At 70.7% G+C, this 55,549-nt stretch carries 57 protein-coding genes, 1 pseudogene and 1 riboswitch (2 of these 59 running past the window's edge); of the genes and pseudogenes, 30 read left to right on the top strand and 28 right to left on the bottom strand.

Features of this window, described 5'->3' with window-relative positions; all coding sequences use genetic code 11:
• Positions 1-373, bottom strand: partial view of a chorismate-binding protein gene (locus ACH442_RS21340; RefSeq protein ID WP_396340028.1) — the 5' portion only. 839 nt of this gene lie to the left of the window's left edge; only the first 373 of its 1,212 coding nucleotides appear in the window; the start codon lies at positions 371-373; its stop codon lies off the left edge, out of view.
• A 122-nt stretch (positions 374-495) separates the two neighbouring features.
• On the opposite strand from ACH442_RS21340, the gene ACH442_RS21335 reads away from it, so the two are divergent.
• Entirely contained in the window at positions 496-696 is a 201-nt protein-coding gene (locus ACH442_RS21335) for a DUF5999 family protein (RefSeq protein WP_396339806.1), read from the top strand.
• A 274-nt stretch (positions 697-970) separates the two neighbouring features.
• Here ACH442_RS21335 and gcvP read toward each other — a convergent pair whose 3' ends face one another.
• A complete protein-coding gene (gene gcvP / locus ACH442_RS21330; RefSeq protein ID WP_396339805.1) occupies positions 971-3,781 on the bottom strand; it encodes an aminomethyl-transferring glycine dehydrogenase in 2,811 nt (936 codons plus the stop codon).
• Between the two features lie 76 nt (positions 3,782-3,857).
• Positions 3,858-3,963: riboswitch (glycine riboswitch) on the bottom strand.
• A gap of 51 nt (positions 3,964-4,014) precedes the next feature.
• Here gcvP and mgrA point away from each other — a divergent pair.
• The 3 genes from mgrA to ACH442_RS21315 all read left to right on the top strand — a co-directional run bounded on the left by mgrA (position 4,015) and on the right by ACH442_RS21315 (position 6,557).
• The gene (gene mgrA / locus ACH442_RS21325; protein WP_396339804.1) at positions 4,015-5,010 is read left to right on the top strand and encodes an L-glyceraldehyde 3-phosphate reductase; all 996 of its coding nucleotides are present in this window, start codon (positions 4,015-4,017) and stop codon (positions 5,008-5,010) included.
• A gap of 129 nt (positions 5,011-5,139) precedes the next feature.
• Complete coding sequence (locus tag ACH442_RS21320; RefSeq protein WP_396339803.1) at positions 5,140-5,814, top strand: DNA polymerase beta superfamily protein; 675 nt, start codon at positions 5,140-5,142, stop codon at positions 5,812-5,814.
• On the top strand, positions 5,811-6,557 hold the full coding sequence (locus ACH442_RS21315) for a DNA polymerase beta superfamily protein (protein WP_396339802.1): 747 nt from the start codon (positions 5,811-5,813) through the stop codon (positions 6,555-6,557). The genes ACH442_RS21320 and ACH442_RS21315 overlap by 4 nt, the downstream gene beginning before the upstream one ends.
• A gap of 84 nt (positions 6,558-6,641) precedes the next feature.
• Here the strand turns inward: ACH442_RS21315 and ACH442_RS21310 are convergent, their stop codons facing one another.
• Positions 6,642-7,577 (bottom strand): class I SAM-dependent methyltransferase, encoded by a 936-nt coding sequence (locus tag ACH442_RS21310; RefSeq protein WP_396339801.1) that lies wholly within the window; start codon positions 7,575-7,577, stop codon positions 6,642-6,644.
• Between the two features lie 47 nt (positions 7,578-7,624).
• Here ACH442_RS21310 and ACH442_RS21305 point away from each other — a divergent pair, with 47 nt between their 5' ends.
• Positions 7,625-8,194 carry a helix-turn-helix domain-containing protein gene (locus ACH442_RS21305; protein WP_396339800.1) on the top strand — a complete coding sequence of 190 codons (570 nt, stop codon included), beginning with the start codon at positions 7,625-7,627 and terminating at the stop codon, positions 8,192-8,194.
• On the opposite strand, the gene ACH442_RS21300 is transcribed toward ACH442_RS21305, so the two are convergent.
• Positions 8,191-8,580 (bottom strand): VOC family protein, encoded by a 390-nt coding sequence (locus ACH442_RS21300; protein ID WP_396339799.1) that lies wholly within the window; start codon positions 8,578-8,580, stop codon positions 8,191-8,193. The two genes, ACH442_RS21305 and ACH442_RS21300, sit on opposite strands and share 4 nt — an antisense overlap.
• Before the next feature lie 168 nt (positions 8,581-8,748).
• On the opposite strand from ACH442_RS21300, the gene ACH442_RS21295 reads away from it, so the two are divergent.
• Complete coding sequence (locus ACH442_RS21295) at positions 8,749-9,387, top strand: hypothetical protein (protein WP_396339798.1); 639 nt, start codon at positions 8,749-8,751, stop codon at positions 9,385-9,387.
• Between the two features lie 73 nt (positions 9,388-9,460).
• Here ACH442_RS21295 and ACH442_RS21290 read toward each other — a convergent pair whose 3' ends face one another.
• Positions 9,461-9,805, bottom strand: a complete 345-nt coding sequence (locus tag ACH442_RS21290) for a cytoplasmic protein (protein WP_396339797.1) — start codon at positions 9,803-9,805, stop codon at positions 9,461-9,463.
• 44 nt (positions 9,806-9,849) lie between these two features.
• On the opposite strand from ACH442_RS21290, the gene ACH442_RS21285 reads away from it, so the two are divergent.
• The 5 genes from ACH442_RS21285 (at position 9,850) to ACH442_RS21265 (ending at position 12,985) form a co-directional block, all read left to right on the top strand.
• Complete coding sequence (locus ACH442_RS21285) at positions 9,850-10,488, top strand: TetR/AcrR family transcriptional regulator (protein WP_396339796.1); 639 nt, start codon at positions 9,850-9,852, stop codon at positions 10,486-10,488.
• 206 nt (positions 10,489-10,694) lie between these two features.
• On the top strand, positions 10,695-11,039 hold the full coding sequence (locus ACH442_RS21280) for a hypothetical protein (protein WP_396339795.1): 345 nt from the start codon (positions 10,695-10,697) through the stop codon (positions 11,037-11,039).
• Between the two features lies 1 nt (position 11,040).
• The gene (locus ACH442_RS21275; protein ID WP_396339794.1) at positions 11,041-11,682 is read left to right on the top strand and encodes a nucleotidyl transferase AbiEii/AbiGii toxin family protein; all 642 of its coding nucleotides are present in this window, start codon (positions 11,041-11,043) and stop codon (positions 11,680-11,682) included.
• A 32-nt stretch (positions 11,683-11,714) separates the two neighbouring features.
• Positions 11,715-12,572 (top strand): hypothetical protein, encoded by an 858-nt coding sequence (locus tag ACH442_RS21270; protein WP_396339793.1) that lies wholly within the window; start codon positions 11,715-11,717, stop codon positions 12,570-12,572.
• Entirely contained in the window at positions 12,569-12,985 is a 417-nt protein-coding gene (locus ACH442_RS21265) for a hypothetical protein (protein WP_396339792.1), read from the top strand. Before ACH442_RS21270 ends, ACH442_RS21265 begins: the two co-directional genes overlap by 4 nt.
• Here ACH442_RS21265 and ACH442_RS21260 read toward each other — a convergent pair.
• Positions 12,951-14,168, bottom strand: coding sequence for an MFS transporter (locus ACH442_RS21260; protein ID WP_396340027.1), 1,218 nt, complete (start codon positions 14,166-14,168; stop codon positions 12,951-12,953). The two genes, ACH442_RS21265 and ACH442_RS21260, sit on opposite strands and share 35 nt — an antisense overlap.
• A complete protein-coding gene (locus tag ACH442_RS21255; RefSeq protein WP_396339791.1) occupies positions 14,165-14,659 on the bottom strand; it encodes a MarR family winged helix-turn-helix transcriptional regulator in 495 nt (164 codons plus the stop codon). Before ACH442_RS21255 ends, ACH442_RS21260 begins: the two co-directional genes overlap by 4 nt.
• Before the next feature lie 117 nt (positions 14,660-14,776).
• On the opposite strand from ACH442_RS21255, the gene efeU reads away from it, so the two are divergent.
• From efeU to efeB, 3 genes are all read left to right on the top strand, one after another.
• Entirely contained in the window at positions 14,777-15,604 is an 828-nt protein-coding gene (efeU, locus tag ACH442_RS21250; RefSeq protein WP_396339790.1) for an iron uptake transporter permease EfeU, read from the top strand.
• Positions 15,605-15,611: 7 nt separating this feature from the next.
• Positions 15,612-16,784 (top strand): iron uptake system protein EfeO, encoded by a 1,173-nt coding sequence (efeO, locus tag ACH442_RS21245; RefSeq protein WP_396339789.1) that lies wholly within the window; start codon positions 15,612-15,614, stop codon positions 16,782-16,784.
• A 393-nt stretch (positions 16,785-17,177) separates the two neighbouring features.
• Entirely contained in the window at positions 17,178-18,449 is a 1,272-nt protein-coding gene (gene efeB, locus ACH442_RS21240; RefSeq protein WP_396339788.1) for an iron uptake transporter deferrochelatase/peroxidase subunit, read from the top strand.
• Between the two features lie 123 nt (positions 18,450-18,572).
• Here efeB and ACH442_RS21235 read toward each other — a convergent pair whose 3' ends face one another.
• Entirely contained in the window at positions 18,573-19,469 is an 897-nt protein-coding gene (locus ACH442_RS21235; protein ID WP_396339787.1) for a M56 family metallopeptidase, read from the bottom strand.
• 569 nt (positions 19,470-20,038) lie between these two features.
• Here ACH442_RS21235 and ACH442_RS21230 point away from each other — a divergent pair.
• Together ACH442_RS21230 and ACH442_RS21225 are read left to right on the top strand one after the other, a co-directional pair.
• Positions 20,039-20,392 (top strand): hypothetical protein, encoded by a 354-nt coding sequence (locus ACH442_RS21230; RefSeq protein ID WP_396340026.1) that lies wholly within the window; start codon positions 20,039-20,041, stop codon positions 20,390-20,392.
• 275 nt (positions 20,393-20,667) lie between these two features.
• On the top strand, positions 20,668-21,021 hold the full coding sequence (locus ACH442_RS21225) for a BlaI/MecI/CopY family transcriptional regulator (protein WP_396339786.1): 354 nt from the start codon (positions 20,668-20,670) through the stop codon (positions 21,019-21,021).
• On the opposite strand, the gene ACH442_RS21220 is transcribed toward ACH442_RS21225, so the two are convergent.
• The gene (locus ACH442_RS21220) at positions 21,011-21,571 is read right to left on the bottom strand and encodes a DUF1707 domain-containing protein (protein WP_396339785.1); all 561 of its coding nucleotides are present in this window, start codon (positions 21,569-21,571) and stop codon (positions 21,011-21,013) included. The genes ACH442_RS21225 and ACH442_RS21220 overlap by 11 nt on opposite strands.
• A gap of 192 nt (positions 21,572-21,763) precedes the next feature.
• Here ACH442_RS21220 and ACH442_RS21215 point away from each other — a divergent pair, with 192 nt between their 5' ends.
• Together ACH442_RS21215 and ACH442_RS21210 are read left to right on the top strand one after the other, a co-directional pair.
• Entirely contained in the window at positions 21,764-24,250 is a 2,487-nt protein-coding gene (locus ACH442_RS21215) for a DEAD/DEAH box helicase (protein WP_396339784.1), read from the top strand.
• A gap of 114 nt (positions 24,251-24,364) precedes the next feature.
• Complete coding sequence (locus tag ACH442_RS21210; protein ID WP_396339783.1) at positions 24,365-25,558, top strand: helix-turn-helix domain-containing protein; 1,194 nt, start codon at positions 24,365-24,367, stop codon at positions 25,556-25,558.
• Between the two features lie 174 nt (positions 25,559-25,732).
• On the opposite strand, the gene ACH442_RS21205 is transcribed toward ACH442_RS21210, so the two are convergent.
• From ACH442_RS21205 to ACH442_RS21190, 4 genes are all read right to left on the bottom strand, one after another.
• A complete protein-coding gene (locus ACH442_RS21205; protein ID WP_396339782.1) occupies positions 25,733-27,337 on the bottom strand; it encodes a TM0106 family RecB-like putative nuclease in 1,605 nt (534 codons plus the stop codon).
• Between the two features lie 8 nt (positions 27,338-27,345).
• A complete protein-coding gene (locus ACH442_RS21200; protein ID WP_396339781.1) occupies positions 27,346-28,017 on the bottom strand; it encodes a Type 1 glutamine amidotransferase-like domain-containing protein in 672 nt (223 codons plus the stop codon).
• A gap of 40 nt (positions 28,018-28,057) precedes the next feature.
• Positions 28,058-29,011: an S-4TM family putative pore-forming effector gene (locus ACH442_RS21195; protein WP_396339780.1), complete on the bottom strand. Its 954-nt coding sequence runs from the start codon at positions 29,009-29,011 to the stop codon at positions 28,058-28,060.
• A 208-nt stretch (positions 29,012-29,219) separates the two neighbouring features.
• Positions 29,220-29,801, bottom strand: a complete 582-nt coding sequence (locus ACH442_RS21190; RefSeq protein WP_396339779.1) for a hypothetical protein — start codon at positions 29,799-29,801, stop codon at positions 29,220-29,222.
• Positions 29,802-30,060: 259 nt separating this feature from the next.
• Here ACH442_RS21190 and ACH442_RS21185 point away from each other — a divergent pair, with 259 nt between their 5' ends.
• From ACH442_RS21185 to ACH442_RS21175, 3 genes are all read left to right on the top strand, one after another.
• A complete protein-coding gene (locus ACH442_RS21185; protein ID WP_396339778.1) occupies positions 30,061-31,572 on the top strand; it encodes a DUF6461 domain-containing protein in 1,512 nt (503 codons plus the stop codon).
• Between the two features lie 87 nt (positions 31,573-31,659).
• Positions 31,660-32,481: an SAM-dependent methyltransferase gene (locus ACH442_RS21180; protein ID WP_396339777.1), complete on the top strand. Its 822-nt coding sequence runs from the start codon at positions 31,660-31,662 to the stop codon at positions 32,479-32,481.
• A gap of 75 nt (positions 32,482-32,556) precedes the next feature.
• Positions 32,557-33,570, top strand: coding sequence for a hypothetical protein (locus ACH442_RS21175; RefSeq protein ID WP_396339776.1), 1,014 nt, complete (start codon positions 32,557-32,559; stop codon positions 33,568-33,570).
• Here ACH442_RS21175 and ACH442_RS21170 read toward each other — a convergent pair.
• The gene (locus tag ACH442_RS21170; protein WP_396339775.1) at positions 33,557-34,186 is read right to left on the bottom strand and encodes a TetR/AcrR family transcriptional regulator; all 630 of its coding nucleotides are present in this window, start codon (positions 34,184-34,186) and stop codon (positions 33,557-33,559) included. The two genes, ACH442_RS21175 and ACH442_RS21170, sit on opposite strands and share 14 nt — an antisense overlap.
• 73 nt (positions 34,187-34,259) lie before the next feature.
• Between ACH442_RS21170 and ACH442_RS21165 the strand changes: the two genes are divergently transcribed.
• A complete protein-coding gene (locus ACH442_RS21165) occupies positions 34,260-35,762 on the top strand; it encodes an FAD-dependent oxidoreductase (protein WP_396339774.1) in 1,503 nt (500 codons plus the stop codon).
• A 101-nt stretch (positions 35,763-35,863) separates the two neighbouring features.
• Here ACH442_RS21165 and ACH442_RS21160 read toward each other — a convergent pair whose 3' ends face one another.
• From ACH442_RS21160 to ACH442_RS21140, 5 genes are all read right to left on the bottom strand, one after another.
• Positions 35,864-35,998: a hypothetical protein gene (locus ACH442_RS21160; RefSeq protein WP_396339773.1), complete on the bottom strand. Its 135-nt coding sequence runs from the start codon at positions 35,996-35,998 to the stop codon at positions 35,864-35,866.
• Between the two features lie 93 nt (positions 35,999-36,091).
• On the bottom strand, positions 36,092-38,278 hold the full coding sequence (locus ACH442_RS21155; RefSeq protein ID WP_396339772.1) for a family 78 glycoside hydrolase catalytic domain: 2,187 nt from the start codon (positions 38,276-38,278) through the stop codon (positions 36,092-36,094).
• A gap of 27 nt (positions 38,279-38,305) precedes the next feature.
• On the bottom strand, positions 38,306-39,133 hold the full coding sequence (locus ACH442_RS21150) for a carbohydrate ABC transporter permease (protein ID WP_396339771.1): 828 nt from the start codon (positions 39,131-39,133) through the stop codon (positions 38,306-38,308).
• A complete protein-coding gene (locus ACH442_RS21145) occupies positions 39,134-40,042 on the bottom strand; it encodes a carbohydrate ABC transporter permease (RefSeq protein ID WP_396339770.1) in 909 nt (302 codons plus the stop codon).
• Positions 40,042-41,343 (bottom strand): ABC transporter substrate-binding protein, encoded by a 1,302-nt coding sequence (locus ACH442_RS21140; protein ID WP_396339769.1) that lies wholly within the window; start codon positions 41,341-41,343, stop codon positions 40,042-40,044. Before ACH442_RS21140 ends, ACH442_RS21145 begins: the two co-directional genes overlap by 1 nt.
• A gap of 138 nt (positions 41,344-41,481) precedes the next feature.
• Between ACH442_RS21140 and ACH442_RS21135 the strand changes: the two genes are divergently transcribed.
• The gene (locus ACH442_RS21135) at positions 41,482-42,495 is read left to right on the top strand and encodes a LacI family DNA-binding transcriptional regulator (protein WP_396339768.1); all 1,014 of its coding nucleotides are present in this window, start codon (positions 41,482-41,484) and stop codon (positions 42,493-42,495) included.
• An 8-nt stretch (positions 42,496-42,503) separates the two neighbouring features.
• On the opposite strand, the gene ACH442_RS21130 is transcribed toward ACH442_RS21135, so the two are convergent.
• Positions 42,504-44,102: a cellulose binding domain-containing protein gene (locus ACH442_RS21130; protein ID WP_396339767.1), complete on the bottom strand. Its 1,599-nt coding sequence runs from the start codon at positions 44,100-44,102 to the stop codon at positions 42,504-42,506.
• A gap of 212 nt (positions 44,103-44,314) precedes the next feature.
• Between ACH442_RS21130 and ACH442_RS21125 the strand changes: the two are divergent.
• Positions 44,315-44,980: pseudogene (locus tag ACH442_RS21125) on the top strand (NAD(P)-dependent oxidoreductase).
• On the opposite strand, the gene ACH442_RS21120 reads toward ACH442_RS21125, so the two are convergent.
• The 5 genes from ACH442_RS21120 to ACH442_RS21100 form a co-directional block, all read right to left on the bottom strand.
• Positions 44,967-45,461: a hypothetical protein gene (locus tag ACH442_RS21120; protein ID WP_396339766.1), complete on the bottom strand. Its 495-nt coding sequence runs from the start codon at positions 45,459-45,461 to the stop codon at positions 44,967-44,969. The pseudogene ACH442_RS21125 and the gene ACH442_RS21120 sit on opposite strands and share 14 nt — an antisense overlap.
• A gap of 24 nt (positions 45,462-45,485) precedes the next feature.
• Positions 45,486-46,487, bottom strand: a complete 1,002-nt coding sequence (locus ACH442_RS21115) for a zinc-binding dehydrogenase (protein WP_396339765.1) — start codon at positions 46,485-46,487, stop codon at positions 45,486-45,488.
• A 394-nt stretch (positions 46,488-46,881) separates the two neighbouring features.
• Positions 46,882-47,217, bottom strand: a complete 336-nt coding sequence (locus tag ACH442_RS21110; protein WP_396339764.1) for a hypothetical protein — start codon at positions 47,215-47,217, stop codon at positions 46,882-46,884.
• Positions 47,218-47,438: 221 nt separating this feature from the next.
• Entirely contained in the window at positions 47,439-47,630 is a 192-nt protein-coding gene (locus ACH442_RS21105; RefSeq protein ID WP_396339763.1) for a hypothetical protein, read from the bottom strand.
• 135 nt (positions 47,631-47,765) lie between these two features.
• Complete coding sequence (locus ACH442_RS21100) at positions 47,766-48,122, bottom strand: VOC family protein (protein WP_396339762.1); 357 nt, start codon at positions 48,120-48,122, stop codon at positions 47,766-47,768.
• A 54-nt stretch (positions 48,123-48,176) separates the two neighbouring features.
• On the opposite strand from ACH442_RS21100, the gene ACH442_RS21095 reads away from it, so the two are divergent.
• Both ACH442_RS21095 and ACH442_RS21090 read left to right on the top strand, forming a co-directional pair.
• Positions 48,177-49,088 (top strand): helix-turn-helix transcriptional regulator, encoded by a 912-nt coding sequence (locus tag ACH442_RS21095; protein WP_396339761.1) that lies wholly within the window; start codon positions 48,177-48,179, stop codon positions 49,086-49,088.
• Positions 49,089-49,188: 100 nt separating this feature from the next.
• Positions 49,189-50,064 carry a hypothetical protein gene (locus tag ACH442_RS21090; protein WP_396339760.1) on the top strand — a complete coding sequence of 292 codons (876 nt, stop codon included), beginning with the start codon at positions 49,189-49,191 and terminating at the stop codon, positions 50,062-50,064.
• Here ACH442_RS21090 and ACH442_RS21085 read toward each other — a convergent pair.
• Positions 50,039-50,926, bottom strand: a complete 888-nt coding sequence (locus ACH442_RS21085) for a LysR family transcriptional regulator (RefSeq protein ID WP_396339759.1) — start codon at positions 50,924-50,926, stop codon at positions 50,039-50,041. The two genes, ACH442_RS21090 and ACH442_RS21085, sit on opposite strands and share 26 nt — an antisense overlap.
• 72 nt (positions 50,927-50,998) lie before the next feature.
• Between ACH442_RS21085 and ACH442_RS21080 the strand changes: the two genes are divergently transcribed.
• A complete protein-coding gene (locus ACH442_RS21080; protein WP_396339758.1) occupies positions 50,999-51,883 on the top strand; it encodes a DMT family transporter in 885 nt (294 codons plus the stop codon).
• Positions 51,884-52,053: 170 nt separating this feature from the next.
• Here the strand turns inward: ACH442_RS21080 and ACH442_RS21075 are convergent, their stop codons facing one another.
• Positions 52,054-52,593 (bottom strand): hypothetical protein, encoded by a 540-nt coding sequence (locus tag ACH442_RS21075; RefSeq protein ID WP_396339757.1) that lies wholly within the window; start codon positions 52,591-52,593, stop codon positions 52,054-52,056.
• Positions 52,594-52,635: 42 nt separating this feature from the next.
• Here ACH442_RS21075 and ACH442_RS21070 point away from each other — a divergent pair, with 42 nt between their 5' ends.
• Positions 52,636-54,120 (top strand): aldehyde dehydrogenase family protein, encoded by a 1,485-nt coding sequence (locus ACH442_RS21070; protein ID WP_396339756.1) that lies wholly within the window; start codon positions 52,636-52,638, stop codon positions 54,118-54,120.
• On the opposite strand, the gene fliQ is transcribed toward ACH442_RS21070, so the two are convergent.
• Entirely contained in the window at positions 54,077-54,346 is a 270-nt protein-coding gene (gene fliQ / locus ACH442_RS21065) for a flagellar biosynthesis protein FliQ (RefSeq protein ID WP_396339755.1), read from the bottom strand. The two genes, ACH442_RS21070 and fliQ, sit on opposite strands and share 44 nt — an antisense overlap.
• A gap of 122 nt (positions 54,347-54,468) precedes the next feature.
• On the opposite strand from fliQ, the gene ACH442_RS21060 reads away from it, so the two are divergent.
• Complete coding sequence (locus ACH442_RS21060) at positions 54,469-54,888, top strand: nitroreductase family deazaflavin-dependent oxidoreductase (protein WP_396339754.1); 420 nt, start codon at positions 54,469-54,471, stop codon at positions 54,886-54,888.
• Between the two features lie 43 nt (positions 54,889-54,931).
• A protein-coding gene (locus ACH442_RS21055; RefSeq protein WP_396339753.1) for a TIGR03557 family F420-dependent LLM class oxidoreductase crosses the window boundary here: on the top strand, positions 54,932-55,549 show its 5' portion. Its footprint extends 321 nt past the window's final position; the window shows 618 of its 939 coding nt (coding positions 1-618); the start codon lies at positions 54,932-54,934; its stop codon lies off the right edge, out of view.

Raw genomic sequence — 55,549 nt, 5'->3', positions numbered from 1 at the left:
CGGGCATGGCGGCGGTGGTGTGTATCCAGACGACGGCGTACACGTCCGGGATCGCAGGAACCGGGCTGGGGCCGCCGGGAGTGGCGTGGTTCATCACGGATCCGGCGTCCGCCGATACGTAGAGCGACGCTCCGCAAATAGTGCCATGGCCGATCGTCCCGTATTTGTCATCCGAACGGCCGAGGTTGCGCACCGGCAGTCCGTTGTCGGCCAGGAATCCGGCCAGAAGCTCGGCAGGGTCACCGGGATCACCCCGGTGCCACGAGAACGAACGTAACGCATGGTGACGGGCACGGCAGGCGGTCGGAGACGCCGGCGGGGCCCCGGGAGGAGGTGCCGGAGAGTGGCCGACGGACCCCTGCGCGTGGACCATCGGAACCGTGGAACGAGAGCCGGACACCGTCACTCCGTTGAACCGTTGTCGTTCGATGTGAGGTAACGTTCGAGCCCGACTTTGTGAACCTTCACACAGCCCCCTACCGGAGAAAACCCGCGATGTGCCAGCACCTGAACGAATGCCCTCCAGCCGACGCTATCGACCGGGAGGCCGCCCGCACCGTGGCGACCTTCTGCGAGCAGGGATGGAGCCTGCTCTGCAACGGTGTCATCGTCTTCGAGGACACCGGTGAGCTCCTGCCGGACGGTACGACCATTGAGCCGCACCGTGGTCCGGCACGCCACGCCCTCGCCGCATAATCACTGAGGGTAACGATACGGACGCCCTGTTTGGCGGAAGTTTCGGAGCCCTCGGCCGGCCCCGATGAGGTGGCCCGGCCGGACCCACCCTGCCGGTATGCCCGATGCGGCAACCGGACACCTGCCGGCTTGCCCGAGGGGCCAGCCGGACGAAGGCCGGTTCGCCTGACAGGCAATCGGCTGAGAGCCGGCTTGTCCGTCCGACGGGCAACCGGCGGAAGACGGCGCAGGCCGCGATCGGGATGACCGCGACCTGCGCACGCAATCCCGGAGGTCAGCTCTCGAAGGCCTCGGGCGAGGGGCACGAGCAGACCAGGTTGCGGTCGCCGTAGGCCCCGTCGATCCGGCGGACCGGCGGCCAGTACTTCGCGGTCCGGTCAACGCCCTTCGGGAATCCGGCGACCGAGCGCGGGTACGGGTGGTCCCATTCGTCCGCCGTGACCGCCGACGCCGTGTGCGGCGCGTTGGCGAGCGGGTTGTCGCCCGCCGGCCACACCCCCGCGGCCACCTGGTCGATCTCCGCCTTGATCGAGATCATGGCGTCGCAGAACCGGTCCAGCTCGGCCAGGTCCTCGCTCTCGGTCGGCTCGACCATGAGCGTGCCGGCGACCGGGAACGACATCGTCGGCGCGTGGAAGCCGTAGTCGATGAGCCGCTTCGCGACGTCGTCGACGCTGACGCCGGTGGCCTTGGTGATCGGGCGCAGGTCGAGGATGCACTCGTGCGCCACCAGGCCGTTCTCCCCGGCGTAGAGCACCGGGTAGTGCTCGCGCAGCCGCGCTGCCACGTAGTTCGCGGCCAGCACCGCGGTCGCGGTGGCCTGGGCCAGGCCGTCCGGGCCCATCATCCGCACGTACGCCCAGGAGATCGGCAGGATGCCGGCCGACCCGTGCGCGGCCGCCGAGACGGCGTGGTGGTCGCCGGGCTCGAGCGGGTTGCCCGGCAGGAAGGCGGCCAGGTGGGCGCGGACCGCGACCGGGCCGACGCCGGGACCGCCGCCGCCGTGCGGGATGCAGAACGTCTTGTGCAGGTTCAGGTGCGAGACGTCGGCACCGAACTTGCCCGGCTTGGCGTAGCCGACCAGCGCGTTGAGGTTCGCGCCGTCGACGTACACCTGGCCGCCGGCCTCGTGGACCTTGGCGCACAGGTCGGCGATCGAGGTCTCGTACACGCCGTGGGTCGACGGGTAGGTCACCATGATCGCGGCCAGCGAGGCGGCGTGCTTCTCGATCTTGGCGTCCAGGTCGGCGATGTCGACGTTGCCGTTCTCGTCGCAGGCCACCACGACGACCCGCATGCCGGCCATCACGGCGCTGGCCGCGTTCGTGCCGTGGGCCGACGACGGGATCAGGCAGACGTCACGGTGCGACTCGCCGCGTGAACGGTGGTAACCGCGGATCGCCAGGAGACCGGCGAGTTCGCCCTGGGAGCCGGCGTTCGGCTGGACGCTGACCGCGTCGTAGCCGGTGATCTCGGCCAGCCAGCCCTCGAGCTGGGCGACCAGGTCCTCGTACCCCCGGGTCTGGTGCGAGGGCGCGAAGGGGTGGATGTCGGCGAACTGGGGCCAGGTGACCGCCTCCATCTCGGTGGTGGCGTTCAGCTTCATCGTGCAGGAGCCGAGCGGGATCATGCCGCGGTCCAGCGCGTAGTCCCGGTCCGAGAGCTTGCGCAGGTAGCGCAGCATGCTGGTCTCGGAGTGGTGGGTGTTGAAGACCGGGTGGTGCAGGTAGTCGCTGGTCCGGGCCAGGGGCTTCGCACCGCAGACGGCCGGCTCGGCGACGGACGCGCCGAACGCCTCCAGCACCGTCGCGACGTGTGCGCCGGTGGTGGTCTCGTCGGTGGAGATCGACACCCGGTCGGCGTCGACGAGCCGCAGGTCGACGCCGTGCTCGGCGGCGGCCGCGACGATCGCCGCGGCGCGACCGGGAACGATCGCGGTGACCGTGTCGAAGAACGCGGTGTGCGCGACCTCGACGCCGGCGGCGGTCAGGCTGCCGGCGACGGTCAGCGCGTGGTCGTGGACGCGCTTCCCGATGGCGCGCAGCCCGGCCGGGCCGTGGTAGACCGCGTACATGCCGGCCATCACCGCGAGCAGGACCTGCGCGGTGCAGATGTTGCTGGTCGCCTTCTCGCGACGAATGTGCTGCTCGCGGGTCTGCAGGGCCAGCCGGTACGCCGGAGCCCCGTCCGCGTCCTTGGACACGCCCACCAAGCGGCCCGGCAGGCTGCGCTCCAGCCCGGCCCGCACGGCCAGGTATCCGGCGTGCGGGCCGCCGAAGCCGAGTGGCACCCCGAAGCGCTGGGTCGTGCCGGCCGCGATGTCCGCGCCGATCTCGCCCGGGGCGCGCAGCAGGGTCAGGGCGAGCAGGTCGGCGGCGACCGTGACCAGGGCGCCCTTGGCGTGGGCGGCCTCGACCAGGGCGGCGTGATCACGGACGGCGCCGGACGCACCCGGGTACTGCAGGTGCAGCCCGAAGAACTCCGCCGGCAGGTCCTCGCCCGCGTCGAGGTCGACGAGCTTCACCTCGATACCGAGCGGTTCGGCCCGGGTGCGCAGGACGGCGAGCGTCTGCGGGAAGGTGTCGGCGTCCACGACGTACGTCGATGACTTGGTTCGGGAAGCTCGTCGCGCGAGGGTCATGGCCTCGGCCACGGCGGTCGCCTCGTCCAGCATCGACGCGTTGGCGGTGGTCAGCCCGGTCAGATCGGTGACCATGGTCTGGAAGTTGAGCAGCGCCTCGAGGCGGCCCTGGCTGATCTCCGGCTGGTAGGGCGTGTAGGCCGTGTACCAGGCCGGGTTCTCCAGCACGTTCCGCTTGATCACCGCGGGCGTGTGCGTCCCGTAGTAGCCCAGGCCGATCATCGGCGTGGCCACGACGTTGCGGCCGGCGATCGCGCGCAGCTCGGCGATCGTCTCCTCCTCGCCTGCGCCGGCCGGCAGGTCCAGGTCGCCGTGGAACCGGATCGACTCGGGGACGGCGGCGTCCATCAGCTCGCCGAGCGACCCGTAGCCGACGGCCTTGAGCATCTCCGCCTGCTCGTCGGCCTGCGGACCGATGTGGCGATGGGTGAATGACGACGGCATGGGCGACTCCCGGGCTGAAGAAGGCTGACAAAGCCCTCCCCCTCTGTCATACCCAGAAATGGGCATTTCAGAGTCGCCTGCCCGCGCGGTCCCTGATGCCTGTAGAGATTCCGGGGAGGATTTGCCCCTTCGGCGCCCGCACTTCCGGTTCGGAAGGTACGAGTCTCTCCCGCGCAGCTGACAACCAACCTACCAGTGGAGACGACCATGATCGGAACTCCTAGGGTGGAGCTGTGACCTACACCCCTGCTGTTGATCGCTACGAGTCCATGACGTACCGCCGTGCCGGCCGCAGCGGCCTGAAGCTGCCCGTCATCTCCCTGGGTCTCTGGCACAACTTCGGTGACACGCGCCCGGCCGACCGCCAGCGCGACATCGTGCGCCGCGCCTTCGACCTCGGGGTCACCCACTTCGACCTGGCCAACAACTACGGCCCGCCGCCGGGCAGCGCGGAGACCAACTTCGGCCGCATCCTCAAGGCGGACTTCCGGCACCACCGCGACGAGCTGATCATCTCGTCGAAGGCCGGCTACACCATGTGGGACGGCCCCTACGGCGACTTCGGCTCCCGGAAGTACCTGGTCAGCTCCCTGGACCAGTCGCTGAAGCGGCTCGGCGTCGACTACGTGGACGTCTTCTACCACCACCGGCCGGACCCGGACACCCCGCTCGAGGAGACGATGTCCGCTCTCGATCACATCGTGCGGTCGGGCAAGGCGCTCTACGTCGGCCTGAGCAACTACAAGTCGGAGCAGACCGCGAAGGCCGCCGCGATTCTTCGTGACCTCGGCACGCCGCTGCTGATTCATCAGCCGTCCTACTCGATCCTCAACCGCTGGATCGAGCACGACGACCTGCTCGACACCCTGGAGGAGGCGGGCGCCGGCTGCATCGCGTTCAGCCCGCTGCAGCAGGGCCTGCTCACCGACCGGTACCTCGACGGCATCCCGGACGACTCGCGGATCCGCACCAGCGTCTTCCTCGACGAGAGCGCCCTCGACCAGAAGACGCTCGGCCGCCTGCACGCGCTCGACGACATCGCCAAGCGGCGCGGCCAGTCGCTGGCCCAGCTCGCCCTCGCGTGGGCGCTGCGCGACCGGCGCATGACCAGCCTGATCATCGGGGCGTCGAGCGTGCGGCAGTTGGAGACCAACGTCGCCGCGATCAACAACCTCGACCTGTCCGAGGCCGAGATCGGTGACATCGACGCCACGGTTCTCGACCTCTAGACCAAACCTGATCATTCGGTACGTCGTGCGCACCGCTCTCGTAAATGACGCGCGCGCCCCGGGCCGGGTGACTACCGTTCCCGGACGGGCCGCGCACCGTGGTCGTCGCGGCACGAAGCGGGTGGGATCATGACGGACCTGGTCGAGAAGCACACCATCCTCGCCGTCGTGGTCGGCTCCCGTGCCTACGGGCTCGACGGGCCGGGCAGCGACCACGACCGGCGAGGCGTCTACGCCGCCCCGACCCGGGATTTCTGGCGGCTCGACAAGCCACCGACCCACCTCGACGGGCCCGGGGAGGAACAGTTCTCCTGGGAGATCGAGCGCTTCTGCACGCTCGCGCTGCAGGCCAACCCGACGGTCCTCGAGGTGCTGTGGTCGCCGTTGACCGAACACCTCACGCCCGAGGGCGAGCGACTGCGAGAGGTGCGTCAGGCGTTCCTGTCCCGGCGAGTCTTCGAGACGTACGGCAACTACGCGCGCGACCAGCTCGACCGCGTCGCCGCCCGTCGCGCCCGCACCGGCGAGACCAACCACAAGCAGGCCATGCACATGATCCGGCTGCTGATGGCGGGCGCGCACGTGCTGCGGACCGGCGAGGTGCTGGTCGACGTCCGCCACCTGCGCGACGAGTTGCTGGCCGTGAAACAGGGAACCGTCCCGTGGGACGAGGTCACCGCCTGGGCCGCCACGCTGCTGGCCGATCTCGATCAGGCCGCGGCCGAGACCCGCCTGGCGGCGGGGCCGGATCGCGACCGTGTCGAGGAACTGCTGATCGACGTACGGGAAAGGGGTTTGCAGTGACCATCGCCGTGCCCGAGTGGGCGGCCGACGTCGCCCGGCAGCTCCCCTATCCCCTGGTCTTCTGCACCGTCAGCGGCGCCCACCTGTACGGCTTCGCCTCCGTCGACTCCGACCTCGACCTGCGCGCCTCGCACGTGCTGCCCGCCGCCGAGGTCGTCGGCCTGCGCCACGGCCCCGACACGCTGCAGCGCGACGGCCTGCGCGACGGCGTCGAACTGGACGTCGTCTCGCACGACCTGCTGAAGTTCGCCAAGCTGCTGACCAGCCGCAACGGCTACGTCCTGGAGCAGGTGCTGTCGCCGCTGGTCGTCGTCACGTCCGAGCTGCACGCCGCGCTCGTCGACCTGACGCCCGGGCTGATCACCCGCAATCACGCCTATCACTATCTGGGCTTCTCCCACAGCCAGGAGAAGCTCTACACGAAGACCGGCGAACTCAAGCCGGCCCTCTACACCCTGCGTGTCCTGCTGACCGGAACCCATCTGATGAGAACCGGTCAGCTGGAGACGAACCTGGGCGTCCTCGACGGCGCGCCCGACTACGTCGCGGAGCTGATCGAGGCCAAACGGTCAGCCGAACACGGCCCGTTCCCACCCGGCGTCGCCGCCCGCCTCGCGGCCGACATCCCGCGTCTGCGGGCCGACCTGGAGACGGCCAAGGACGAGTCGAAACTCGCCGACCACCCCTCCGAACAAGCCGTCTCCGCCCTGCACCACCTCATCGTCCGCACCCGCCTGGGCTGACCTGCGCGAGCATCGCCCCGCTCCCGGGCCGGACCCACCGCGCCGGGCCCGCCAGGCCGGCCCGCCAGGCCGGCCCGACGGGCGTCAGGGGCGGCGGCCGATCCAGATGTCGCGGGTGGCCCGCACCGTGAGGTCGCCGCGGGCCGGGGCGCTCTCCGCGTACTCCTGGAGCGCCCTCACGTCCTCGGCCGGGAGCCGGTCGGCCAGGCGCTGGGCGCTTCGCCGGAGCGCGACCTGCGCATACTTGACGGCCGTGGGCGGGAGCGGACTCGCGATCTCGACCTCGACGCGCCGTTCGCCGACCAGCTCGAACCCGGCCGCCTCGAGGCGCGCGGCCCAGTCCTCGTTCATGTGCAGGCCGCCCTCGACCCGCATCCGGGCCATCTCGGCGTGTGCCCGTTCCTCGACCGCGGCACCGGCCGGGTCGGTGAGGAACCGCGGGAACGCGTCCAACTCCGTGATCATGAAGACTCCGCCGGGTCGCAGCACGTCCCGGACCTGCGCGACCGTCCGCGCCGGGTCGGCCAGATGATGCATCGACGCCGACGCCCACACCAGGTCGGCCGGGCCGAGCGGCGGCCAGTCGCCGTCAAGATCCGCCTGCACCGCCCGGACCCGATCACCGGCACCCGCTTCGGCGGCGCGCTCCCGCAGGTGGGTCAGCATCTCCTCATCGAGATCAACCGCGGTCAGCGTGGCCCCGGGGAGATGCCGCGCCAGCGCAATCGTCCCCGCCCCGGTTCCGGCGCCGAGATCGACGATCACCGGATTCGCCGGTACGAGCGAGCCGGCCCAGCCGATCACCTCGCGGTAGTAGTCCTGCAGCACCTCGGCGTCCAGGTCGAGCATCTGCGCCAGCCCGTCCCCGTGCCCACCGTGCTGCCCGGGCCCGCCATGGCCGCCGGCGTGTCCGTGGCCGCCGCCCGCGCCGTGCCGACCGCGCTGACCGTTTTCGCCGTGCCCCGCACGGTCGCCGTGCGTGTTCTGATCGGCCTGCTGGTGACCGTGTTCGTGTGCCATGCCACGACCGTACCCACTCTTTGCGTCTCAGGCATATGCTCTTGCGTATGACGCAAGACGATGATCTGGACGTTCTGGTCCGGCAGCGAATCCGCGGCCTTCGGGTCGCCCGCGGCTGGACCCTCGACGAATTGGCCGCCCGCGCCTACCTGACCCCGTCCACGCTGAGCCGCATCGAGACCGGCCACCGCCGGATCGCCCTGGACCAGCTCGCCCCGATCGCCCGCGCGTTGAACACCACCCTGGACCAGCTCGTCGAGTCCGGCCGCGACGAGGACGTGGTGATCCGCCCGCACCACGACGATTCCCGCGGCATGACGACGTGGCTGCTCAACCGCGAGGGCACCCCGGCCGGGATGACGGTCGCCAAACTGCGGGTGGACCGCCCGGTCCCGGCCGACCTGCGGGTGCATCCGGGCCGGGACTGGTTCGTGGTCCTCTCGGGCACCGTCATTCTCCGCCTGGCCGAGCGCACCATCACCGTCCGCGCGGGCGAGGCCGCAGAGTTCTCGACGATGGTCCCGCACGCCTTCGGCTCGGCCGGCGGCCCGGCCGAGGTCCTCTGCATCCTCGACCAGGAGGGCGAGCGCTCCCACCTGCGCCCCGACCGCTCCTAGCCGGCTTGCTGCGCGTTCTGGACCGGCGGGGCCCAGCCCGGACGGCGGATCAGGCAGAACGGATGCCCGGCCGGGTCAGCGAACACGTGATCACCCGGCAGCCGCACAGCCCCGAGCGCCACCACCGCGTGGCCCGCCGCTTCCCGGTCGTCGACCATGACGTCGTAGTGCGCCTGCTGCGGCACTTCCGGATCCGGCCAGGTCGCCCGACGATGATCGGGAGCCCGCTGAAATGCCAGCCCGGACGTGGTGTCGTCCGCCGAGACCACGACGAAGTCCCCGTCGTCGTAGGTGATCGGCCACCCCAGCACGCCCTTCCAGAAGCGCGCCGAAGCACCCGGATCCGGGCAGTCGAAGATCAGATGGTGCAGGCGTCCGACACTCATCGGGCCAGTGTCGCCCCTGCCTATGTGATCAACCCCACCCCGGGATCAGGTTCCTCCTGATCAGGCGCGCAAGGTGACCGATAGAGGTCGGTAATGCGACAGAGGCGACGGCGTGCGCCGCCGACTCCCGGCGGGTTCAATCGATCTGCGTAGTCGTCGGGGGGAATCATGGACTATTACCTGCTGGCCGGGGACGCGATTCTGGTCGAGGAGTTCGCTTACGGTGAGGACCACGTGACCGTGGGCCTGGCCGGAGCCATGTGGTCGGCCGGCGACGCCCGGTGGCGCGGCACCGGTCCGTTCGGCCGATTCCTGCGTACCGACCAGGATCTTCTCTCCGTGATCACTCCGGTCCGCCGTGACCGCGCGGCCCGGCTCCTCCGCGACCTCGACGGCGGCACTCTGCCGAGCGAGCTGGAACTGCGCTCCCGCTTCGGCGACTGGGTCCGATTCACGAACGCCGCCCCGCTCCGCCTCGGCTCGGACGAGACGCCGCAGGGTTACGCCGAGAAGCGCATCTACCGAGTCCTGTTCGCCAAGGAACCCCGGGCCGCACAACTCGACCGGCTCAGCGCGACCTGGCGCGGTTCGACCCCCGGCGGCATGCCCTCCGGGAAGGGGCGCGCCGGCAATCACCTCTTCACCTGGAACCTTCGTCGCGTCGGCCGCGGCATCGCCTGGGGCCTCGACGTCACCATGCTGCTCGGCCTCGAGAGCCCCGACGTCGCCGGCGCGGTGCTGCGCAAACTCACCGCCGACGTCCGCGACCGCGGCCTGATCCCGGTCACCACCGAACGCTTCGCCTGACCGCAGCGCCCGCCGGCCAGGCTGCGCCGGACGAGCAGGCAGTCACCCCGCGCCGGAAGCAGCCGCAGCCCGATCAGCTCTGCGGCCCGAGCACCGCCCCGGTCACCGGCTCCCCCGCCGGCTCCTTCAGCTCGACGAAGAACCCGTGCGTCACCGTATCCCCCACGTTGTGCCCGGAGTGCTCCTGCGCGCCCACCCACCGCACCGCGCCCGCCGGCAGCGAGACCTCCACCGACCGATCACCGTCACTGACCCGCCGCTGGAACGCGCTGAACGTGATCATCACGCTGTCCGGATGCCGGTGCGGATGAGTCCGGTCGCCGGGCTCGTCCCGATATTCCAGCACTCGCACCCGTTCGTTCTCGAAGACCACCTTGTACAGCCTGGGGTCGGTAACGACCGGATCCTTGCTGCTCATGACACCCTCCCGCCTCTTCGTGGGATTACGGTACCATGATGGTGATGGCGATACCATATGAGACGACCGGGCGGACGAACCAGAAGTCCCGCACCCGGCAAGCGCTGATCGACGCCGCCCGTGAGCTGCTCTCCGAGGGCCTCACCCCACGGGTGGAGGATGCTGCCGCCCGCAGCGCCGTCTCCCGGACGACCGCGTATCGCTACTTCCCGAATCAGCGTTCCCTGCTGCTGGCCGCCCAGCCCCGGCTCCAGCCGGACACACTGCTGCCGGCGGATGCTCCCGCCGAGCCCCGCGCGCGGCTGGCGACTTTCATGCGGGCGTTCACCGACTACAACCTGCGCTACGAGCCGCAGCTCCGCTCGGCCCTGCGCCTCTCGCTGGAGCAACCGGCGACCGAGGAGGACCGTCCGTTGCTGCGCCGCGGGCGCGCGATCGGCTGGATCGAGGACGCGCTGCGCCCGCTGGAGGTGAGCCATCCGGCCGTCGACCGGCACGGCCTCGCCGTCGCGATCCGCTCGGCGACCGGCATCGAGGCGCTCATCTGGCTGCTCGACATCGCCGGTCAGAGCCACGATCAGGCCGCTGCGACCGTACGGGGAACGGCTCTTGCCCTTCTTGACGCCGCCCTGCGGGAGTCGGATCACGCACGGGCCTCGCGAGAGGCCACGACCGACGAGTGACCTCAGGCGCGATGCAGTGCCGCGCGCAGCAAGCCGGCCGTGGTCGCGCAGTCCCGTCCGGCCGCCCGCGCCCGAACACCAATCAATGCGGGTCGCATTAGCGGCGAACCGTCGTACGGGAAAAATGGCCGTGACCAAAGGCCGAACACCGAACCGGCAATGAAGGCGCTTGCTTTTCGGTGGGGATGCCGGTTTAGGCTGAGCGTATGTCCGCGAGCGCCGCCCCCGTCGTCCACCTGGCCCGGCCGCATCGTCCGGTGGTCGTGGCCGGCACCCTTGCTGAATTGCGCGGGCCCACCTGCGGGCTGGTCGAGTTGCCGTTGCGGCTCTGGTGGCATCCGCAGCGCGCGTTCGATCTGTCGCAGCGCACGATGCTGATGTGGATGTATGAGAATGTGCTCCGCGAATCGATCCGGGTCGACGAGTTGCGTGCCTATCTCGACGGCGCGACCCTGGTCAGGCTCTGGTCGGAGTTGAATCTTCCGCGTGGTGTCCGGGCCGCTTGGGAGGCCCGTCATCCCCGCTTGCGGGCGCGACTCGCCGCTGCCTGAAATGAGCGTCGACGACTTCTATCGCGAGGTCGCCAGAATCGCCCTGGCCGTTGCCGACAAACACGGGTTCGTGCTCGGCGGCGGCGTGGCGTGGCTGGTCAACGGTCTGGTCGCGCGGCCCACCGAGGACATCGACCTGTTCACCGACAGCGCCGACGGGGTGACCGCGGCGGCCGGTGAGGTGACGGCGGCGCTGACCGCGGCCGGTTATCGCGTGGTGCGGGAAGAGGGCGACGAATTGTTCGCCGGAATGGACCAGGACATCCAGGAGTTCCTGGTCGCCGGCGAGCATCGGGCGTTGCGGCTGACGTTGTGCCGGCTGGATCGCAGCCGGGCGCCGGTCGTGATGGATCTCGGTCCGGTGATGCACCTCGACGACCTGGTCGCCACGAAGGTCGCCGCCTTGGTCAACCGGCGTGAGGTGCGGGACTACATCGACGTCGCGGCGGCGTTGGAGCGCTATCCGCTGGACCGGATCCTGGAGTTGGCGTCCGCCGCTGATCCGGCCCTGGATCCGGAGGACATCGCGGACGCCGGGCGTTACCTGGACCGCCTCGACGACGTCCGCTTCACCCTCTATGGCCTGGATGCCGAAATGATCGCCCAGCTCAGAGATCGACTGGCCGACTGGCCGAGGGGGTAGTCGCGCCCCGAAAACCGGCCTAGCGTGACCGGGTGCCCGCGAACACGTGGAACTTCCGTTCGGTACGCGAACTGCGCCGCGCTCACGTCGAGGCCGTCGTCGAGGTGGACTTCGGCGCCGGCCCGCACCGGATGACGCCGTGGACCACGGCGCTGGACCTGCGTGCCGTGGTCCCCGCGACGGGCCCGGTCGACTGGGCCGAGCTGGACAGGTTGCCGAACCTGAGCACGGTGTCGTGGTCGGGTGCTGATCGCGGGCTGGCCGAGGCCGTCGCCCGCCACCCGCAGATCCAGTACCTGGAGTGGTTCGACGCCGAGGGCGATCTGGACCTGCGGCAGACCGCGACGGTACGGCTCTGGATCAACTGCACCCGAGTGACCAGCCTGCTGCTGCCCGCCACGATGATCACGCTGCTGCTGCAGGGCCCGCACGAGGGCTTGCGGGTCGAGACCCAGGATCAGCGGTACGGCATGGGCCTGCACCTGCAGACCGGTGGCGCCGAGGTGGTCGTCCCGGCCGGGTTGCGCGAGACCCCGGTGGTCCGGCTCAACCTGGGCGGCGAGCTGTCCGTCACGGCCCTGGAGCCGTTCACGAACCTGCGGGAGCTGACGCTGGACTTCGAGGCACCACCGGGCCGGCTCACCGACCTGTCGCTGTTCGCGCAGCATCCCGGCCTGTTCCAGCTGTGCCTGATCAACGCATACGACGTGGATCCGGCGCCCCTGCCCGATCTGCCGTTCCTGAGCAGCGTCGAGCTGATCGGCACGCGGGCCGAGATCGCCGAACGGCTGCGGGAGCGGTTCACGGGCCGGGCCCGGCCGGAGGTGACGGTCCGATACGCCCGGCCCTCCGGGAACCAGGGAGCGGCCGCACCCGTCGAATCCCCATGAGGAGATCGCTGATCCTGCTCGCGCTCACCCTGGCCGGCTGTGGTGGTGGCACCGGGACGGCGGCCCCGCCACCGGTCAACGACCGCTGGCAGTCCTGCGACCGGGTGATCACGGACGATCGGAGCACGACCCGGCTGGACGACACGTTCCGACCGGTCTCCGCGGTGATCTGCGCCCGCTCCCCGACCGGCGCCGGACGGCCGTCGAGCGACATCGCCACGCTGGTCGCGGCCCTGCGCTTGCCGGACGAGGAGCGCACCGACGGCCCGTGCACGCTGATGCTGGTCACGCCGCCGTGGATCGCGCTGATCGACGCGCAGGGCCGCTGGATCCACCCGGGCGTGCCGGTGAACGCGTGCGGTCAGCCCCGCGCCGAGGTCATGGACGCGGCAGCGAAACTGAAGGGCGAGTAGTCCGGGCGATCGCGGCGACCGCCACCACGCACAGGACTCCCCCGCTGACCAGCGCGACCGGCCCGGAGAACGCCCCCGCGACGAGTCCCGCGCGCAGGTTGCCGAGGTCCGGCCCGGCCTGTCCGACGATCTGCTCGGCGGCCGCGACCCGGCCCATCAGCGCGTCCGGGGTGTGCAGCTGGACGACTGTCGCACGGGACACCACCGCCACGGTGTCGGCGGCACCGGCCAGGACCAGGCAGCCCAGTCCGAGCCACGGTTGCGTGACCAGCCCGAACAGTGCCAGCGCGAGGCCCCACACGGTCGACGCCCCGACCATCACCGCGCCCGGCCGCCCCCACCGGGTGAACGTGCCGGACAACAGGGACGCCAGCACCCCACCGACCGCGACGGCGCTCAGGAACAGCCCGAGCGTCCGCGGGTCGCCGTCGAATCGCAGCGCGTTGATCAGCGGGAACAGGCTCATCGGCATGGCCAGCAGGGTGGCCGCGAGGTCGGTCAGCAGCGCACCGCGGACGGCCGGATTCCGCCCGACGAAGCGCAGGCCCTCGCCGACCGCGCGCAGGCCGGGATCGAGGCGCTCGGCCACCGGGAGCCGCGGCAGCGCGGCGACGCCGTAGAACGCGGCCAGGAACGTCACCGTGTCGATCAGATAGCACCCGCCGACGCCCAGCCACCCCACGACCAGGCCGCCCAGGGCCGGGCCGACCAGCATCGACGCCTGGAACGAGATGTGGTTGAGGGCCAGCCCGGCACCGCGTTCCTCCGGGGCGAGCAGGTGCGGCAGGAACGTACGGGCGACCGGTCCGCTGACCGCGCCGAAAGCGGACTGGACGACGATCAGGGCCAGCAGCCCGGCCACCGGTGCGCCGCCGAGCAGTCCCTGCACGGTCAGCAGCGCCGACGAGAACGCCAGGCCGGCCTTCGTGAGCAGGTACAGCCGGCGGCGGTCGGCCCGGTCGGCGAGCGCCCCCGCGAACAGGCCGAACAGCACGACCGGCAGCGCCTGACAGAGCCCGACCGCACCCGTCCAGACCGCGCTGCCGGTCTGCTCCCACACCTGGAACATCACCGCGACCGCGGTCATCTGCGAGCCGAACCCGGAGAGCGTGCGGCCGATCCAGTAGCGCCGGAACACCGGGGACGACCGCAGCGGACCGATGTCGATCAGGGCGGCGGTCATTCCCACGCCGGGTCACCGGCCAGCTTCTCGGCGATGCGGTCGCGGAAACTCTTCTGGCTCAGCAGGGCCTCGATGTCACGGACGACACGGTTCATGCCGTACGGGATGAGGTCTTCGATCTCTTGAACGACCGCCTCGGTCGCCCGCCATTCGGCCGCCAGCCTCGCCACCACGTGCCGCGATCTCTCCGACAGCTCGACGTTCTTCGCGCGCGCGTCGGCGCCCGGCGACGTCACCACCCACCCCGCGGCGCGCATCGCCGAGACCTTCTGACTCAGCGCGGAGTGCGTGCGCCCCACCGCGGCGGCCAGTTGAGCGATCGTCATCGGACCGTGCACGTGCAGTTTGATCAACTCTTTGACCCAGGCCGGTTTGAGTCCCTCGATCCGTGCGTCGGCATAGAGCTGGGCGATTTCCGCATCCAGCGCGGCCTGCAGGTCCCACAGCGGGCGCCACACCGCGTGATCGGTCGGATCGACGAAGTCACTCACCGGACCACTGTAACAGCACTTATATAAGCACTGTCACACTGAAAAGATTTGACATCTACAGCTCGGTAGAAGAATGATGCGGTTACGAAGTTAGGGTTGGCTAACCTTTGGAGCTCCATGACCGCCATCTACCTCATCGGCCTTCGTGAGGGCCTGGAGATCAGTCTCGTGATCTCGATCCTCGTGGCGTTCCTGGTCAAGAGCGACCGTCGGCCGCTGCTGCGCCTGGTCTGGGCCGGTGTCGCCGTCGCCGCGGTGATCTCCATCGGGTTCGCGGTCCTGCTCCAGGTCGGCATCACCCGGCTGAGCTCGACGCATCAGGAGCTGTTCGAGGCGATCGCGTCGTTCGTGGCCGTCGCCTTCGTCACGTGGATGATCTTCTGGATGCGCCGCATGGCCCGCCACATCGGCAAGGAGCTGCGCGGCAAGATGGAGGACGCCATCGCGGTCGGCCCGGTCGCGGTCGCCGGTGTGGCGTTCCTCGCGGTGATCCGCGAGGGCCTGGAGACGTCGATCCTGTTCTACGCCGCCGCGCAGGGCGCCACCGACGCCAAGCCGCTGATCGGCATCAGTCTCGGCCTGCTCACCGCCGTGGTGCTCGGCTGGCTGCTCTACATCAGCGCGGTCCGGATCAACCTGTCCACGTTCTTCACCTGGACCGGCGCGCTGCTGGTGCTGGTCGCCGCCGGCATCTTCAAGTACGGCTTCCACGACCTGCAGGAGTCCAACGTCCTCGGTGGCCTGGACAGGCTGGCGTTCGACGTCACGCCGAGCTTCCCGCCCACCGCGTGGTACGCCGAACTGCTCCGCGGCATGATCAACTTCACGCCGGCGCCGACGGTCATCGAGACGATCGCCTGGCTCGCCTACGGGATTCCCGTCCTCCTTCTCTTCCTCTGGCCGGTCCGCAAGCCGGCGCCCACCCCCGCCACCACCGCCTCCTAGGAGAACGATGCACACCGTGCTTGCCGCGCAGCAGAAAACCCGGAAAAAGGCACTGGGAGGACTGCTGGTTCTCGGAGCAGCCGCCACCACGCTGCTCGCCGCCTGCGGCGACAAGGCCTCCGACGACAAGGCCGGGGCCGGCACCACCGGCAAGATCGCCGTCGCCGCCTCCGACACCGAGTGCAAGGTGGAGCGGAACACCTCGGCCGCGGGCACCGTCACCTTCTCGATCGCCAACAAGGGTTCGAAGATCAACGAGTTCTACGTCTACGCCGCCGGTGACCGGATCATGGGCGAGATCGAGAACATCGCCCCCGGCCTGTCCCGTGAGCTCATCGTCGAGCTGCCCGCCGGCGCCTACGAGACCGCCTGTAAACCCGGCATGATCGGCAAGGGCATCCGCAACGCGTTCCAGGTCTCCGGCTCCGCCGCGCCACTCACCGAGGACGCCAAGCTCGCCCAGGCCAGCGCCGACTACCAGCGCTACGTCAAGTCGCAGACCACCGCGCTGATCGACCAGACCACCGCGTTCGTCAACGCGGTCAAGTCCGGTGACGCCGAGAAGGCGAAGTCGCTGTTCCCGGTCGCCCGCACCTACTGGGAGCGCATCGAGCCGGTCGCGGAGAGCTTCGGCGACCTCGACCCGGCCATCGACGCCCGCGAGGGTGACCTGGAGCCCGGCCAGGAGTGGACCGGCTTCCACAAGATCGAGAAGGACCTCTGGGAGACCAAGGACATCAGCAAGGACGGCCCGGTCGCCGACCAGCTGCTCAAGGACGTCCAGACGATCGTCACCAAGGCCCAGTCCGTGACGTTCTCCCCGGTCGAGCTGGCCAACGGCGCCAAGGGCCTGCTCGACGAGGTCGCCAGCGGCAAGATCACCGGCGAGGAGGACCGCTACTCGCACACCGACCTGTGGGACTTCGCCGCCAACATCGAGGGCTCGCAGGGCGCCATCCAGGCACTGCGCCCGGCCCTCGAGGACCGCGACCCGGCCCTGGTCAAGACCCTCGACGAGAACTTCGCCAAGGTCGAGGCGGCACTGGAGAAGCACCGCGACGGCGACGGCTGGAAGCTGCACAACACGCTCACCCAGGCCGACCTGAAGGAACTCTCCGACGACATCAACGCGCTCGCGGAGCCGATCTCCAAGGTCGCCGCGCTCGTCGCCAAGAAGTAACGCACTCCCCGGCCGGGGGCGCGACAGGCGGCCCGCTCCCGGCCGAACCCTCACGATCAAATAATTTTTGTCCTGTCTTCGCTGTGGTCCAGGTCCGCCGCTCCCGCGGGGACCCTCACGGGCTTCGCAGGGCCGCAGGCGGCCCAGAACGCGAAACCCGCGAGGGCGACCTCCGTGGGTGGCCGCGGTCAAAAACTCCAAACCCCCAGGTGTACGTCCCGCCGGTTATCCACACCGGCGGGTTGTCCACAGGCCTTGCGACCCTTACCGCCGCGCTCCGCAAGACTGATGCTGGGGTGGCCACCCCTGGGAGGGCGGGGGTCTGAGCGCGTCGTAGGTGCAGCACCGGTGGCACATCAGTGGCCGCCGGCCCCGGTGAGAAAGGTTCGTGAGATGCAGCGGCGCAAGGTGCTCGGACTGGCCGGCGCGGGCGCGGCCGGAGTGGCTGCCGCCGGAGCCGGCGCGCTGGCCCTGACCGGCCACGACGTGAAGCCGGTGGCCAGTTCCTCGTCCTCGGGGGACGCGGCCGGCGCGATCGCTTTCTACGGCGCGAAGCAGGCCGGCATCGTCACCCCCGCCCAGGACCGGCTGCACTTCTGCGCCTTCGACGTGATCACCGACGACAAGGCAGCCCTGGTCGACATGCTCCAGGACTGGACGGCCGCCGCCGCGCGGATGACCCAGGGGCAGGACGCGGGCACGTTCGGCGCCGTCGGCGGATCCATGGAAGCGCCGCCGGACGACACCGGCGAAGCGCTCGGGCTGCCGGCCTCCGGCCTCACCCTCACCATCGGCTTCGGGCCCACCCTGTTCCGCGACGCCCAGGGCAAGGACCGCTTCGGCATCGCCGCCAAACGCCCGGCCGCGCTCGCCGACCTGCCCCCGTTCCCCCGCGACACCCTCGAAGCGGCGATCTCCGGCGGCGACATCGGCGTGCAGGCCTGCGCCCACGACCCGCAGGTCGCCGTCCACGCCATCCGCAACCTGGCCCGCATCGGCATGGGCAAGGTCACCGTCCGCTGGTCCCAGCTCGGTTTCGGCCGCACGTCGTCGACTTCTGTCACGCAGTCCACCCCGCGCAACCTGTTCGGCTTCAAGGACGGCACCCGCAACCTCAAGGCCGAGGAGACCCCACTGCTCGACGAGCACCTGTGGGTCCAGCCCGGCGACGGCCCCGACTGGATGACCGGTGGGTCCTACCTGGTCACTCGCAAGATCCGCATGCTGGTCGAGACCTGGGACCGTTCCCCGCTGGCCGAGCAGCAGACCATCATCGGCCGCGACAAGGGCGAAGGCGCCCCGCTGACCGGCAAACGGGAACACGACGAGCCCGACTTCGCGGCCCAGGACGGTGAAGGCCAGCCGGTCATCCCCGTCAACTCGCACCTGCGCCTGGCCCACCCCGACCAGAACGGCGGCGCCCACCTGCTGCGGCGCGGCTACAACTTCGTCGACGGCTCCGACGGGCTGGGGCGGTTGAACGCGGGCCTGTTCTTCATGGCGTACCAGCGCAACCCGCACAAGCAGTTCGTCCCGATCCAGAACAATCTGGCCAAGCAGGACGCGCTCAACGAGTACATCCGGCACGTGTCCAGCGGACTGTTCGCCTGCCCACCCGGTCTGCTCGCCGCCGACGACTTCTGGGGGCGCTCCCTGTTCGCCTGACCCCGGGCCACGCCGGGCCGGATTCGCTCCAGCCGCCGCATGTCCCGGCCCCGAGGCTCCGACGCCGCTTCGGCAACGACGCCGCGGCCAGCAGCTCGACGCCCCCGGCCGGAGCTGCTGCGGTCAGCGCCAGGCGGCCGCCATCAGCTCGACCAGGTCCAGGGTCGCCTCGCCGGTCCAGACCACCGAACTGAGCGCGACCAGAGCCGGGAGCAGGACGAACATCGCGGGGGCGGCCTTCGGCTGCGGGCGCAGCAGATGGGCGACACGACGCGGCACGACCCCGCCCGGAACCGCCGCGTGCAGAGCCGCCGCGAACGGACTGCCCGCCCCGGCCAACGCGGCAACACCGATCGCATGCGCCAGCGTCCTCCGGTTGCCCAGGTCGCCGGCGGCGCGCTCGTCGGCGGCCCGCTCGATCAGATAGTCCACGTGCTTGCCGACCCACCACAACGCCGGGTGCGCCGCGACCGCCAGCTCAGCGGCCCGGGCCAGGCGGTGGTGCCGTTCGGCGAGGTGCGCGTTCTCGTGGGCGAGAAGCGCCTCGAACTGCTGATCGGTGAGCAACCGCCGCATCCCGGTGGTGACCACGACATGCCCCGGATCGCCCGGCACCGCGAACGCCCGCGGCTCCTCGTCCGGCAGGACCATCAGGCCACCCGGCCCGTCCACCGGGAGCATCGCCAGAACTTTCCGCTGCCGCCGCCACCGCCGGCCGACCGACACCAGACCGCCGGCCAGCAGCGCCAGGCTCAACCAGGGCACCCACTCCACGCCGGCGGTGTCGGCCGCGACCACGGACGCCGACCACCCGAACAGCCGCCCCACCGCGGGAACCTGCGCCAGCGCGTGCGCCGACAACAACAGCAGATTGAACGTACTCATCACCGCCACGGTCACCGCCGACCACACCACCACCGACGCGGCCCGGCCGGGCGCCAGCCGATCCGCGAGCAGCCGCACCACGACCACGGCCAGCGGCGGCACGATCACCACCGACCACAAGAAATGATCGAACATCTCCGCCGCCTCCCCACAACTCCCCGGCCATGCTCTCACTCCCCTACCGCACCCGCCGAGCCCCCTGGTCCCGCGCCCGCTGGACGCCCGGCCGGCGCTGCGCGTCGTCACAGGCTTCCCGGAACCACGCTCAGCCCCGGCCCGGCTGGCCCTCGACGTCGTCGCAGACCGCGAACAGGCGGGTTCAGGCCCCGCCGGCTCGCCGTGGCTGGGCTCCAGCGCTGCTACGGACACCGCACGACCACGCCGGGGGTCAGGTCGCTCGGCGGGCGGACCGGCCGGGAAACGGCGTGGCCGGCACCGCCGCGAGTCCGAAATGGCTGGTCACGGCCTTGCGGGCACGGCGTCTACGGCGAGCTGCGGACGGTCGCTCGTCGGGGCTGACCCCTGGCGGCGAGCAGCGGACGGACCGGCCGCCGCGGGCGTGGAACCGGCGCGACGACCGGGCCGGAACGGGTGCGCGGGGACGGAGGTGAGGAAGCGGGTGGGCGGGGACGGGGACGGGGATGGGGAACGGGTGGGACGTAGGGTGATCGACTGTGGGGGTGGACGAGCGGGTGGAATGCACGGTGACGGTGTGCCGGGACTGCTGCTGCGGGAGTGTGAGCAAGCACCCGGGGGTGGACCACGACGGGCAGATCGAGCGGCTGCGGGCGGCGCTCGGGCCGGAGTGCCGGGTTCGGACGAGTTCGTGCCTGGATGTCTGCGCCCAGTCGAACGTGCTGGTGGTGCAGCCGGCTCCGGAGGCGAGGCGGGCGGGCGCGCGGCCGGTGTGGTTCGGGCTCGTGCTGGACGATCTGGTGCTCGACGACATCGCCGGGTGGGTGAAGGCGGGTGGGCCGGGCCGCGCCGAGCTGTCTGCCGTGCTGGAGTTGTCCGTGATCACTCCACCGGCGCCGGAACGCCCGGGTCCCGACGACTGAACCGCGCCGCCGGAGTTCTCCCGGGCCGACCGCGCGGGGACGGCCGGACGCGACGTGTGGCGGGCGGTGTGGACGGGTTCGTTGCTCTGACCGGGACCACCCACGGACGTCGCCCTTGTGGGTTTCGCGTTCTGGGCCGCCCGCGGCCCTGCGAAGCCCGGAAGGGTCCCCGCGGGAGCGGCGGAGCAGGACCACAGCGGAGACAGGACCGCGAAGATCTTGAAATTGGTCTTGAGGATTGCCGGTTTCACCGGGTCCATCGATAGAGTTCCGGGGTGAGCAGACGGCGGCCGGGCCAGTTGGAGACGGAGATCATGACTGTGCTGGGTGCGGCTGAGCGGCCGATGACGCCCGGTGAGGTGCGCGATCGGCTGGATCCGTCCGGGGAGCTGTCCTACAGCACTGTTGTGACGACGTTGACCAGGCTTTACGAGAAGGGGTCGGCGGCGCGGCACCGGGACGGGCGGGCGTTTCGTTATGGGGCGCCGCACGGGCCGGCCGGGCTGGTGGCGGATCGGATGTCGCGGCTGCTCTCCGACGAGGCCGATCGGGCGTCCGTCCTGCGGCGGTTCGTGGGGAATCTGGACGCCAAGGACGAGCAGTTGCTGCGTGACCTGCTCAGCGAGTGATCTCCGGCGGACGGGAGACCACGGTGACCGAGGCGAACCAGGACGTCACGTGGATCCGCACCTCGGGTGTGCCGGGCACCCGCGGCACGGGCGCGAGTCTCATCTCCCGTGAGCTGAACGCGTTGGTGCCGGTGAGGTCGACCTCGACGCCTTCGGGGACGATCACGGTCAGTTCGCCGAAGATCGTGCGGCCGGTGATCTCGATGACGTCCGAGCTGGTCAGCACGGCACGCAGATCAAGCTCGGTGGAGCCGAAGACGGTGTTCGCCCGGACCGTGCGGTCACGGAACCGCCAGCGGCCGCGGCGCGTGGTCGAGCTGAACACGGTCAGGATCTGGTCGACCGTGTCGGACGAGCCGACGATCGGCTGAGCGGGCAGACCCTCGGCCACGCGGGCCAGGTCGGCGTCGGTCTCGGCGGCCCAGACCGCGCCCACGCGGACGCTGAACTCCTCGAGCGTCAGGCGGCCCTCGCCGCACGCGCGCTGCAGCAACTCGGCCACTCGTTCACGGTCACCGTCGTCGATCGGCGCCGGCACAGGAAGTCCCACGGCGCAGACCCTACAACCGTTGCGCACCCGGTTCTGCACCCGTCGGCGGGCAGGATGCGACCCATGCAAGATCGGAAAGGCTCGCGTACCGCGGCAATTGTCGCTCTTGTCGCTGCTGTGGTGAGCATCGCAGGTGGCCTGGCAGGTCCCCTTTACGCGCTCTTCGGGAACAACTGACAAACTTGCAGGATCATGACGCTGACCGATCGCCTTCCCGGCAACGCTGACCCCGACGCCGTCTTCCTCGCTTTCCAGGGCTGGGTGGAGGAGCAGGGCATCACCCTGTACCCCCATCAGGAGGAGGCGCTGATCGAGATCGCGACCGGCGCCAACGTCATCCTGAACACCCCGACCGGGTCGGGTAAGAGCCTGGTCGCGGCCGGTGCGCACTTCGCCGCCCTGGCGGACGGGCGCACCACGTTCTACACCGCGCCGATCAAGGCGCTGGTCAGCGAGAAGTTCTTCGCCCTGTGCGCGATCTTCGGCGCGCACAACGTCGGCATGCTCACCGGCGACGCGAGTGTGAACGCGGACGCGCCGATCATCTGCTGCACCGCCGAGATCCTGGCGAACCTGGCGCTGCGGGAGGGCAAGGACGCCGACGTCGGCCAGGTCGTGATGGACGAGTTCCACTTCTACGCCGAGCCGGACCGGGGCTGGGCCTGGCAGGTGCCGCTGATCGAGCTGCCGCAGGCCCAGTTCCTGCTGATGTCGGCGACGCTGGGCGACGTGACCCGCTTCGTCGACGACCTGAAACGGCGCACCGGCCGGGAGACCGCGGTCGTCGCCAACGCGGAACGCCCGGTCCCGCTGATGTTCGAGTATGCGATGACCCCGCTGCACGAGACGATCGAGGAGCTGCTGAACACCCGGCAGTCACCGGTCTACATCGTGCACTTCACGCAGGCCGCGGCGCTGGAACGCGCACAGTCGCTGATGAGCATCAACATGTGCACCCGCGAGGAGAAGGACGCGATCGCCACCGCGATCGGCAGTTTCCGATTCACGGCCGGCTTCGGGCGTACGTTGTCACGCCTGGTCCGCCACGGCATCGGCGTCCACCACGCGGGCATGCTCCCGAAGTACCGGCGGCTCATCGAGACCCTCGCGCAAGCCGGCCTGCTGAAGGTCATCTGCGGGACGGACACGCTCGGCGTCGGCATCAACGTCCCGATCCGCACCGTGCTGTTCACCGGCCTGTCGAAGTATGACGGCGTGAAAACCCGCCTGCTCAAGGCGCGCGAGTTCCACCAGATCGCGGGCCGGGCCGGCCGGGCCGGGTTCGACACGATCGGCACGGTGATCGTCCAGGCCCCCGAGCACGTCATCGACAACGAGCGGGCCCTCGCGAAGGCCGGTGACGACCCGAAGAAGCGGCGCAAGGTCGTCCGGAAGAAGCCGCCGGAGGGTCAGGTCGGCTACGGGCGGCCCACGTTCGACCGGCTGATCGAGGCCGAGCCGGAACCGCTGACCTCGTCGTTCCAGGTCTCGCACGCCATGCTGCTGAACGTGCTGGCCCGCGGCCAGGACCCCTACCAGGCGATGAAGCACCTGCTCACCGACAACCACGAGGACCCGGCGGCGCAGCGCCGGCACATCCGGCGGGCCATCGCGATCGCGCGGGCGCTGATCGCGGGCGGGGTCATCGAACGTACGCCGGAAGGGGTCTACAAGCTCGTCGACGACCTCCAACTGGACTTCGCGCTGAACCAGGCGCTGTCCCCGTTCGCCCTGGCCTGCCTGGAACTGCTCGACAAACAGGCCCCGGAGTACCCGCTGGACGTCGTCTCGGTGATCGAGGCGACCCTGGAGGACCCGCGGCAGGTGCTCTCCGCCCAGCGGCAGAAGGCGCGCGGTGAGGCCGTCAACGCGATGAAGGCCGAAGGCATCGAGTACGAGGAGCGCATGACGCTGCTCGAGGAGGTGACCTGGCCGCGCCCGCTGCTGGAGCTGCTCGAGGGCGCCTACGAGACGTACCAGCAGGGGCATCCGTACGTCGCCGACTACGAGATCAAGCCGAAGTCGGTGGTCCGCGACATGTACGAGCGGGCCATGACGTTCACCGAATACGTGTCGTTCTACGGCCTGTCCCGCTCCGAGGGCCTGGTGCTGCGCTACCTCGCCGACGCGTATCGCGCTCTGCGGCAGACCGTTCCGGAGGACGCCCGTACGGAGGAATTGGGTGACCTGATCGAGTGGCTCGGCGAACTGGTCCGCCAGGTCGACTCCAGCCTGCTCGACGAGTGGGAGCGGCTGCGCAACCCGGGCGCCGAGGTCGAGGAGGTCCGCATCGACGACAAGCCGCCCGCGGTCACCCGTAACATCCGCGCGTTCAAGGTCCTCGTCCGCAACGCGATGTTCCGCCGCGTCGAGCTGGCCGCGCTCAGCCGCTACCAGGAGCTGGGCGAGTTGGACGGCGAGCACGGCTGGACGGCCGACCGCTGGCGCGAGGCCATCGACGAGTACTTCGACGAGTACGACCGGCTCGGCACCGGCCCGTCGGCCCGCGGCCCGCAGCTGCTCCAGATCGAGCAGGGCACGACGACGTGGACGGTCCGCCAGGTCTTCGAGGACCCGGACGGCGACCACGACTGGGGCATCGACGCCACGGTCGACCTGGAGGCGTCCGACGAGATCGGCGGCGCCGCCATCACCATCGTGGCGGTCGGCCCGCACTGACCTCACCGGCGTCGCCTCCGGCTCGCGGGCACCGCGCCCTTGGCCGTCGGTGTCGTCGGTTTCCCTGGTACCGACATGTACCACTGGTCGCGGCCGGCGCCCTAGCGTCGGGGCATGACGCCTCGCCCCACCGCCGACCCGACCATCGGGGACCGGATCAAAGACCGGCGCCTGCGGCGCAATTGGAGCATCCGGTACGCCGCGAGCCGCGCCGGCGTGTCGCACGCCACCTGGAGCCGGATCGAGCGGGGGTTGCAGGCCGCCGACAACCGGTTCATGCTCGCCGACCTGGCCGGCGCGCTCGAATGCTCCCCGGCCGAACTGGCCGGGACCGCGGTGCCGGCCGGGGATCGGGAGGCGGTCGCGGCGCACGCGTCGGTCCACGCGATCCGGCAGGCCCTCGTCGAGCTGGATCTGTCCGAACCTGTCGCGCCCGGGACCTCGTCGCCGGCCGAGTCGGCGCGGAGGTTGGCACTGGTCGACTCGCTGCGGCAGTCCTGCGACTACGCGGGAGCGGGCCGGCTGCTCCCGGACCTGCTGCGGGACCTGCGCGCCGGCGGGAGCGCGCGGGCGCTGCGGCTGATCTGCGACGCCACTTTCATCGCGTCGTCGGTGCTGCGCAACCTCGGCCACCCCGCCGAGTCGTGGCTCGGCGCCGAGCGCTGCCGCGACGCCGCTGACGCGTCGCAGGATCCGGTGCTTCAGGGGTACGCGGCGTACGCGCGGGCCAGTGCGGCCAGTGCCTGTGGTTCGTACGACCGGGCGTACACCCTGGCGGCGCAGGCGGTCGACGCGCTCGGACCGTACAGCGGCCGCCCCGGTTGCCCGGAAATGATCGGCTCGCTGCAGTTGATCTGCGCCTACGCGAGCCGCGGGCGCAAACGACCCGACGACAGCCGCGCCTGGGCCGGCGAGGCCGCCGCGCTGGCCGCACGGACCGGGGAGACCACGACACTCGGCCTGTACTTCGGGCCGGCGAACGTCAACATCTGGCGCATCGGCATCGAAGCGGACGGCGACGACGCCGCGCTCGCCGCGACCATTGCGCGCTCGACCGAACCGGGGATTCTGCCGTACGGATTCCGGCAGGTCTTCTACTACACGGACACCGCGCGGGCGCTGGCGCGGCTGCGCAACCGCGACCGGGAGGCGATCCGGTTCCTGCTCGTCGCGGAACGGGTCGCGCCGCAGCACGTGCACACGTCGTCGCTGGTGCAGGAGACGGCGCGGGCGCTGCTCGACCGCTCCCGGCGGATGGCCGGCGGCACGGAGTTGCGCGCCCTCTGCGAACGCCTCCGCATCGGCTGACCTGGCGCAACGCCGCCGGTGGTCCAGCCGGCGGCGCGGCGCAAACTTCCGGCTGACCTCACCGTCGTCATCCGGCCGATGACGACCGTGAGAGCCGGCTGAGGCCGCACGCCGGGTCACCAGCCGGTCGCGAAAGTCGCGGGCGCTGCGAGACCCGCGAAGATCAGCCGCGGGTCAGGTGAGGCCGGTGAGCCAGCGGCGGACGGCGAGGGTAGCGCGGACGTCGTCCTCGTTGTAGTCCAGCAGCCGCTGCGCCGCCGAGGGAGAACCGGCGCGGGCCGCTCGATGCCACTCCTGGGACTGCCGCCCGCCCGGGTCCTCGTCGCGCCAGCCGAACCCGGCGCCGTGCACCGCCACGGTCTTCAGGCCGAGCCCCGCTCGTGAGTCGACCGCCGCCCGGACCAGCGGGAACACGTCGATCCACCGGTCCGGGTGGACGCTGCCCCCGGGCAGTGGCCGGAAACGCCGGGCGCGGACCCGTTCCGGTGAGGTGTAGTGGAAGACGAGCGTCCCGTCGGGCAGGCCGCCGAGCCGGCTCAGGCACCGCCGGGCCAGTTCGGTCTCGGCCGCGGCGCTGTCCACGGACGGGTCGAAGAACGCCTCGTAGCGGCTGGTCCCGCCGGTCGTGATCAGCAGCCCCCACAGGTAGACCCGGTCGTCCTCGCCCCACTCCACGTCGATGTCGACTTCGACGCCGGCGCGCGGGACCGGCGGCCGTGGCCCGTCCTTGAGTCGCAGCACCAGGCCGTCGCGGGACAGTTGGGCGGCGATCGCCGCTTTCTGCAGCCGGTGCCGGCGCTGCGCCAGGTGGGCCACCTCCGTCCCGTACGGGCCGGCCAGGACGGCGGCGGGGTCACTGGCGGCCAGGGATGCGACGGTACGGATTCCGCTGCCCTGCAGAGCGAGGTATTCGCGCACGCTCAGCGTCCCGCGCAGTTCGCGGCTCAGGTCGGTCGACGGCAACTCGTCCACGCAGACCGGCGCCCACTTGCACGTCGTGCATTCGGCCTGCCCGATCGGGGCCACCAGCGGGGCCGGGTCGTCGGGGGTGCCGGTGCGCTGCCGGGCGACGGTGGCGATCCGTACCCGGAAATCGTGTTCGTGGTCGTAACGGTCGAGCGCGCTGCGTTTGGCCTTGCCGAGGCGGCGCGAGAACGTGATGAATCGGGGCAGCGCAAGGTCGTACCAGATGAATCCGTCGGTTCCGAGGATCGCGCCCCAGGCGGATTGCGCCCGGTGGCCGCACGCTTCCAGCATCCGCCAGTAGTGCGCCAGCTGGATCAGATCATTCTCGTGGGCCTTGGCCCCGGTGTCGGCGAGGCGGACGGCGTCGGCGAGCGCGGGTTCGCCGAGGGTGGCGACGAGCGCGTCCGTGCCCTTGGTCAGCACCTGGTGGGCCTTGATGTCGCCCGGGTGGTAACCGCCGCCGGCCGCCCGGATCAGCAGGTCGGGTTTGCCGGTGCGGTGCCCGCCGGTGTCGTCGGGCAGGCGGCCGCCGACGATCACCGGGGCACCGGCCCGCATCGCCCCGATCGTCGCGCCGAGGTGACCGCGCTTGTCGCCGTCGAGGTCGCTGAGGTCGACGTAGCCGGGCAGGTCGAGCGCGGCCCATGCGGCGAGCACCTCGGCCTCGAACGCGACCCCGAGGTCGAACAGCTGCTGCAGCGAGGCCGGCACGACCGCGGACGGCCGGGGCACGGTGGCGTCGTGCTCGTTGTGCACGGCCCGCGGGCACGACTTCGCGGCGTATCCGCCCAGCAGCAGCGGCCCGGTGATCATGACCAATCCTAAGCCGGGTGGAAGCGCCACCGCCCCTCGGAGACCACGTCCACCCGGTCGTCACGGACGCGGACGGCCGTGTCGTCGTCGATGAAGTAGATCGGGAAGTCGGCCCGCTCGACGATCCGGTCGGCCCACGCGTCGTCGCGTTCCGGGAAGTCCGGCGAGTCCAGGTGCGGCTTCAGGTACCAGTCGAAGAGGCCGAACGGCGGTTTCACGCCGGTCGCGCCGAGCACGTGCAGGTCGGCGGCGTCGCCGATGACGTCGGCGGAGTGTTCGGTCAGGTGCCGGCTGAAAATCATCGACCCGGCGCTGACGCCGACGTAGACGCGGCTCTGCAGCAGTTCCAGGAACTCGCCGGCCAGGTCGTTGCCGGTGATGCTGCGCGCCAGGTGGTAGTGGCTGCCACCCTCGACGTAGACGACGTCGGCGTGGCGCAGCCGGTCGAGCACCATCGGCCGGGGCAGGCCGTTGAGCTCCAGGACGTCGAACTCGCGCCAGCCCAGGCCGTACACCCGGTTGAGGTCTCCGACGAACCATCCGTGATCCCCGGGTTCGGCGACGGAGGCCGTCGGGACGAAGACCACGCCGGCCGAGCCGAACGGCTTTCCCAGCATGTCCCGCAGCGCGTCGCGCAGGGTCTCGTTGCGCAGGCCGTTCGAGGTCAGCAGAAAATTCACCGGGCCAGCCAACCATGATCGGCGATCGGCCCACAATCGGTTACGCCGGTGGGCGCTGGCGCGAGGTGCGGGTGGTCAGGCCGCCGGCGAGAAGTTCGGTGCGGACCTCGGCCAGCCCGGCGTCGAAGTCGCTGCGGTCCTGGGTGTAGTAACGGCGGAAGAACCACGACGGCACCCGCGGCGCACGCCGCCGGGAGAGGAAGAGCTGGTCCTGGACCTGCCGCGCCATCAGGCACAACTGCCGGTCGATCTCCGGTTCCCGCCCGGCCGCGGCCAGTTGCAGGCAGCGCGCGCGGGAGAAGCCGCAGACTCGTTTGCGGTCGGCGGCGATGCCGCGCTGTTCGCGGAACGTGTCCCAGCCGAGCATGAACATGCCCAGCGACGGCACGCACCACTGCACTACGAGGTCGGTGATGGTCGAGCCCCGGATCATCGCGGTGACCAGGCCGATCGTGGCCCAGCCGCCCATGCCGAGCACGACCGCCTGCGCATACCGGCGCCGGACCCGCCCGCCCCAGGAGAGGTTGAGCTGCTGACGGGCGAGAACATCGAAGGGCCAGGGCAGATTCGGCATCCCGTACGTGTCCCGGACCTGCTCGCCGCGGTACCGGCCGCTCAGGTGCCGCACGTCCTCGGGCGAGATCTCCTCCCCGGTCAGGATGCAGTTCCACGGCAGGTGGTAGAACCGCACCTCGAACGTCTCCTGCAGCAGCGCGGCCCGGCGCAGTTCGCGGTCGGCCCAGGACGCCAGCCCGAGCGAGTAGGCGAGCGCCCACAGCACCCCCACCACGGCGACGGTGACGCTGAGCGGGCCGGTCGAGTGTGCCCCGGCGAAGACCGTGACCAGGCCGGCCGCGGCCAGCACCGCCGAGATGGCCAGCCGGATCGCGGCGAGCCGCCGGACCCGGGTGTGCGAGACCGCGGTGGCGCGCAGAAGGTGACTCAGCGTGGGATCGATGGGCCGCTGCCGTACCGGCGGTCGGCGATCGGACATGGCGTCACCGCCTTCGCACAGTGACATCGGGCAAGCGCCGCGAAGGGGTATTACCAGCCATTATCGCCAAAAGCACCGACGTACGTCTATACGCTGAGATCACATCTCGGGCATCGCGGTTACAGAAAGCGAGTAAACGTGCGACGCGAGGAGTAGCTACATAATTACCCAGAGTAGCCGGAGAGCTCGGCGCGGCCCGAAGACCCGGCTAATCGGCCGGCGCGATCGACAGCACGCCCAGCCCGACCCCGGACGCCGCGGCGCGGGCGACGAGTTCCTCCCCCAGCCGCTCGTCGAGGCCGGCCGGGCAGTGCCACCACCCGGTCACCTCGTCATCGCCGGGCAACAGCAGGTCGCAGTTGGTCCAGCCGCCCTCGAACGGGAACGAGAAGAGCACCTTGGTGAGCCGGTCGACGAGCGCGGCGGTGACCGGGATCGCCCGGAGCACTATCGCGATCCGCCGCTTCCGTGGCAGGTCGTCGTAGGTGTCGGTGACGTCCATCGCCTCCTGCTTGCTGAGCACCGCGGCGACGATCCGGTGCAGGCCGTCGAGCACGTCGCCCTCCCCCGGCTCGACGACGATCGGCTCGCGGAAGTCGCCGTGCGCGACCAGCTCGGCCCGGAGCAGGTCGACGATCCGGGCGTCGTCCGGGTCGGCCAGCAGGTCGGGAATGGCGCGCTTCCACCTCTCGCCGCCGGCCGGGGGCCGGTACATCGCGAGGATCTCGCTGAGCGGCATCCGGCGTACGGTCACCGCAAAAGGGTTCCACAGCCATGGGTGTACTGCCATTCACCAAAAGGTGAACAGAATTGCCACCGACAGGGGGATCGGAACGCGGGCAGTGGTGCGGCGGAAGGCACTGGACCAGGGCGGTTGACGGCACCGGTGGATTGTGTGCGCACGGTGCAGGGAGCCGAGGATCGTCACGGCGTACCCCTCGAATTGATTTCTCCGCAAGCTGATCGCCGACAGAAAGGCGAACAACGGAATCGGGTGACGGCCGGACGATTCGACTCCGGCCCGCGATCACGGAACGTACGGTGACCGGGTGGGGGACGAGGCCGCCGAGTACTACGACCGGATGCTGGTGGACGCCGACTGGAGCGAGGCGTTCTGCCTGACCTTCGTGCGCGGCCTGGACGAGTCCGGGCTGATCAGCGCGTTCGGTGGGGATCCGGCCAAGATCATGTCGCCCGTGGATCTCGCGCAGGTTCTCGACGACTTCCGGTACGGCGAGGAGCCCGCCACCCTCCTGGTCGCCACGGTCGGTGACTGGCGGGTCGGCATCGAGGTCAACGGGTGCCAGGGATGCCGTCCCGAGGTGCTGCGCCGGGCCGCCCGGGCCGGCGACGGCACCGCCCTGAGCGTGTTCCGCAACGTCAGCGGGCGCTCCGAGTTCACCTACGTGACCGGGGATCGGATCCAGGCGGTGATCGACCAGATCCGCCCGGAGCGGCGGAAGGGGGTGGACCCGGAGATCCTCGACGCGCTGATGGCCGGACTGCCGTTCGCGCACGCCGACGACATCATCCCGGAGGCGGCGGGGTTCGCGCTCGCCGAGCGGGTCACCGGCGTACGGCTGCCGTTCGACCTTCTCGAACAGGATCTCCCGGGCGTGATCCTGACGCCGGTGCCGGACGATCTCGTCCCGGAGGGCGGCCGGGGCCTGGCCGCGCTCGACCACCCGTTCGTCCGGCGGATGCTGGGCGCGCCGACCCGGGAGAACCTGCCGGCGATGCTGGCGTTCCGGTCGCGGCTGATCGCCGAGGACGCCGATCTGCTCGGCGAACCGGCCGTCCAGGAGTTGCTCAGCGCCCTGGACGAGGACCGGCAGGCCCCGCCGGAAGTCCGCTCGCGGCTGCGTGAGCTGCACGAACGGCTCGCCGGGGACCTGCAGGCGATGAACGCGGTGCAGGATCTCGCGGCCGCCGCGTTCGAGACGGGCGACCCGGCCGAGCGGTTCGGGACGACGTACGCGATCCGCGACAGCGACCGCAGTCTGCAGGCGGTCGTCCTGCGCCGCTGCGCCCGGCACGCGCTGCCGGCGGCGGCACCGGTGACGCCGCCCGCGCCGGGTCCGGTCACCGCTCCCCCGCGCACGGCGGCGACCTCGTCCGCGTACGCCGTGGTGGCGAAGGAATTCGCCGCGTGGGAACCGGAGAAGCAACGCAGCGTGACGCGCTGGCTCGCCCGGCGCGCCTTCGAGGTGGCCGGTCTGGACAAGCTCGACTGGGCCCGCCCCGCGCTGGAGGCCCTGGATCGTGGCGAGCCGCTGCCGTTCCCGGACCGCCGCGCGGTGTTCCGGCTGATCTCCGCGGCCGCGCTGGTGACCGCGACCACCGGCCTGCCCCTGGACCAGCTGGAGAACCGCCTCACCGAGCAGCAGCGAGCTGACCTGCGCGAACGTATCGATCGGGCGCCGATGGCGGTGATCACGATCTTCAACACGGCGAACCCCGACCCGGCCCGGGCGCTGGAGGACACGTTCACCACCGCGCTGGAGACGTTCGACGGCCGGACCGAAGATCTCCTGGCCGAGCTGCGAGCCGAGTTCTGCTGATCCCAGGAGCTGGATCCTGTCCATTGCGGACGCGCCGGCACCCACTACGATGCGTATGGATCTTCGGCTCGGCTTGAGGAGGCGTCGGTGGCTGACCGGCGGAACGCACTGGATCGGATCGACACCACCGTGGCGCATCCGGCCCGCCGCTACAACTACCTGCTCGGCGGGAAGGACAACTTCGCCGCCGACCGGGCCTCGGCCGACGCGATCGAGAAGGGCATGCCCACCATCCGGCTCGCCGCGATGGAGAACCGGTACTTCCTGCAGCGGGCGGTCCGGTTCCTCGCCGAGGAGCACGGCATCCGCCAGTTCCTGGACATCGGGACCGGCATCCCGTCCGCCGACAACACCCACGAGGTCGCGCAGCGCATCGACCCGGCCGCGCGGATCGTCTACGTCGACAACGACCCGATCGTGCTCACCCACGCCCGCGCGCTGCTGACCAGCACGCCGGAGGGGGTGACCGCCTACATCGACGCGGACCTGCGCGAGCCGCGGAGCATCCTCGACGACGAGGAGGTCCGCTCGACGCTCGACTGGACCAAGCCGATCGGGGTGATGCTCGTCGCCGTGCTGCACTTCATCCGCGACGACGAGGACCCGCAGGGCGTCGTCGACACGATCCTCGCGGCGCTGCCCGCGGGCAGTTTCGTGGTCGCCTCCCACTCGACGTGGGAATACCTGCCGGCCGCCGCGATCGAGCAGCTGGAAGCGGCCAACGGCGACGGCCGGTTCCGCGCCCGCACCGGCGAGCAGCTCGGCAAACTCTTCGCCGGCCTGGATCTTCTCGAGCCGGGCGTGCAGTCCGTGTCCCAGTGGTGGCCGGAGCAGGCGTCGCAGCCACGCCCGTCCGTCGAGGACGTCGCCTTCAACGCGATCGTGGGACGGGTCCGCGCCACGGAGTGATCCGTATTGGCGGCGCGCCAACGAAACGGTACCGTCCTCGGGGTTACACGTCGATGCGCCCCCGAGGAGACGCGTGTGGAGCCGGTCGGCTCGGATGAGACCCGCCTGCGGATCGCCCGATATCTGGACAGTCCGCCACCGTCGGCGACCCCGCGAGAGCCGGGGATCCAGCTGCCCGACATCGCCGACTACTGGCCGGACGCGCCGCACCGGCAGCGGGCGCTGGGCTGGCGAGGGTTGCTGCCGCACGACTCCGAGCCACTGCCGCTGGACGAGCAGCCGGCCCGGCGGTGGCGGCAACGCCCGGTCGTCCTCACCGGTGTCCTCGCCCTGGTCGTGATCGGCGGCTCGGTCGTGCTGGCCCGGCCGCTGGCCGACACCGACGTCGAACGGCACGAGGCCCGGCCGGTCCCGGTCGTCCCGGCCGAGTCGACGCAGGTGGTCATCCCCCTGGAGCCGAGCCCGTCACCGTCGGTCACGCCGACGACCGCGTTCACGACCACCCCGGTCAAGGCCTCCCCGACCACCCCGCCGGCACCACCGCAGGGCGGGTTCGAGCTGGTCACCGGCGTCGGTGACCTGGTCGTGCGCACAGCCGCGCTGGACGGCGAGGAGTTCCGGGTCAGCGGGCCCGGCGCGGGCACGTTCAGCGGCGGGGTGCTGCGGCTGAGCGCGAAGGCGGACGGCGGCTCCGGCCCGGTCGAGGTCCGGCTCAGCGCCGCGCGGGTCTGGCAACTGCGCGTCGGCGCCGGGACCACATCGGTCACGCTCGACCTGGGTGCCGGCACGGTCAGCCGGATCGACCTGGACGGCGGCGCCGAGCGCATCGACATCGTCCTCGGCGAGCCGGCCACGACCCTGCCGATCCGGATGAGCGGCGGCGTCAGCACGTGGCGGATCCGGACGGCGACCCAGGTCCCGGTCCGGGTGCAGGTGGGCAACGGCGCCGGCGACGTGGTCCTGTACGGGCAGCACTCGGGCGGGGTCGGCGCCGGGACGACGCTGCGCTCCGGCGACCTGGCCGACAGCCCGGGGCTGAACGTGACCGCTGCGGGCGGCCTGGGGAGCCTGGAGATCACGGCGAGCTGAGCATCCGCTCGACGGCGTCGAACGCCGTCGTGTACTCGGCCGGGAGGCTCTCCCGTACCTCCAGGAAATCGGCTCCGGAAAGGAGCCTGGCCGCGGCGGTGAGATAGACGGACCGGTAGGCCGCGACCGTCACCGCCGCCGCGAACCGGGCCCGCACGGAGTCGGGCGCAACCCCCTCGACCTCGGCGAACAGTATCGCGAGCAGATCCTCCAGCTCCTGAAGGAACTCGCGGACGCGCGCCTGCAGGGCCGGCGAGCCGACGACCACCCGGTAGAAATCGGCGTGGCTCTGCTCGGTGTAGCCGCTGAGCGGGTGTCCGCTGGTGAACAGCGAGAGGATCAGGCCGCGCACCGCGGCCGGCACGGTCGCGCCCGGGGGCCGCTCCCGCACCGCCGTGGTGACCAGGTCGATCAGCTCCGGGAAACGGTCGAGTAACAGGTCCTCCTTGCGGGGGAAGTAGTTGAACACCGTCTTCTCCGAGACGCCGGCCGCGGCGGCCACCTCGGCGACGGTCACCGGGTCGAAGCCGCGCCGCAGGAACAGCACGGTCGCGGTGCCGGAGATCAGCTCACGGGTCTGGCGCTTCTTGCGCTCCCGCAGTCCCAGTTCGGTCACGGCAAAACTTTACTTGGCCGAATCTTACAGCCGCAGTATATTTCCGGTGACAGCATCGAAAAGGGGGATGGCGATGACTGACGTCGTAGTGGCCGGAGCCGGGCCGGTCGGCCTGATGCTCGCCTGCGAGCTGCGGCTCGGCGGGGCCGACGTGGTGGTCCTGGAGCGCAACACCGAGATCGACCCGACGATCAAGGCCGGTTACGTCACCGTCCCGGGCGTCGCCGCGCTCGACCGGCGCGGCCTGGCCCCGGCCCTGGAGAAAGCCCGCGACGAGACCCTCGCGCTGATGGGCCTGGCCGGCCGCAGGCCGCCGGGCCGGCCCCGCTTCGCCGGGCACTTCGCCGCGATGCTGCTCGACCCCGACCTGGTCGACTTCGACGACCCGGAGATCGCCGGCGGCTCCCGCCTCGCCGCCCTCGGCCTGGTCAGCCAGCAGCAGCTGGAGGCGATCCTCGAGGAACGCGCCCGCGAGCTCGGCGTGGACGTCCGGCGTGGCGTCACAGTGACCGGTTTCGACCAGGGCGACGCCTCGGTCACGGTCACCACCGGCCACGGCCCGGTCGAGGCCGCCTGGCTGGTCGGCTGCGACGGCGGCCGCAGCCTCGTGCGCAAACTCGCCGGTTTCGACTTCCCCGGCACGGCCCCGGAGATCACCGCCTACCAGGCCATCGCCGACCTGGAACAGACCGAGGGCCTGCGTCCGTCGTGGAACATGACCGCCACCGGGGCGTACGCGTTCGGTCCCTTCCCCGGCCGCATCCTCGTCGCCGAGTTCGACGGTGCGCCCGCCGACCGCACCAGCCCGGTCACGCCCGCGGAACTGCAGGGCGCGATCCGCCGCGTCACCGGCGTCGACGTCGTCGTGACCGGCATCAAAACGGCCACCCGATTCACCGACAACGCCCGCCAGGTGACCGATTATCGTCAGGGCCGGGTGCTGCTCGCCGGGGACGCCGCGCACGTGCACTCCCCGTTCGGCGGCCAGGGGATCAACCTCGGTCTCGGCGACGCCATGAACCTCGGGTGGAAACTGGCCGCCACGGTCCGCGGCTGGGCGCCCGAGGGGCTGCTCGACACGTACACCGCCGAGCGGCACCCGATCGGCGCGGGGGTCCTGGACTGGACACGGGCGCAGATCGCGATCATGCGGCCGGACGCGCACTCCCGCGCCGTCCGTGCCGTGATCGGCGACCTGGCCTCGACCGTCGCCGGCACCACCTACTTCGCCTCCCGGATCGCCGGCGTCCGGCAGAACTACGACCTGCCCGGCGACCATCCGCTGACCGGTCGCAGCGCCCCTGACCTGCTGCTCGACGACGGAACCCGGCTCGGCGACCACCTGCACGACGGGCGGGCGCTGCTGCTCGACCTGGCCGGCGACGCGGCGCTGCGGGCGGCGGCGGCCGGGTGGTCCGACCGGCTCACGGTGCACGCCGCGACGACGTCGGAATCCAAGGCAACCGCGATTTTCGTACGCCCGGACGGGTACGTCGCGTGGGCCTCCGGCGGCGAGCCGGAGGCCGGGGCGGACGCGGGGCCGGACTTCGCCGCGTGGCTCGGTCAGCCGGCCTGACGTGGCGCCGGCCCCACCATTCGCGCGGTCAGCCGGCCTGACGTGGCGCCGGCCCCACCATCGGCGCGGTCAGCCGGCCTGACGTGGTTCCACCGGTGCGGTCAGCCGGCGTAGCGCGGGGCCTGCACGCTGCGGCGGAACTCCACGTGGGCACTCCGGAGCACCCGGTTGAGGCGCTCCAGCTCGGCCTGCGACGGCTCCCGCCGCAGCTGCACGTCGAGCTTGCGCGCCGTCACCGTCGTGCCGCCTCCGCGCCACAACAGTCGTGCCGCCCCGCGCCATACGGTCGTGCCGCCCCCGCGCCGTACGGTCGTGCCGCCTTCGCACCGTCACAGTTCGACGTCCGGGTGGCCGGGCAACGACAGCACCCCGGTCACCCCCTCCGGGAGTGAGGTGTCGACCTTCAGTTCGCCGTCGACGATGTCCCAGGCGACCTCGATCCGTCCGTGCCGCGTTTCCAGCGACGACTTGCACCAGGTCAAACCACCGCCGGGGCGAGGCGCGACCAGCACCCGGGAGTAGCCGGGTTCGAGCGGCGCGATCCCGCCGACGGTGCGGTGCATCCAGTCGGCGACGGCGCCGAGCGCATAGTGGTTGAAGCTGGTCATCTCGCCCGGGTTGACGGTGCCGTCGGGCAGCATCGAGTCCCACCGTTCCCAGATCGTGGTCGCGCCCATCGTCACCGGGTAGAGCCAGGACGGGCATTCGCGTTCGAGCAGCAAGCGGTACGCATCGACGAGGTGCCCGGTCCGGGTCAGCGCGTCGGTGACGTAGGGCGTGCCGGCGAACCCGGTCGACACCCGGTATCCGCTGTCCGCGACGAGCGCCGCCAGCCGCTGTCCCGCGGCCGCCTGCCGATCAGCGTCGAGGAGTTCGAAAACGATTGCCAGCGTGTACGCGGTGGTGCAGTCGGACCGGACAGTCCCGTCCGTGGACACGTACTCCCGGTTGAAGGCTTCCCGGGTCCGCGACGCCGACGCGGTGAACTCGGCCGCGTCGTCGGGGTGGCCCAGCAGCGCCGCGACCTCGGCGACGATCGTCAGCGACCGGTAGTACGCCGCTGTCGCGACCACTCCCGGGTCGGCCTTGGCCTTGGCCGGGGCGTCCGGCGGCGCGTCCGGGTCGAGCCAGTCGCCGAACTGGAACGAGCGGTCCCACACGCCGCTGGGTGAGAGCAGGGTGCGGACGCGCCGCACGTGCGCGGCCATGGACGCGTACTGGGAGGTCAGGATTTTGATCTCGCCGTAGGACTGCCACAGCGCCCACGGCACCCAGACCGCGGCGTCGGACCAGAACGCGGTGCTGTCCGGGTCGGGGAATTCCGGCGGGTGCGGCTGGAACTTGAGGATGTCCGGGATCACGAACGGCACCAGCCCGTCGGCCGCCTGCTGCTCGGCGGCGAGGTCGGCCAGCCAGTCGGCCAGGAAGTCGGAGACGTCGAAGAGGTAGGCGGCCGAGGCGGCGAAGACGGCGATGTCGCCGGTCCAGCCGAGCCGTTCGTTGCGTTGCGGGCAGTCGGTCGGCAGGTCCAGGAAGTTGCCCTTGGTGCTCCACACGACGTTGCGGTGCAGCTGGTTGAGCAGGTCGTCGGAGCACTCGAACGTGCCGGTCCGGCGGAGGGCCGAGTGGACCACGACGGCCTCGAGGTCGTCCGGCACGACAGCGCCGGTGATCTCGGCGTACCGGAAGCCGTGGAACGTCATGGTCGGTTCGAACCGGTCCTCGCCGCCGCTGAGGATGAACCGGTCGGTGGCCTGGGCGTCGCGCAGCGGCCGGGTGCCGAGTTCGCCGTCCTCCAGGACCTCGGCGTGCCGGACCCGGATCTCCGTGCCGGCCGGTCCGGTCGCCGTGAACCGCACCCACCCGACCAGGTTCTGCCCGAAATCGATCAGGGTCCGCCCGGCCGGCGACGTCCAGATCCTCGCCGGCGGCACGGTCTCCTGCCGGGTGACGACCGGCCCGGTGTACGGCGTGAGCCGCCCCGGGTCGAAGTCGAGTTCGCGCACCGGCAGGGACCACTCCGGCGTGGCGGTCCGGTGCCGCGCGTCGATGATCATCCCGTCGTACAGGTCGTCGGCGATGATCTCGGATCCGCCGGCCGTCCACGTCGCGGCGTCGGTGACCACCCGTTGCCGGCGCCCGTCGGTGTAGCGGACGTCGAGTTCCGCGATCACGCCGAGCCGGTCGCCGTAGAAGGCGCGGCCGCCCATGAACCCGAGCCGTCCCCGGTACCAGCCGTTGCCGACCAGTACCGTGAGCACGCTCGTCTCCTCCAGCAGCGCGGTGACGTCGTGGGTGAGGTAGCGCAGCCGGTGTTCGTAGGCGCTCCAGCCGGGGCTGAGCACGTCGTCGCCGACGGCACGCCCGTTGATCCGCGCCTCGTGCACGCCGAGGCTGCTGATCCGCAGGGTGGCGTGGCCGACGGCGCCGTCGACGGTGAACTCGATGCGGAACAGGGGCGCGCTGCCCAGTTCGACGGCCGGGCTGATCATGCGGGCGGTCCACTCGTCACTCATTATGAAACCTTTCAAGCTCACGCTGCGTCAGCCCTTCACCGAGCCGGCGACCATGCCGGACACGATCTGCCGCTGGAAGGCCGCGAACATGATCAGGGGCGGAACGGTGACCAGCAGAATGTCCATGAAGAGCAGGTTGTAGGAGTTGGAGTACTGCCCCTGGAAGGTGAACAGCGTCAATTGCACGGTCGCGTTCTCGTCCCCGGGCAGGAAGTACAACGGGCTCGCGAAGTCGTTCCAGATGAACACCGTCTGCACCACGACGACGGTCACGATGATCGGCCGCAGCAACGGGAGGACGACCCGGAAGAAGAGGCTCACCGGCCCGGCGCCGTCAATCGTCGCCGCCTCGTCCAGCTCCCGCGGAATGCCCGCGACAAAGGCTTGGAAGAGCAGAACACAGAACGCCATCGCGTACGCGATCTCGACCAGGATGAGTCCGGGCATCGTCTTGAACAGGCCGGTTTTCTGGAGCACCCAGATGGTCGGCACCACGGCCGGCGGGATCACCAGTCCGGAGAGGATGACCAGGTTCAGTCCGCTGGTCCAGCGTGACTTGCGGCGCTGCAGGACGAACGCCCCCATCGCGGCGAGGATGACGACCACCGCGACGCTGACCACGGTGAGGATCGTCGAGTTGATGAACGCGACGATCAGCAGATAGTCCCGAGCCTCGAAGACCGCCCGCAGGTTCTGCGCGAACGCCCAGTGACTCGGCCAGGAGAACTGCAGGAACGCCGCGTCCTGCTGCGTCTTCGACGCGGTGAGCAGGATGAACGCGAACGGGATCAGGAAGACCACCGCGAACACGACGATCGCGACGACGCTCAGCGTCCACGAACGTTTCGCCGTCATCTACGCCTCCTTCCGGTTGAAGAACCAGAAGAGCGGCAGCACCAGCACGATGACCAGCAGGAACAACACGACGTTGCCGGCCGTCGAGAGGCCGTAGAAGCCGGCCTGGTACTGCTTGTAGACCACCGACGCCATCACGTCCGAGGTGAAGCCCGGCCCGCCCTTGGTCATCGCCCAGATCAGGTCGAACTTGCGCAGCCCGCCGATCAGCGCCAGCAGGATCACCGACACCGTCGCCGGCCGGGCCAGCGGCAGCGTGACGTTGCGGAACCGCTGCCAGGCACCGGCGCCGTCCATCCGGGCCGCCTCGAAGTACTCACCGGGGACGGAGAGGATGCCGGCCATGTAGATCACCGTGGCCAGGCCGACGCCCTGCCAGACGTCGACCAGGGCCACCGACAGCAGTGCCCAGTGCGGGTCGACCAGCCAGGCCGGCCCGGTGATCCCGGCCAGGTCGAGCGCCTGGTTGAGCACGCCCTTGGTCGGGTGCATCAGCACCTGGAAGGTCAGGCCGACGCCGATCGTGCTGACCAGCACCGGGAAGAACGCCACCGACCGCATGAACCCGCGGCCGAGGATCGGCCCGGTCAGCAGCACGGCCAGGGCCATGCCGAGCACGACCTTGAGCCCGCAGGTCACCACCGCGTACACCAGCGTGTGCCACAGCCCGGAGGCGAGCGCCGGCTCCTTGAAGAACTGCACGTAGTTGTCGAGACCGATGAACTCCTGGTCGAACAGCGTCCACCGGGTCAGGCTGAAATAGAACGCCATCACCGACGGGACCAGGAAGAAGAGCGCGAAGATCACTCCGCCGGGAATCAGGAACCAATAGGGGTACGAGCTCTTCCGCCGCTTCTCCCCGCGAGCCGCCTGCTGAGCGGCGCGGGCCGGCGCCAGGACGGTCGTCATCACCAGCCCTGGAGTCCGAGCTGCTGGGCCTGCTTCTTGACGTCCTCGTCGTAGAGCTCGGCACCGGCGTCGGCGCCCCGGATGCCCGAACCGACCTCGACCGTGATCTGTTCGAGCGCGGGACCCTTGATCGGCGACAGGAACTCCAGCGCCGGCGTCACCGCGCCCGCGTCGACGTACGCGGCAAGGTCTTTGACCGCGGGGGCCACGGTGTCGGGCAGTTTGCAGGTCTTGACGACGAACGGTCCGCCGACCGCGGCCGCGCTCGCGTTGGCCGCGCAGCCCTCGGGCGAGGCCACGAACGCCTGGAACTTCTTGGCCGCCTCGAGCCTGGCGTCCTTGGTGCTCTTCGGAATGTAGATGCCGGACGGCTCCCAGAGCGTGACGCCGTTCTTGCTCTCGTCGGTGCCGGGCATCGCGAAGAAGCCGACGTCGTCGATGTTGTCCGGCGCGGCCGTGGTCAGCGCCGGGATGCCGAACGTGATCATCGGGTAGTGCCCGGCCTTGCCGGTCGCGACCGCGGCCAGGCCCTCGTTGTACTTGGCCGACGCGTAGTCGGCGTTCCAGTAACCGGCCTTCTTCAGCTGCTCCAGATGCCGGAAGCCGGCCAGCGCCGCGGGTGTGGTGGCAAACTTCGCCTGGTTGTTCGTGTACCGCGTGGCGAAGTCGGGGTTCGCGGTGGCGACGTTGTGGTAGTCGGCGAGGACCAGCACCTGCGAGGTCCAGGTCTCGCTGTAGGTCTGCTCGACCGGCGCCACCCCGGCCGCCTTGATCTTCGCGTTGTTGGCCATGAACTGGTCCCACGTCCGGGGGATCTGCAGGCCGAGCTTGGCGTAGAGCGGCTTGTTGTAGAACATGCCGCCGCCGTTCGCGCCACCCCAGGGCGAGCCGTAGACCTCGTTGTTCACGCTGACGACCTGCTTGAACGTCGGGTCGAGGTCGCCGGCCCAGGCCGCGCCGGTCACCGGGGTCAGGTTGGCCTGCGGGGCGATCGCCTGGAACAGCGAGCCGGAGTTGTACTCGAACACGTCGGCCATGTCGCCGGTGGCGAGCCGGGTCTTGATCAGGTTGTCGCCCTCGCTGCCCTGCGGGCGGGTGTCGAGCTTGACGTGGACGGAACTGTCCTTGGCCTCGAACGCCTTGATGACCGCCTCGGCCACCTTCACGTTGGCGGGGTCGTTGTTGGTGAGAAACGTGATCTCGGTCTTGCCGTTCGCGTCGCTGCTCGACCCGAGGGAGCCGGCGCTGCAGCCGGCCAGCGTGAGTATGCCGGCCAGCAGGACCGCGGCACTGAGTCTCATATGAACCTCCGGTTTCGATCAAGTTTGTAGATCGGTCTCCGTGAGGAGATGGCCGTCACAGTAGACCGATCTACAAGACGCGCACAAGACACGTTCCGAAACGTTTCAAGATGCGGAGAACGGTCTACACTCGCGTGCATGTCGATCACCAAGGGCCGAGCGGTCACGATCAGTGACGTCGCTCAGGCCGCAGGCGTGTCCCGTGCGGCCGTCTCCAAGGTCATCCGGAACGCGTACGGCGTGAGCCCGGCCATGCGCAGCCGCGTCGAGGCCGCCATCGAGGACCTCGGCTACCGTCCCAGCGTCGCCGCCCGGGCGCTGCGCGGGTCCAGCTACCGGCTCGGGCTGGAGGTGCCGTACGTCAGCGCGTTCATGACCCAGATCGTCGAGGGCGCCAAACGGGCGGTCGCCGGGACGCCGTACCAGCTGGTCCTGGCCCCGGCCGACGGCCCGGAGCACGGGACGTTCGAGTCCCTGGCCGACGGCATCGTGGACGGCATCATCGCCGTCGCGCCCCTCGTCGACCCGGCCTGGCTGGAAGACCTGGCCACCCGGGTGCCGGTCGTCATGCTCGGCCGCCACGACCGGCCCACCGGCTACGACACGGTGGTCGGCGACGACTACGCCGGCACCCGCGCCGTCATGGATCACCTGCTCACCCTCGGTCACCGCCGGATCGCGCACCTCACCGAGGCGGAGACGATGACCGTGCCCGGCTGCGGAACCCCGCACGCGATCCGGCTCGAGGTCTACCGCACCTGCCTGGCCGAGGCGGGCCTGGCCGAGCTGACCCGGGTTGCCCGCCGCGACCACACCCCGGACAGCGCCCAGCGGGTCACCGCGCGGTTGCTCGCCCAGCCGGACCCGCCGACCGCGATCTTCGCCGGCCACGACGACATCGCCCTCGGGGTCCTCGCCGCGGTCGCCGCCGCCGGTCGCCGCGGCTCGGTCGCCGTCGTCGGCTACGACAACACCGACATGGCCGCCCACCCGCTGATCGACCTGACCTCGGTCGACCAGGAAGGCGTGGAGATGGGGTCACAGGCCGCGACCATGCTGCTGGAACGTCTCCAGGGGCGGACCGAGCCGCGCAGCTGGACCGCCACCACCACCCTCACGGTCCGCGGCTCGACCATGCCCCCGGCCGCGTAGCAATCCGCTCAGACCACGGTGCAGGGAACACCGTTGAGGGTGAACGCGGCCGGTTCGGCGGTATTGCCCGTATGGGTGGCCTGGAAGCCGATCTCGACGGTCGCCCCGGGAGCGATCGTGCCGTTGTAGTCGACGTTGCGGGCGTTCACCTGACCGCTGGCGGGCGAGAAGGTCGCGTTCCAGCCGGAGGTGATCGACTGACCGGGGGGCAGGGTGAAGCTCAGCGTCCAGCCGTCGATGGCCGAGGTTCCGGCGTTGGTGATGCTGACGGTCGCCGTGAAGCCGGAACTCCAGGTGCTCATCGTGTAGGCGACCCGGGGGCCGGCTCCCCCGGCGGGCGACGAACTGACCGAAGGGCTGGGGGTGATCGTGCCGTTCACGCTGGTCACGAGCGTTGTCACGCTACGGGCGGGCAGGGTGACGGTGACCGACCCGTTCACCATGCCGAGCGCGCTCTGGGGCGCGACGTTCCGGCTCCCGTCGGTCACCCAGTTGGCGACGCTGCCGGACGCGGTGGTGCCGGCCAGGGTGAACTGCTGGCTCACCGACGAGGTGTTCTTGTTGACGGCGACGATGACGACGGTGTCGGCGCTCCGGTAGGCCGAGACGTAGACGTTCGTCGCCGGATTCGCGGTCGCGTCGATCCGCACGTATCCGGGGCGCACGAACCGGGCGAACTGCGCCATGACGGCGCCGCGTTTGCTGATCTGGCCGTCCTCCCGCATGGGGCCGTAGCTGCGTCGCAGATACCACCAGACGTACGTCTGGAACCCGGCGTCCACCATGGCGTGGTGCATGTGCTCGCCCACGTCGAGCGCCCCCGGCCAGGCATCGGCCGAATCGGTGCTGTTCGGGTAGTAGACCTCGGTCATCCAGAGCTCTTTGCCCGCCCCTTTCTGCTGGAACAGCGGGTAGGGGAAGTTGCTGTACGACGTGCCGTAGAGGTGGGCGCCGATGATGTCCACGTTGGCCAGCGCCGTGGCGTCGTTGAGAATCGGGTCCGACATCGACTTGACGTACTGGAACGATTCCGGCGCGATGACCCGGGTGCTGATCGAGCCGGCGTTCGCCCGCAGGAACTGCACGATCTCCGCGGCGGTCCACCACGTCCACGTCGACGCGTAGTCGGGCTCGTTCTGCACCGAGATGGCGTACAGGTTGACGCCGTTGTTGCGCATGTAGGTGGTGAAGTCGTTCAGGTGCTGGGCGTACGCGGCGTACGAGCTGTACTTGAGGCGCTTCGCGTTGGTCTGGCTGCCGTGGGTGAAGGTCTCGGTCATGCCGGCCGGAGGGTTCCACGGCGAGGCGAAGACGGTCGCCCCGAGCGCGACGGCGCGCTGAGCCGTCGCCAGGTCACGGCCCCAGTCCGCCTGGTTCTCGCCGACCGGGATCCGGAGCACCGAGAACCCGAGGTGGCCGTCGCCGGTGCCGAACGCGGTGTCCCGCTGGGCCGCGGTCAGGTCACCGATCCAGGCCGCGTGGGCCATGGCACCGAAACCGCGGATAGTCTGCCGCGGTGCGGACGGGTTGATGTTCGCCGCTGCTGCCGAGGCCTCGGTGGCCCCGATGATCGACGCGGCGACCGTCACGACCGGCAGGGCTCCCATCGTCGTCAGAACCGTTCGGCGCCTCAGTCGCCGGGGCGCGGCAATCACCGGCTGTTCGTCGCTCTGTGTCATGTCTGGTCCCTTGCGGTGGGGATGTCTGCGGGGCGATCCCGACGGGGAATTGGGAGCGCTCCCAATGGGGAATCGGAACGTTACCAGCTCGTTTCCGCCTCCTCCAGCAGAAGTCCGCAACGAATTTGCCGCGCCCCTGAATGGCCTGCACAACGCATACGAGGCCGACTTATAACAAATTCCGGGCGATTAAAATTCGTGCTATCTGCTCACCCTCAGGGGCGGGCGGCCGCGCCGGTCGTGCCGTCACCACCGAAGCCCTGAGCCGCGGCCACACCGTCACCGCTGTCCTGCGGGACCCGGCGCGGCATCCCGACATCGACGGCGTCCGCGGTGACGTCACCGACCCCGAGCAGGTCGCCGCGCTCGTGAAGGGGAGCGACGCGGCGGTCAACGCGGTCAGCCCGGCGTCCGGGCCGGAGTAACCGGCCCGGCTCGACCTGGACCCGGAGTTCTTCGCCGAGGCCGCGGACGCGCTGATCGCCTCCGGGGTGCCGCGGATCGTCGCGGTGGGGCTGGTCAGCAATCTGGACGGCGCGCCGGCGACGCCGGAGCCGTTCCAGCCGTTCACCCGGGCGCACGCGGCGGGACCGGAGCGACCGCGGGCGTCGGAGGCCGACTGGGTGATGCTGACCCCGCCGATGACGCTGTCACCGGACAGCCCACGGCGCGGCACCTACGGGACCGGCGGCGAGACGTTCGTCGACGGGCATCTGTCGTACGCCGATCTCGCCGTTGCCGTCGTCGATCAGATCGGGGAACCGGCCCCGCACGGCACGCGCGCGACGATCGTCACCGTGGACTGATCGTCGTGCGGCCGCCCGGCGCGCCGTAGAGCCACAGCGTCCCGGGCGGCGGCGCCGGCAGCGCGTCCCGCAACAGCGCGCTCAGCGCCTGCCCGAGTTCGGCGATCGGCCCCACGTCATACGCGTGATCGCCCCGGAACACCAGGTGCCAGTCGTCGGCCTGGCCGGGCGTCCGGGCCGGACGGTCGCGCAGCCGGGCCGCGGTGTCCTCGAACAGTTCGGCGAGTTCCGCACGGTCCTCGGCGGCGAGGCCGAGTGCGACGTCGAAGAACAGGTCACTGAACATCGCCTGGGTGCGCAGATCCTCCACACGCCCGTCCCACCAGCTCGGACGATGCTCGGGCGGGATGCCCTCGACATCGCGCAGAAGCTGGCCGAGCAGGATCGACAGGGCGCCGTCGTACGCCCAGATCTCGCGGACCGGATCCGGAAGGTCCGGCGGCGGTCCCCCATAGCAGCCGATCGACCTGGTTTTGCTCACCGATCCATGGTCGCGTATTCCCGCTCACGGCACGAGGAGCAACCGGATGGGATTACCCTCCTTCTGGTCGAGCCGGCGAACGGCTTCGGCGGCCTGGGCGAGCGGCAGGATCCCGCTGACCGACCGGGAGAACTCCAGCCGGTTCAGCGCGACCAGCGACAACAGTTCGAGGACGCTCTCCGGTCCGGAGCCGTAGTGGCCGCGCACCTGCTGTTCCAGGTAGCTGAAACGGGTGCCGTCCGGAATGGTCAGCGGCTGGTCGGTGAGCCCGACCAGGATCAGCTTGCCCCAGCGGGCGAGGCTGCGGGCGGCCTGCACACGCACCGGCGCGACCCCGGCGAAGTCGAACGCGTAAGCCAGCCCGGTCCCGCCGGTCGCCTCCCCGACCAGGCTCGCGAACTCCTTGTCGGCCGGGTCGAGGGCCAGGTCGGCGCCGAACTGCAGAGCGCGTTCGCGGGCGCCGGGCAGCGGGTCGACGGCGATGATCGGGGCCGCGCCGATCATCCGGAGCAGCTGGACGGCGTGCGCACCGAGTCCGCCGACGCCCCAGACGCCGACCGCCCGGGCGGCCTGCACGCCGGCGGTCGCGGTGATCGCCGCCCACGGGGTGGAGACCGCGTCCGGGATGAAGCAGGCCTGCTCGAACGAGAGCGTGTCCGGGATCGGGACGACAGTGGCGGCGCTGGAGACCGCGTACTGCGCCCAGCCGCCGTCGTAGTCGACGCCCCGGGTCAGCACGGCCCCGCCGGCGATCTCCCCGGCCTGCAGCAGCACCCGCTCGCCGACGGTCAGCCCGGTGACCCCGGCACCGACCTCGTCGATCACACCGGCCGTCTCGTGGCCGAGGGTGACGCTGTCGCCGGACAGGTAGAGCGGCTTGAGCATGCCCTGGATCAGGTGCACGTCGGAGAGGCACACGCCGGCGGCGCGCACCGCGATCCGGACCTGGCCGGGCCCGGCGTGCGGCTCTTCCACCTCCTCGACGGCGAACTTCCCGGTGGAAACGTTCAGACGGCCAGCCAGCATTTCCCGATTCCTCCGAATTTCGACTTCCTTTGATCAAATGCGTACCACGAATCCGGTCTGTCCGTGCCAGGGACATGCCAGTCGCATGCCAGCCGGCCGGGTCAGGCTCCGGTCATGGAGACGATGATCGGAAGGGTCACGTCCGGGGACGGGACGACGATCAGCTTCCTCGAGTACGGCACGGGCCCGGGACTGGTGCTCGTCCCCGGCAACAATCGGCGGGCCCATCACTACGGCACCCTGGCCGGACTGCGGGCCGGCCGGCCGGATTCCTGCGGCTCACGTCGCCGGTCTGAACGCCGCCCGGCAGTCCGGAGTTGTTCCGTCGACAGCCGTTTCGCCCGAGGGCCGCATCGTGACAATGCGGCCCTCGACCAAGGGGATTGCGGTTCGCCTACGGGTGGTGCGGGGTGATTGCCGGGGCCGGCGGGTTCTGCTTGACCGGTGGGGCGTGGTGGACCACCGTCCCGTGAGTCCGGTGGACCTTGCCGGGAACGCTCGTCACGTGGCTGTGGTGAGCCTGGACGTGATGGGCCCTGGTGTGCATTCCCGTGGTGTGCCTGTGGTGCGTCTTGCTCGACATACTCGTGCAGTGGTGCTGGTGACAGGTCGCCGTCGCCGGGTGCGATCCCACGGGGACGGTACCGGCCAGAGCCGGCCCGGCGCTGACGGCCAGACCGGCGGCCACCGTCAGTCCGGACATGACGAGCCCGCGCATCGACATGCGCATGCGATCACCTTTTCCGTGATTGCGGTAATTGCGGACGAACCGACAATACGAGTTCTGCCGAGTTTCGCCGCCGAAACGCGGAAACACGATCAGGCGATCTCTAAAGTGCAATTCTCATCGTTTTCTCATCTTTGACGTCCATCAATCAGGGGCAGTATTTCCGGACGCGCGTCGATGGGGCCGCCGACCGCACGCGAAAGCCGGCCGAGCCCGCCCGGAGGTCAGCCCGGCAGGCCCGTGGTGGCCCGGGCGAGCAGGCGGTCCGGACCCGCGCCGCCGGCACCGGCCTGCTCGTTGGCCCAGGCCACCGCGTTGATCACGGTCAGCACGTCGTCGACGCCGGCGATCGCGCGCAGCCGGCCACGCAGCGCCGAGCCGGGATCGGCGGTGTCGAGCAGGACTCGACGCGCCATGAACACCTGCGGGACCAGGTCACCGCGGCGAACGGGCGGAACGCGGCCTGGCCCCCCGTTCGCCGGCGGCCGAGGAGCGTTCACGGACCACGGCGCTCCTGCTTGATCCGGTCCGAGGCTCGGGCCCGCCGGGCGTCAGACGCCGAACTTCCGCTTCGCCTCCGGCGTGACCGGCGTGAACAGGTTGACCAGAGTGCCGTCGGGGTCACGAACCAGCATCGACCGGTTGCCCCACGGCATCGTCGTCGGCGGCATGACCGGGTCGGCCTCGACCGCGTCGACGTCCGCGACCAGGAATTCCAGGATCTTCTCGTCCGGGCGCACGAAACCCGGGACCGTGGAGGCGCCGGCGATCGCCAGGGTGGCCGTGCCGGTGGCGATCTCGGCGAACTCGGGCGTGAAACTCTTCGCCGGGATGCCGGTGATCTGCTCGTAGAAGGCGATGAGGCGGGCGACGTCGCCGGTGACGACTCGGGTGGAAACGAAGTTCATGCCGGCGACGGTAGGCGTGATACTGGACAGAATCCGCCCACTATCTTGGTGGACGTGACCCGGCCCACCGCTCGCGTGCTGACCCTGCTGGAACTGTTGCAGTCCGGCGGGGTGCGCACCCTCGCCGACCTCGCCGAACGGCTCGGCGTCGACGCGCGCACCGTCCGCCGCTACGTCCAGCACCTCATCGACCTGGACATTCCGGTGGAGTCGGTGCGCGGGCGCTACGGCGGATACCGGCTCGCGCGCGGCCACCGACTGCCGCCGCTGATGTTCGGCGACGACGAAGCGCTGGCCGTGCTCCTCGGGCTGACCGGCCGGTCGAGCACCGCGGCCGAGACCGCCGCCGCGAAGTTGCGCCGCGTCCTGCCGGCACGGCTCGACGCCGTCCGCGACGCGCTCGCCTCCACCGCGCCGGCCGCTGACGCGCCCGACGGCACCATCCTCCTGCCGCTGGCGGTCGCGGTCCGCGATCATCAACCGGTCCGCCTCGACGACAGGACCTTCTTCCCGTACGGCGTCGTGGTCCACCGAGGTCGCTGGTACGTGACCGGTTTCGATCCGGCCGCCGGAGCGCCCCGGTCGTTCCGCCTGGACCGCATCGCCCAGGTCCGTGGGCTGCCCGGCTCGTTCGACCCACCACCACCCGGCTACGACCCCGCCGCGGCCCTGCTCGCCGGTTTCGCCACCGCCCCCTACCGGCACGAGATCCGCCTGCGCGTCGAGACGACGCCCGCCCACCTCCGCACCCGCCTCCCGGCCAGCCTGGCCGTGATCGGCTCCGCTGACGGCCCGTGGCTCCACGTCGAGATGCGCGTGGAGAGCCTGGACTGGGTCCCCGCCGTCCTCGCCTCGCTCGACCGTCCTTTCGTCATCGACGACCCACCCGAGCTGCGCCCCCTGGTCGCCGCCCTCGCGGCGAGACTGGCCGGCTATGCGGCGAACGGCGATCACCTCGCCGGCTGAGGGGACGGCGGTGGCCGTACCCGATAATCGGGGTTGTCTGTGGTCCTTGCGGTGACGGGCGTGCGAGCATCGTCGTCCGAGCTGGGGTGATGGAGGGAACATGCGGACGGTGACTCGGCGGGTCACGCTGCGGCGGGCGGATCTCGAAGGGTCGGTGTGCGTCGTCCCGGAGGAGATCGCCGAGGTGCTCGGCGGGCAGGGGCCGGTGATGGTCGTCCTGGAGCACCGGGTGAAGGGGGTCACGCCGATCCGGGAGGTCTTCGAGGCCGGCCTGGAGCAGGACATCGAGTGGCGGCTGACCGGGATCGCCTGGCCGACCGGGATGCAGAGCGGCATGTTCGTGACGATCTCGTGGCAGCAGGGCCGGGACGCGGTGGTGATGCGGACCAAGGTGCTCGATGACCCGCTGCGCATCGACGGGGTCAACTACTACCACGAGTACGACCCGAAGGTCGTGACCAGGGACTTCGACCCGCGCCCGTCGAACCGTGGGCAGGTGTTGAAGGCGATCCGCAAGCTCGGGCGCGTCTTCGACGACGGCAGCGCGGTGTTCCCCGAGGAGAACCTGGCCAAGCAGGCCGGGCTGGGCCGTGGGCAGAAGGGCGCGTTCCTGCTGAAGAACGCGGTCGACCAGCTGATCCGGGAGGGTTACATCACCCGGGTGGCGGGCAGCATCGACGCGAGCGGGCATCCCTCCTATCCGCTGGTGGAGGAGGACGAGCCGGTGGACCTGCTGTTCTACGCGCCGCTGGTCGACCCGGCGCCGCACCCGAGCGAGCCTGACGACGAGGACGGGGAGCACGCCGACCGGCGGGAGCACTGGGTGAAGGGATTCATCCGGAAACTGCCGCCGGGGGCGCAGCCGTCGGAGAAGCAGATGGCCGCCTACCTGCGGGCGGTGGAGAACGAGCAGATCGACGAGGACGCGCTGGCGCCCGGGTACACGTTCGTCAAGAAGCACCACCGCCACGGCTGATCTCCCGCAGCGCGTCGAGCACGGTGCGGACGGCGGCGCGGTGCAGGGTCTCCGGGCGGGTGAGTACGTCGACGTACCGGCCGGTGGGCAGGCCGGCGAGTGGCCGCAGGACCACCCGCGGGTCGGGCACGCTGGTGTGACCGGGCAGCAGGGCCAGCCCGGCGCCGACGGCGACCATCGACGCGACGACGGTGAACTCGTTGATGTGATGCACGACGTCGAGCGGGCGCCCGGCGGCTGCGGCGATCGCCGTCAGTGCCCCGCCGACCGGGAAGCCCTCGTGGGTGCTGATCCATCGCTGACCCGCCACATCCACGGCCGTGAGCTGTGGTTTCGTGGCGAGCGGCGAGTCCGCGGCCATTGCCACGTAGATCGGCTCGTGGATCAGCGGCACGACCGTCACCCGGTCGGCCGGCCACGGCGGGTGCTGGGCGAGGCGGTGCGCGACGACCAGGTCGTAGTCGCCGACCAGGCTCGGGAAGTCGGCCTGCGCGACGTCCTCGTCCGAGCACCGCACATTGCCGAGCCGCTGGACGAGCAGCGGGAACCAGGTGAGCGCGGCGCTGTGGAACGCGCAGACGGTGACCGGGGACGACGGGTCGTCGAGGTAGGCGCCGACAGCCCGGTCGGCCCGATCAAGAGCGGTCATCACCTCGACGGCGGCGGCCGCCAGGGCACGCCCGGCCGCGGTCAGGACGAGCCGGCGGCCGCTGCGTTCGGTGAGCGGCACCCGGGCCGAGCGCTGCAGCGTGTTCAACTGCTGGGACACCGCGGACGGCGTGATGTGCAGCGCGCGGGCGACCGCGGCCACGCTCCCCCGGTCCCCCAGCTCGCGCAACAACCGCAAGTGATGCGGATCCATCAGGCCTCACTACATCGTCGATTCAGCGGATGCCGTCTTGTCTACCGGATCGGTGTCCCCGACGCTCAGCGTGTGCCGACAAACCGCCTCGGCGACGTCCTCCTGCTGGCCGTCGCCATCGTCTGGGGCAGCAGCTACCTGACCGCGAAAACCCTCACGGTCGCCGGTGGCGTGCTGATCCTGCTCGCGTTGCGCTTCCTGATCTCGGCGGCGGCGATGCTGCCGATCCTCGCCTTCCGGCGACCCACCCGGCCCGAGCTGGGCACCGGCCTGCTGCTGGGCGTCACCCAGGCATCGGTCCTGGTGATGGAGACGTACGGCATCTCCCGCACCAGCGCCACGAACGCCGGCGTGCTGATCAGCCTGACGATCCTGCTCACCCCGATCCTGGAAGGTCTCGTCTCGCGGCGGTTCCTGCCGCGCTCGTTCTTCCTGGCCGCGGCCACCGCCACGCTCGGCGTGATCCTGCTCGTGGCCGGGCCGGGGCTGCGGACGCCGTCGATCGGGGACGCGCTGATGCTCGGGGCGGCCGTGATCCGGGCGGTGCACGTGACGCTGTCGGCCCGGTTGACGCGGGACCGGCCGTACAACTCGGGAGTGCTGACCGCCCTGCAGACCCTGACCGGGGCGGTGCTGTTCGCGCCGGCGCTGGTCGCCGGCTCGTGGTCCTACCGGCCGAGCCAGTGGCTGGCGGTCACCTACCTGGCGCTCGGGTGCAGCGTGTTCGCGTTCGTGGTGCAGCTGTGGGCGATCCGGCGCACGTCGGCCTCCCGGGCCAGCCTGCTGCTGGGCACCGAGCCGGTGTGGGCGGTGCTGTTCGGGGTCGCGCTGGCCGGCGACCGGTTGACGCCGGTCGCGGTGGCCGGGATCGCGCTGGTGCTGGCCGGCACGTTCTACGGCCAGCGCCTGGAGACCCGCTCCCGCTCAGCGCCGACCGAGCCACTCGTGCCGGCCTGAACCACGGGTACGCGAGGCCCGCTGCGGGTCCGGGCAGCAGCGCGGCCCGCCGCCCCGGCCGGCTCGCACGGTGGTTGTCCGGCCCGGGCAACCACGGGTGCGAGCCGGCCGGAACCTCGCACCGGCGCTGCCCGCCGACCCGAACGGGCCTCGCGTCCGGCCCACGAGGGTTATCCGAAGTCGCGGTGTTTGATTTTGGCTCGGCGGCCGTCGGGGTGGTGCCAGACCAGGCCCTCGTACTGGGGGTGGGCGAGGATCCACGAGCGCAGGCCGTCGAGGTCGAGCGGGACGTCGAAGCGCTCGGCGTCGGCGTGGGCGATCAGCTCGTGACCGGCCGTACGCTCCGGGTTGCCGTTGATCTTCGGGCCGACCAGCTCGTAGGTTCCCGGCTTCCAGCCGGTGGAACGGGCGACCGCCTCGACGTGGCAGCTCGCATACGACGACTGGGCGATCGGCTCCCAGCCGACGGTCTTGCCGGTGGTCTCGTCGGTCATGACCGGGCGGTAGCCGGGCGGGCGGGTGCGGCCGGGGCGGACCTCGCGCCGGGCCCACCACACGCCGTCGTCGTCGAGGAGAACGCACGTCCCGTCGTACTTCCGGGTGGCGACTCCCTCCCCGGCCAGCACCCACGCGCACTCGGGGTCGGCCTCGGGCAGCACCCGCTTGCGGTCCTGCGGGTCACGCTGGAACAGCGTCGGAATCTTGCGCATGTCGGCATCCTCGCAGGCCCGTCCAGCGATTAACGTCCAGGGATGGATCTGCGGATGTTCGTCGACGGCGAGTGGCGCGGGGCGCGATCAGGATCGGTCAGCGCGGCGACGAGCCCGGCCACCGGCGAGGTGATCGGAAGCGTGCCGGCCGGTGACCGTACCGACGCTCGCGAAGCGATCGACAGCGCGCGTCGCGCGGCGGCCCGATGGGCCCGGATGTCCGCGTTCGACCGGGCGGGACTGTTGCACCGGGTCGCGGACGTGATCGAGGGCCGGCGTGGCACGCTCGCCCGCACGCTCACGCTCGACCAGGGCAAACCTCTGGGCGAGGCGAACGACGAGGTCGACGAGTTGATCGTCTACTGGCGGATGGCGGCCGAGGACGGGAAACGGCTCGGCGGGCTGCTGCCGCCGTCGTCCGGGCCGGGCAAGCGGGCGCTGCTGGTCCGGCGCCCGCGCGGCGTGGTCGGGGTGATCACGCCGTGGAACTGGCCGTACACGATGCCGGCCGAACTGATCGCGCCGGCGCTGGCCGCCGGGAACACGGTGGTCTGGACGCCCGCGCCGTCCACCTCGGTCGCCGCGATCGCGCTCGCCGGTTGCGTGGCCGAGGCCGACCTGCCGCCCGGGGTGCTGAACCTGGTCACCGGGCCGGGGCCGGTCGTCGGCAACGAGATCGCGGCGCATCCGGGTGTCGACGCGGTCGCGTTCATCGGTTCGACCGCGACCGGGCGACTGGTCGCGCAGGCCGCCGCCGGGAAGGCGACGCTGCTGGAGATGGGTGGGAACGGGCCGCTGGTCGTGCTCGACGACGCCGACCTGGACCGGGCCGTCGAGGGCGCACTGACCGCCTGTTTCCTCTGCGCGGGGCAGAGCTGCACGGCCGGCGAGCGCCTGCTGGTGCACGAGGCGGTGCACGACGAGTTCGCGGAACGCCTGGTCACGGCCGTGCGCAAGCAGGTCCGGCTCGGTGATCCGTTCGACGAGACGACCACGATGGGGCCGTTGAACAATCCGGCGGTCGCGGCGAAGATGCTGGCGCACGTGGCGGACGCGGTCGGGCGCGGGGCGCGGGTCCGGACGGGCGGTGCCGCGCTGGGTGGTTTTCCGACGGATCTGTACTGGCCGGCGACGGTCCTCACCGGGGTGCCGGTCGAGGCGCTGGCGGCGACCGAGGAGACGTTCGGGCCGATCGCGCCGATCGTCCGGGTCGGCGGCCTCGAGGAGGCGATCGAGTTGACCAACGCTTCCCGGTACGGGCTTCTCGCCGCGGTCTACACGGCGGACCTGCAACGCGGACTGGACTTCGCGGACGCGGTCCGGACCGGCTGGGTCAACATCAACGAGTCGACGAACTACTGGGAGAGTCACCTGCCGTTCGGCGGGCGGGCGGGGTCGGCGAGCGGGCTCGGCCGGGTCGGCGGCGCCCACCCGATGGAGACGTTCACCGAGTTGCAGACCGTCATCATCGGCGGCCGACAGCTCAGCGCAGCAGGTCGGGGACGCGCTCGAACAGCTGAGTCGTGAAGGTCATCATCTGGTGCAGCATCCAGTTCCCGCAGAACAGCAGCACCGCCCCGATCGCGATGGCCTTCGGCACGAACGAGAGCGTCGCCTCCTGGATCTGCGTCACCGACTGGAACAGCGAGATCGCGAACCCGACCGCGAGCGCGGTCAGCAGGACGGGCGCGGACAGCTTCGCCGCGACCGTCATCGCCTGCAGTCCCAGCTCAACCACCATCGTGTCGGTCATGTCCCTCCGTTCGGCCGGTTCCGGAGCGGGACGAGTGCAGGTTGGTTGCCATTCGGTTCGGCACGGAGCGGCTGACGCGGCCACCTCGGGCGAGCGGACCACGATCGTTGTAGGTTGGCGTCATGGCTTCTGCGATCGAACTGCACGGCCCGCCGCACGTCCAGCGGTACCTGGAGACCGACGGCGAGGACGGCTTCCACTGGCGGAACGGGACGGAGATCCTGATCCTGTTCACGAAGGGCCGCAAATCGGGCGAGGAGCGCTCGCACGCGCTGATCTTCCGCGAGCACGAGGGCGCCTACCTGGTCGTCGCCTCGAAGGGCGGCGCCCCGCAGCCCCCGGCGTGGTTCGTCAACCTCAGCGCCGATCCCGACGTCGAGGTCCAGATCAAGGGCGACCGTTTCCCGGCTCGCGCGCGGGTCGCCACCCCGGCGGAGAAGCCGGCGATGTGGGCGAAGATGGTCGAGGCCTGGCCCGACTACGACGAGTACACGAAGAAGACCGACCGGGAGATCCCGGTGGTCGTCCTCGAACGCTCCTGACGAAAGCGCGTTTGAGGGGCCGCCGCCCGGGAACGCCCTCGGCATGCGTTTCGGATACAAACTCATGGCCGAGGGCTTCGGCCCCAAGGAACTGATCCGGCAGGCGGTCGCCGCCGAGCAGGCCGGGTTCGACTTCGTCGAGATCAGCGACCACTTCCATCCGTGGCTGGAAGAGCAGGGCCATTCGCCGTACGCCTGGAACGTGCTCAGTGCCATCGCCGCGCGCACCGAGCGGCTGGGTCTGGCGACCGGCGTGACCTGCCCGACCGTGCGGTACCACCCGGCGATCATCGCGCAGGCCGCGGCGACGCTCGCGATCATCTCCGACGACCGGTTCACCCTGGGGATCGGCTCCGGCGAGCGACTCAACGAGCATGTCACCGGCCAGGGCTGGCCGAGTGTGTCGGTGCGCCACGAGATGCTGGCCGAGGCGCTCGACATCATCAATCTGCTGTGGCAGGGCGGCTACCGGTCGTACGAGGGAAAGCATCTCCGATTGGATGACGCGCGCATCTTCGACCTGCCGGAGACGCTGCCGGTGATCGCGGTGGCGGCCGGCGGGAAGCGGGCGGCGGAGCTGGCGTCGACGCACGGGACCGGGCTGTTCGCGACCGAGCCGCGCAAGGACCTCGTCGAGGCGTACACCGGGGGTGGCCCGAAG

Source organism: Actinoplanes sp. NPDC020271, from assembly GCF_044388125.1.
Taxonomy (GTDB): domain Bacteria; phylum Actinomycetota; class Actinomycetes; order Mycobacteriales; family Micromonosporaceae; genus Actinoplanes.
The sequence above is the reverse complement of the archived record's forward strand: the minus strand, read 5'-3'. Positions and strand labels throughout refer to the sequence as shown.

Coding starts and splice junctions, on each gene's coding strand:
- ACH442_RS21335 (WP_396339806.1), top strand. CDS start 496: ATGTGCCAGCACCTGAACGAATGCCCTCCAGCCGACGCTATCGACCGG.
- gcvP (WP_396339805.1), bottom strand. CDS start 3,781: ATGCCGTCGTCATTCACCCATCGCCACATCGGTCCGCAGGCCGACGAG.
- ACH442_RS21320 (WP_396339803.1), top strand. CDS start 5,140: ATGACGGACCTGGTCGAGAAGCACACCATCCTCGCCGTCGTGGTCGGC.
- ACH442_RS21310 (WP_396339801.1), bottom strand. CDS start 7,577: ATGGCACACGAACACGGTCACCAGCAGGCCGATCAGAACACGCACGGC.
- ACH442_RS21305 (WP_396339800.1), top strand. CDS start 7,625: ATGACGCAAGACGATGATCTGGACGTTCTGGTCCGGCAGCGAATCCGC.
- ACH442_RS21300 (WP_396339799.1), bottom strand. CDS start 8,580: ATGAGTGTCGGACGCCTGCACCATCTGATCTTCGACTGCCCGGATCCG.
- ACH442_RS21295 (WP_396339798.1), top strand. CDS start 8,749: ATGGACTATTACCTGCTGGCCGGGGACGCGATTCTGGTCGAGGAGTTC.
- ACH442_RS21290 (WP_396339797.1), bottom strand. CDS start 9,805: ATGAGCAGCAAGGATCCGGTCGTTACCGACCCCAGGCTGTACAAGGTG.
- ACH442_RS21285 (WP_396339796.1), top strand. CDS start 9,850: ATGGCGATACCATATGAGACGACCGGGCGGACGAACCAGAAGTCCCGC.
- ACH442_RS21280 (WP_396339795.1), top strand. CDS start 10,695: ATGTCCGCGAGCGCCGCCCCCGTCGTCCACCTGGCCCGGCCGCATCGT.
- ACH442_RS21275 (WP_396339794.1), top strand. CDS start 11,041: ATGAGCGTCGACGACTTCTATCGCGAGGTCGCCAGAATCGCCCTGGCC.
- ACH442_RS21265 (WP_396339792.1), top strand. CDS start 12,569: ATGAGGAGATCGCTGATCCTGCTCGCGCTCACCCTGGCCGGCTGTGGT.
- ACH442_RS21260 (WP_396340027.1), bottom strand. CDS start 14,168: ATGACCGCCGCCCTGATCGACATCGGTCCGCTGCGGTCGTCCCCGGTG.
- efeU (WP_396339790.1), top strand. CDS start 14,777: ATGACCGCCATCTACCTCATCGGCCTTCGTGAGGGCCTGGAGATCAGT.
- efeO (WP_396339789.1), top strand. CDS start 15,612: ATGCACACCGTGCTTGCCGCGCAGCAGAAAACCCGGAAAAAGGCACTG.
- efeB (WP_396339788.1), top strand. CDS start 17,178: ATGCAGCGGCGCAAGGTGCTCGGACTGGCCGGCGCGGGCGCGGCCGGA.
- ACH442_RS21235 (WP_396339787.1), bottom strand. CDS start 19,469: ATGTTCGATCATTTCTTGTGGTCGGTGGTGATCGTGCCGCCGCTGGCC.
- ACH442_RS21215 (WP_396339784.1), top strand. CDS start 21,764: ATGACGCTGACCGATCGCCTTCCCGGCAACGCTGACCCCGACGCCGTC.
- ACH442_RS21210 (WP_396339783.1), top strand. CDS start 24,365: ATGACGCCTCGCCCCACCGCCGACCCGACCATCGGGGACCGGATCAAA.
- ACH442_RS21205 (WP_396339782.1), bottom strand. CDS start 27,337: ATGATCACCGGGCCGCTGCTGCTGGGCGGATACGCCGCGAAGTCGTGC.
- ACH442_RS21195 (WP_396339780.1), bottom strand. CDS start 29,011: ATGTCCGATCGCCGACCGCCGGTACGGCAGCGGCCCATCGATCCCACG.
- ACH442_RS21190 (WP_396339779.1), bottom strand. CDS start 29,801: ATGGCAGTACACCCATGGCTGTGGAACCCTTTTGCGGTGACCGTACGC.
- ACH442_RS21165 (WP_396339774.1), top strand. CDS start 34,260: ATGACTGACGTCGTAGTGGCCGGAGCCGGGCCGGTCGGCCTGATGCTC.
- ACH442_RS21155 (WP_396339772.1), bottom strand. CDS start 38,278: ATGAGTGACGAGTGGACCGCCCGCATGATCAGCCCGGCCGTCGAACTG.
- ACH442_RS21150 (WP_396339771.1), bottom strand. CDS start 39,133: ATGACGGCGAAACGTTCGTGGACGCTGAGCGTCGTCGCGATCGTCGTG.
- ACH442_RS21145 (WP_396339770.1), bottom strand. CDS start 40,042: ATGACGACCGTCCTGGCGCCGGCCCGCGCCGCTCAGCAGGCGGCTCGC.
- ACH442_RS21140 (WP_396339769.1), bottom strand. CDS start 41,343: ATGAGACTCAGTGCCGCGGTCCTGCTGGCCGGCATACTCACGCTGGCC.
- ACH442_RS21135 (WP_396339768.1), top strand. CDS start 41,482: ATGTCGATCACCAAGGGCCGAGCGGTCACGATCAGTGACGTCGCTCAG.
- ACH442_RS21130 (WP_396339767.1), bottom strand. CDS start 44,102: ATGGGAGCCCTGCCGGTCGTGACGGTCGCCGCGTCGATCATCGGGGCC.
- ACH442_RS21115 (WP_396339765.1), bottom strand. CDS start 46,487: ATGCTGGCTGGCCGTCTGAACGTTTCCACCGGGAAGTTCGCCGTCGAG.
- ACH442_RS21110 (WP_396339764.1), bottom strand. CDS start 47,217: ATGCGCATGTCGATGCGCGGGCTCGTCATGTCCGGACTGACGGTGGCC.
- ACH442_RS21105 (WP_396339763.1), bottom strand. CDS start 47,630: ATGGCGCGTCGAGTCCTGCTCGACACCGCCGATCCCGGCTCGGCGCTG.
- ACH442_RS21100 (WP_396339762.1), bottom strand. CDS start 48,122: ATGAACTTCGTTTCCACCCGAGTCGTCACCGGCGACGTCGCCCGCCTC.
- ACH442_RS21090 (WP_396339760.1), top strand. CDS start 49,189: ATGCGGACGGTGACTCGGCGGGTCACGCTGCGGCGGGCGGATCTCGAA.
- ACH442_RS21085 (WP_396339759.1), bottom strand. CDS start 50,926: ATGGATCCGCATCACTTGCGGTTGTTGCGCGAGCTGGGGGACCGGGGG.
- ACH442_RS21075 (WP_396339757.1), bottom strand. CDS start 52,593: ATGCGCAAGATTCCGACGCTGTTCCAGCGTGACCCGCAGGACCGCAAG.
- ACH442_RS21070 (WP_396339756.1), top strand. CDS start 52,636: ATGGATCTGCGGATGTTCGTCGACGGCGAGTGGCGCGGGGCGCGATCA.
- fliQ (WP_396339755.1), bottom strand. CDS start 54,346: ATGACCGACACGATGGTGGTTGAGCTGGGACTGCAGGCGATGACGGTC.
- ACH442_RS21060 (WP_396339754.1), top strand. CDS start 54,469: ATGGCTTCTGCGATCGAACTGCACGGCCCGCCGCACGTCCAGCGGTAC.